Consider the following 57,671-nt stretch of genomic DNA (forward strand, 5'->3'; position numbering starts at 1 on the left):
TGTACCTGAGCCTGTGGTTTCCCGCGAAGCAGCGCGCGGTGGCCGCCGCGTGGTTCATGGCGGCCGCGCCGATCTCGACCGCGATCGGTTCGCCGCTGTCGGGCGCGATCATGCAGATGCCGCCGATGTTCGGGCTTGCCGACTGGCAGATGCTGTACATCGTCGAAGCGCTGCCGGCGGTCGCGCTCGGCTTCGTCGTGCTGAAGTATCTGACCGATGCGCCGTCGCAGGCCGCGTGGCTGCGGTCCGACGAGCGCGACTGGTTGATCGCGAAGCTGAAGGCGGAGGCGGACGCGCGCCACACGCACGCCGGGCATACGGCCGGCGCGTGGCAGGCGCTGCGCGATCCGCGCGTGCTGGCGCTCGCGCTGATCTACTTCGGCACGTCGGCAGGACTGTACACGCTCGGGTTGTGGGCGCCGCTGATGGTCAGGCAGTTCGGCTTCACCGCGGTGCAAACGGGCCTGCTCACCGGCATTCCGAGCGTTGCCGCCGTGGTCGCGATGATCGTGTGGGCGCGGCATTCGGATCGCACCGGCGAGCGCACATGGCACGTCGTGATTCCGTGCGTGCTCGCGTGCATCGGCTTCGTGTTCGCGGGGCAGGCGAGCACCGCGCTGCTGACCGTGCTCGCGCTGGTCGTCGTCAACGTCGGGATCAGCGCCGCGAAGGCGCCGCTGTGGGCGATGCCGAGCGCGTTCCTGTCGGGGGCCGGCGCGGCGGCGGGGATCGCGATGATCAACTCAATCGGCAATCTCGGCGGCTTCGTCGGGCCATTCGCGATCGGCTGGCTCAAGCATGCGACGGGCGGGTATGCGGCGGGGCTGTATGTGGTTGCGGGGACGCTCGCGGTATCGGCGGTCGTCACGCTGATGCTGAGCCGCAAGGGGGCGCGCGAGCAGATCGTGTCGACCATCCAGCGGCATCACTGAGCGCGGCGCGCGATCTCCGTCGCGCACACGTCGGGCGACGCGTTCGACGTATCGATCACGCAATCGCTGAACCTGCGCGACGCATACCCTTCCCGATACATCTCGGCGATCCGTTGCCGCTCCCACTCCGTCAGCGCGCGCGTGCCGCGATTCGATGCCGCGACCGCTTCGGGCGGCGCGAGCGTGACGACGAACAATCGCGCATCGCGCACGGCGCACGCCGTGCGCAGCCGCTCGAATTCCGCTTCGCCGATCGGATAGGCGATCACGAGGTGGCGTTCGCGCGCTTGCGCTATCTGCGCGACGAGCCGCTCCAGCGCGATGGCCCATTGCACGTCGAACGGCGCGGATTCGGGCGCGTCGTGATCGTCGCCGTCGATGAAGCGCGCATCGGGCAGCACGCGTGCGAGTGCGCGACCGATCGTCGTCTTGCCGCTGTTGATCGGGCCGTTCAGATGGATGACGGTGAGCGGCGTGTTCGTCGATGTAGAGAGCATGAGGCGCGAAATTGACTGAATGCTTTCATTGTGCCTCGATGCGAAATGAATTTGTAATATCCAGTCCGAACGAATTAGAAAAATTATTCGATAAAGCGCCCTAAAGAAAGTCGTGGCCCCGCCGTTACTCTTCCTCGGTATCTCAAAAAAGTATGACGAAAGCAGTACGACCACACGACCAAAAAACCGAGGGCGCACGGCCGGCGAAGCCGTGCGCGGGATCAGAATGGGATGCACCGATTCAATGGGGCGCGCAGGCACCGGGGGCTGGCGCGCGCTGTGCCTTTGCCTTGCCGTAACCGGACTGCTGCCGCATTGCGCCGCTGCCGCGGGGATCGTCCCGGACGGCGGCACGCCCACGAGCGTGGCGGTCGGGCCGAATGGCCGGCAGCTCGTCAATCTTGCGCCGGCGGTCGCCGGCGTATCGAGCAACACGTATTCGTCGTTCAACGTGACGACCGCAGGCGCGACGCTGAACAACGCCGGCATCAACGCGCGCACGATCGTCAACCAGGTGACGAGCACCAACCGCAGCCTGATCGAAGGCGAGATCGCCGTGGCGGGGCCGCGCGCGAACGTCGTGCTCGCGAACCCGAACGGCATCACGGTCAACGGCGGATCGTTCGTCAATACAGGGCACGTCGCGCTGTCCACCGGCAACGTGAGCTTCAACGACCTGCAGATCGCCCCCGGCGTGATCCAGCGCAACATCGTGCTCGATACGTCGACCGGCACGATCGTCGTCGGTCCGGGCGGCCTGGCCGGCGCGCTGATCGGGCTCGATCTGATCGCGAAGAACATCGTCGTCGACGGCGCGATCGACAACACGTTTTCGTCGGCGACGGCCGGCGTGCGCCTGCTGGCCGGACGCAGCCGTGCCGAGCTGAACACGGGGCTGTCGCCGAACGACAACGCGAACGACTGGCTCTCGCGTACCGCGACGACTCACCCTGACACCGCGTCGTCCTATGCGATCGACATCACTGCCGCGGGCAGCGTGACGAGCGGGCGCGTGCAGTTGATCGTCACGGACCGCGGCCCCGGCGTGCGCAGCGCTGGCGCGATGAATGCGTCGCTCGGGGATTTCACGCTGACATCGAACGGCAACGTCGAGATGTCCCATGCGAAGGTCGACGTCGCGCGAGATCTCGACGTGACCGTGCAGGGCGGCATCACGCTGACCGGCACCGACATGAAGGCGAAGGGCGGCCACGCGAACGTGTCGGCAGCCGATGCGATCGCGTTGACGGGCAGCAGCCTGATGGCGTCGGGCAGCGTGAAGCTGAATGGCGCGGGCATCGCGCTGAATCCCGACGATGCGATGAAGGGCGCGACCGTGGCATCGTCGCAAAGCGGCGTGGTGCTCAAGAGCGCGGCGGACATCGTGAATGTCGGGTCGCTCGTGCAAGGGCAGACCGCGATCGACGCTGACCCGGATTCGATGGGCGCGGTGACGCTGAACGCGGCGGGCCGCATCCTGAACGAGTCGTTGCCGCAGACGCGGCTTGGCATCCTGTTCGGCGTTCAGGGCGACGTGTCGCTGACCGCGGGCGCCGATGTCGTCAACCGGAATGCGCGGATCCTGTCGAACCAGAGCATTTCGATCGCTGCGGGCGGAGACCTGCAGAACATCGTCGACCACAGCACCGGCGTGCAGAACGGCGCGGTGGTCGGCTTCTCCGAGCAGGGCGGCCGCTTCCTGTTCTTCAAGCATCGTAGCGACGGCTTCACCGTCGACTATGGCGCGCTGGCCGATGCATCGAAACTCGCGTACATCACGGCCGACGCGGGCAACGTGACCGTGCGCGCCGCGAACGTGACGAATATCGGCGGATCGATCCTGTCGAATGGCGGCGCAATCGATATCGCCGCGCGCGAAAACATCCTCACGCAAGCCGTTTTCACCGGGCAGGCAGCGTACCGGCGCTCGTGCTTCGTGTTCTGCCGCGCGAGTGCATCGTCGAACGTGCAGGCGTTCGGCGGCGTGATCGAGGCCAAGGCCGACATCCAGCTGAAAGCCGGTACGCAGATCACGAACACGGGCGGAACCGTGCTCGCGCTCGGCGCATTGACGCTCGACGCACCGAAAACGCTCGCGCAAGGCGTACCGGGCTACACGGTGGTCAACCGCGACCACGACCTGAAAGCGTGGTTCGGCAATCGCTGGGCGGCAATCTATGCAGCCGACACGGGCGGCGTGTTCACCGGAGGAACCGGCAAGGTGCGCCTGACCGGCGAGGCCGACATCGACGGCGGCGCGTACAGCGCGCCCGAAGGTGTGCTCGCGGCGCGCGGCATCGTGACGATCCGGCCGCCCCATCGCGATCTCGTGACGATCGGCAACCGCAATCACATGGGCCTCGTGTCGTGGTTCGGCCTGTGATGTCGCAGACGGACCACCGCATCGCCGCCGCGCTCGCGTTGACGCTCGGCGCGATGTCGCCGTGCGCGCACGCACAGCTCGCCGGCGCACCGCCGGGCCTCGGCGCGCTTCCGGCCGGGTTCGCGGTGCCGCGTGCGGAGCAGGATCCCGCGCAGCGCCTGCTGCAGGAGCAGCGCGACCGGCAGCGCCGCGACGAGCTCGCGCAACCGCCGGCGCAGATCGCGGTGCCCGAGCAGCCGGCGATGCCCGACCTGCCGCCGGGCGCGGACGTCGACACGTTGCCGGACGTCGCGCCGACGTTCCCGATCGAGCGGATCGAATTCACCGGCGACGCGATCCTCGGGCAGCCCGAACTGGACCGTATCGCGGCGCCGTTCATCGGCAAGCAACTCGGGCGCAACCGGATCAATCTGCTGCTGCGCCGGCTGACCGAAGCGTTCATTTCGCGCGGCTACATCACGACGCGTGCGTACCTCGGGCCGCAGAATCTTGCGTCCGGCACGCTGAAGATCAACCTCGTCCCCGGTCGCGTGGCCGCGTTGACGTTGAACGGCAAGCCGCTGAGGCCGCGCGATCCCGACGAGAAGTGGTACGAAGTGCGCGGCGGCGGGCTGCTGACCGAAGCCGGCACCGCCTGGGCGTTCGCGAGCACGCCGGGCGACGTGCTGCGCCTGCCCGACCTGGAGCAGGGCGTCGACCAGATCAACCGGTTGCGGCGCAATCAAGCCGAAATCCGGATTCTCCCCGGCGAAGCGCCGGGTGATTCGATCGTTGCGATCTCGAACCGCTATGGCGATCGTCTTCATTACGATTTCGGCATCGACAACTACGGCAGCTCGCAGACCGGCAGGACGCGCTATCGCGCCGGTGTCGAAGCCGACAACGTGATCGGACTGCAGGAATCGCTGTCGTTCAGCTACGTCGGGACGACCGACACGAACGCGGTCGTGTTGTCGGCGGCGGTGCCGTACGGGTATCAAACTTTCAGCTACACGGCGTCGATGTCCGAGTACCAGCAGGCGATCGGCGACGTCGCGCTGCTCGCGGGGCGCACGTTCAGCCAGATGCTCGGCTGGAACGACGTGCTGGTGCGGTCGCCGCGCGGGCGCATGAGCGTCGACGTCACGCTCAACAAGCTGCGCACCGAGCGCGACCTCAACGGCATTCCGTTGTCGCCGCAGAACCTGACGGTGCTGCGGGTCGCGCTGAACGGGCTGTCCCGCTTCGTCATGCGCGACCAGGGCGCGGCCGCGACCTGGGATGTCGGCGTGTCGCAGGGGTTGCCCTGGCTGGCGGCCAACCACGATGCGTCGGACATCGGCATCGACGACGCGCACAGCCAGTTCACGAAGCTCGATGCCACCGGCACGCTGCAGTTCACGCTCGGTACTGTTGCCGGTTCCCTGTGGGCGTATCGCGGCACGCTGCGCGCGCAGTACAGCCGCGTCGCGCTGTTCGGCAACGAGCAGATCTTTCTAGGCGGCATGGGTTCGGTCCGCGGGTTTACCGAAGGCGGGATCGCGGGCGACAGCGGCGCATTCGTGCGCAACGAGCTGGCCTGGCAGAACGTGCCGGCGTGGCACGACGCGCGCATCGAACCCTACGTGTTTCTGGACGGCGGCAAGACGCACCTGAACGCACAGGGCGGCTGGCCGTCGCTCGTCGGCACGGGTGTCGGCACGCGCGCGCAATGGCGTTTGAAAGGCGGGACCCTGTCGGCCGAAGTGCTGGTCGGGCAGGCGCTCGCGCAACCGGCCGCACTTGGCAAGAAGGCCAGCGTGTTGCTGGCCACACTCAACTGGACGGACTGATGGAGAATTTCATGAATCGCCTGTCGAACGGTCGCGAGATCGCGATGCAATCCAACCTGTCGGCGCGTATTCGCAAGATCGCCGTCACGCTCGTCGCGGCGACGCTGTGCGCCGCTGTCGCTCCGCACGCGTATGCGGTTCCCAAGGCGTCGAAGAAACCCGCCGATGCAGCCGCCGCGATGCCGGCCGATGCGATCGCGAGCGTGAACGGCGTGCCGATTCCGCAAGCGCAGGTCGACGAAGCCGTGCGCGCGTCGAAGGCGCCCGATACGCCGGCGCTGCGCGCGGCGCTGAAGAACCAGCTGATCGCGCGCGAGTTGTTTCGACAGGCGGCGCTCAAGCAGCACTACGACACGAAGCCGCAGGTCGTGGCCGCCGTCGAGCAGGCGAAGGCGCTCGCGATGACGCAGGCGTACCTGCGCGATCAGATCAAGCCGGCACCCGTCACGGACGCGGACGTCAAGGCGCGCTACGACGCGGTTGTCGCGACGCTCGGCGAGAACGAATACAAGCCGAGCGTGATTGCCGTCAACGACGCGGACACCGCCAGGCAGATCCTCGCGCGGCTCAAGAAAGGCGAGGACTTCGGCGGCCTCGCGCGGCAGTTCAGCAAGGGGCCGGCCGCGGCGCAGGGTGGCGCGCTGAACTGGATCTCGTTCAAGACGCCGATCGAGGCAGGCCACACGCAGAACTGGCCGCAGCCGCTTGCCGAAGCGCTCGTGAAACTGCCGCAGGGCGGCATGACGCGCGAGCCCGTGCAGGTCGGCGATGCGTACTGGATCGTGCGTGCCGACGACAAGCGGCCGACGCAGGTGCCGCCGTTCGACCAGGCGAAGGACACGCTGCGCCAGCAACTCGAGCAGGTCGCGATGGAGAAGGCGACCGCGCAGGTCGTTGCGGATCTGATCCGCAACGCGCGGATCCAGCAGTAGGCGGCAAGCAGCAGGTAGCAAGCAGCACGTAGCAGCGTCGGGCAGCGCCCGGCGAACACGCACGCGATGCCGGGCGGGGAAACCCGGCATCGCGCGGCGCCACGGTCGGGGATCGGCTGACGGCGTCGTCGCGGGGCCATCGAACGAAGCGAACAACAGAAGATGAACACGTCCAAGCGTAAGACCTTGCAGCAGCTTGCCGCCGCCGGCGCGGCGCGAATCGGTGCACGTGCGCGATCGGCGGCAGGTGCGCCGCGATGCTTCGCGGTCGAGCCGGCCGCGCGATCGTACCGCTGGTGGCAGCGTGCGACGAGCGCGCTCGTCGCACTGACGATGTTCATCGGGCCGATCACGGTCACCGTCGAGCAGTGCCGCGATGCGGCCGGCGTGCTCGGCGCGGGCAATCGCCGTGTCGACGACGACGCATGGCAGCGGTTGCTCGATCTCGCGTCGCTGCGCGTGCGATTCTCGATGCAGCTCGCGGCTGCCGCGCCGATCACGGACCCCACGGCGCCGATCTCATTTCAGCCGGCCATCACGCAGTCGACCGGCGCGGGCGGCGGCGTGCCCGTCGTCAATATCACCGCGCCGAACGCGGCCGGCATTTCGCTGAACCAGTATCAGCAATTCAACATCGATCCGGTCGGGCTGATCCTGAACAACAGCCTGATGTCGGGCACGTCGCTGACGGGCGGCAACGTGCAGGCCAACCCGAACCTGAACCGCCGCACGGCGAGCGTGATCGTCAACCAGGTCACGTCGACCGGCAATGCCTACGCGAGCTTGCTGAACGGTCCACTCGAAGTGTTCGGCGCGCCCGCGGCCGTCGTGATCGCGAACCCGAACGGGATCACGACGCGCGGCACCGGCTTTACCAACACGATCGGCGTGACGTTGTCGACCGGCGCGCCGCAGTTCCTCAATGGCGTCGGCGGCACCGCGACCGACTTCGCGAACGCGAAGGCGCTCGGCTACAACGTGACCGGTGGTCACCTGCAGATCGAAGGCAATGCCGGCGTGAACGGGCCCGGCGCGGGGATCGAGGGGACCGTGGGCACGATCGACCTGATCGGCGAGACGATCGGTATCAACGCGCCGCTCTATGCGGGCACGCGCATCAACGTGATCGCCGGGCGTCAGTTCGTGACGCCGGCCACCGTCGATACGTATGGCACCACGTACGGCACGGCGTCGAACGGCTCGGACAACTCCGCCGCGGCGATCAATCCCGCGAACGGCGGCGCGAACCGTTCTCTCGCGATCGACGCGACCGCGTTCGGCGCGATGACGGCGGGGCAGATCCAGGTCGTCAGCACCGCGGCGGGGATGGGCGTAAGGACCGACGCGCAGCTCGCCGCGAATGCGGGCGACTTGCTGCTATCGGCGAACGGCGACGTGTCGGTCGCGGGTTCGGCCGCGCAGCAGCAGGCGACGGTTCATAGCGCCGGCAACGTGTCGATGACCGGTGCGCACATCGGGGTCGGCGGTTACGCGATCGATGCGAACGGCGACGTGACGTCGACCGGATCGATCCAGTCCGGCGGCAAGCTGGCGGTGGCGGCAGGCGGCAACGTGAACATCGCGAATGCACAGGCGCACGGCGACATGACGGTCGCCGGCGGCACGAACGTAACGCTCGGCGACGTACAGGGCGGCGGTGCGTTGGCCGTTACCGCACGCGGCACCGACGGCACGGGCGACGTCAACCTGAACGGCACGTCGGTCGTGACCGGCGCAACGACCGTGCAGGCGGCCCGCGACGTCAACGTGAACGGGCAGACGAACAGCGGCACGCTGCGCGCGACCGCGCAACGCGATGCGACGGTCAACGCGGCGCTGCAGACGTCCGGTGCGCTGGCGTTGACGGCGACGCAGGGCAACGTCGCCACGCATGCCGCGATGAAGAGCGGTGGCGATCTTGCGCTGACGTCCGGACAGGATACCGTCGTCGCGTCGCAGGCGACCGCGCAGAACGCCGTCAGCGTGCAGGCGGGGCGCGACCTGAGCGTAAGCGGTTCACTCGCGAGCGGAACGACGTTCGCCGCCGATATCGCGCGCGATGCGTCGGTCGGTGGCTCGCTGATGGTCGGAACCGACGCGCGCGTGGACGCGGGGCGCAACGTCGACACGTCGGGCGTCGTGATCGTCCAGCGCAACGGGGCACTGAGCGCACGCAACGACATCACGGGAAGCGGCTCGATCGCGTTTGGCCAGAGCGGCGCGTTGAACGCCGCGCATGACGTCGCGCTGACCGGCAAGCTGCTCGCCAATGGCCTACAGGTCGACGCGGGCAACAGCGCGAGCCTCGCGACGGTCCAGGCGGGCGGCGCATTCGGCGTGACGGCAAGCGGTGGCGCTAGCGGCGGCGACGTCGTATTCAACGGCAACGCGGCCGCGCTCGGCGCCGCCGACGTGCACGCGTCGCGCGACGTCGTCGTGAACGGCACGCTCGCCGGCGGCGCGCAGGTCGCGCTTGCCGCGCAGCGCAACGTGATCGTCGGCGGCAGCGGCACCGTGCAGGCCGTCGGCGATCTGGCGATGATGGCGGCCAGCGGCAGCGTCGCGTCGGCCGGCACGTTGAACGGCGCGGGCGCGCTGACGGTGCAGGGCGCGCAGGATGTGTCGCTGACCGGCGCGACCACCGTCACCGGCGACGTGACCGCGACGGCCGGCCGGGATCTCACGATCGGCGGCGCGTTGGCGGGGCAGGGCGTCGCGACGCTCACGGCAGCGCGCGACGTCGTCGCCGGCGGCACCAGCGGCTTCGCGCAGGACGCGACGTTGAGCGCCGGGCGCGATATCGGCGTGACCGGTGCGTTCCAGGGGCGCGCCGTCTCGATGACGGCAGCCGGTTCGATCGCGCTGAACGACGTGCAGGCCAACGCGGGGCTTCAGCTCGCGACCCGCACGGGCGACGTTTCGATCGGCGGCAACGTGAATTCGCTGACGAACGGGGCGATCGACGCGGCGCGCGACGTGATCGTCAACGGCACGCTGCGCACGGCAAGCGGCCTGGTCATCGGCGGCGGCCGCAATACGTCGATCGGCGGCACGGTCCAGTCGAACGGCGACGTCGCGCTGACGAATGCGGCCGGCTCGCTGACCAGCACCGGCAATATCCAGTCGGGCGGCAACCTGTCGGTGACGGCCGCGCAGTCCGTGGATCTGGGTGCGCAATCGACGTCGTCGCTCGGCAACCTGACCGTGGACGCGGGCCGCGACCTGACGATGAACGGCTCCGTCGTCGCACAGGGCAACGGCACGCTGAACGCCGGCGGCGCGATAGGCGGCGCGGCCGCCATTGCGTTCGGGCTCGCGGCGAACGTCGGTTCCGGCGGCGATACGACTCTCACCGGTTCGCTGCGCGGCGGCAACGTGCGGACGACGGCGGGCGGTTCGGCCACGCTGCACGACGTGCAGGCGGCGTCGACGCTCGCGCTCGATGCGGCGACCGACCTGAGCGTGACCGGTGCGGTGACGGGCGGCGCGGACGTGGCGCTGGCCGCGGCGCGCAATATCGACATCGGCGGTTCGTTGCAGTCGGCCGGCAACACGTCGCTGCTCGCGACCGGCGGCAGCATCGGATCGACGGGGGCGATCGCGAGCAATGGCGCGTTCGACGCACAGGCAGGCAGTGACATCAACCTCGGCGGCAAGACGACCGTGTCGCGCGACACGACGCTCGCGGCCGGACGCGACGTCAACGTCAGCGGGTCGCTGGCCGGGCAGGGACAAGGCGTCGTCAATGCGGCGCGCGACATCGTCGGCGCAGGCACGTTGACGTTCGGTCAGCAGGCGACGCTCGACGCCGGGCGCGACGTCGCGCAGCGCGGGCTGATCCAGGGACAGTCGGTCAGCGTGACGGCGGCCGGCAACGCGGCCGTGAACAACGTCGAGTCGACCGGCACGATCGCGCTGCGCGCGAACGGTACGAACACCGCAACGGGCGCAGGCGATCTGCGCATCGACGGTTCGGTCGCCGCCGCGGGCGCGATCACGGCGTTCGCGCAGAACGATGTCGCGATCGGCGGCAAGGCCGCGAGCGGTTCGACGGTTGGCGTGACCGCGCAGCGGGACATCGCCGTGAGCGGCGCGATCGAGTCGGTCGGCGATACGGCGCTGGCCGCGCGGCAAGGCAGCCTCAACGCAACCGGCGGCATCAACAGCGGCGGCAAGCTTGCCATCGCGACCGGCCTCGACCTGTCGCTCGGCGCGAGCACCAGCGCGATCGGCGACGCGACGCTGACGGCCGGCCGCGATGCCACGCTGAACGGCACGATGGTCGGACAGGCGAACGGCACGGTGACGGCCGGGCGAGACATCAACGGCGGCGGCAAGCAGGCGTTTGCCGCGACCGCGAACTATGCGGCGCAGCATGACGTCGCGCTGACCGGCGGCATGCAGGCGGCGGCGATCACGGTGACGGGCGGAAACAACGCGACGTTGCACGATGCGTCGTCGTCCACCACGTTGACGCTGACCGCGAACGGCAACGCCGGCGAAGGCGATGCGGGCGTCACGGGGGCGGCGTCCGCGCAGGGAGCGGCGAACGTGACGGGCGCGCGGGATGTGTCGATCAGCGGCACGCTCGGCAGCGGCGGAGCGCTTGCATTGAGCGCGCAACGCAACGTGGCGGTTGGCGGCGGCGTGGAGTCGAACGGCGATCTGACGGCAACCGCCGCGAACGGCAGCGTCGTGCTCACGGGGGCGACCACGACCGCGGGCGCGTTCAACGCCACCTCCGGGCTCGATACGCAGCTCGGCGGCCAGATCGCGGTGGCGAAGTCGACGAACGTGCAGGCCGGTCGCGATATCGCGTTGACGGGGGCACTCGCGGGTCAACGCGACGGCACGCTGAGCGCGGGGCACGACATCAACGGTGCAGGCTCCGCGGCATTCGCCCAGGCGACGACGCTCGATGCCGCGCACGACGTCGCGCTGACGGGCGCGCTGCAAGCGGCGGCCATCAACGTGACGGGCGGCAACAATGCAGGACTCGGCACGATCCAGGCCGTCAGCGGCAATCTCGACGTCACGGCCAAGGGCGGTGCCGGCGGCGGCGATGTGACGATCGGCGGAGCGGCCACCGCGTTCGGCGCGATGCAGTTGCAAGCCGCACGGGACGCTTCCGTTGCGGGTGCAATCAACACCGGCGGCACGACGACGATCAATGCGGCGCGCAGTGTCGCGCTTTCGGCCGTCAATTCGGCCGGCGATCTCGGCGTAACCGCTTCGGGCGGCAACGCGAGCGCGACGAGCCTGACGACGCAGGGCAACCTGAACGTCGTTGCGGCACAGGACATCGCGGTGACCGGGCAGAGTGTCGCGGGCGGCAATGCTTCGCTGAACGCGGGCCGCGACATGACGCTCGCAGGCGTTGGCGCGCAGCAAAGCGGCACGTTGACGGCGGGCGGCTCGGTGACTGCCGACGCGATCGCGTTCGCGCACCAGGCGAGCGTCAACGCGGGCGGCAATATTGCGGTAACGGGCAACGTCGCGACCAACGGCGATCTCGCGATGACCGCCGGCAACGACTTGTCGGCCGGCTCGGTTCAGGCGGGCGGCGCAATCGGATTGCAGGCGCAGGGCCGCAACGGCGCCGGCGACGTGATGGTGAACGGCGCGGTGACGTCGGGCACCGCGACGACGATTACGGCCGCGCGCGATGCGGGTATCGGGGCGGCGTCCAGCGGCGGTGCGCTGAACGTGACGGCGGGACGCGACCTCGGTGTCGCGGGCGCGATCCATTCGACCGGCGACGCGACGCTGACCGCGACGGCGGGCAATCTCGGCGTCGGCGGCGCGGTCGTGTCGACCGGCAATCTCCGGGCCAATGCGGGCGGCGGCCTCGCGCTGCTTTCCGGCGGGCTCGTGAACGGCGATACGACGTTGACGTCGGGCGGCGCGATGACGCTCGGCGGCGCGCTGTTCGGTCTCGGGGCCGCGACTATCGACGCGGGCGGTGCGCTCGGCGGCGGCGCGGCACTGACGTACGGCAAGGACATCGCCGTCAATGCCGGAAACAGCATCACGCTCGGCGCGATTCAGGGCGCCGGCAAGTTGACGGCGGTGTCCGGCGGCGACATGTCGCTCGGTGCGACCACCGCGGTCGGCGACGTGTCGGCAAAGTCGACCGCCGGCAGCGTGTCCTTCGGCGGGTTGTTGCAGTCGGGCGGTAACGTCGTGGTACAGGCCGCGAACAACGTGTCGCTCGCGGGCGGCGTGGGTTCGATGGGCACGGTCGACATCAACGGCATCGGCGGCAACGTGTCGGTCGCGGGCGTGTCGGCGAACGGCGACGCGACGCTGCATGCGGGGCAAACCGTCGCGTTGACCGGCAACAGCATCGTGGCCGGGCAACTGGGTGTGTCGGGCGGCAACGTCACGCTGAGCGGTTCGGCCGTCGGATCGAAGAACGTGACCGTTTCCGCGCAGGGAACGGTCGATGCCGGCAATGCATCGCTCGTGGCATCGCAGAACCTGCAAGTGAACGGCTCGAACGTGACGCTCGGCAATGCGACGGTCGGCGGCGCGCTCACCGCGCAGGCGTCGAACCAGCTCACGCTGGCGGGCGGCAAGGCGGTGAACGTCGTCGGCAACGCGACGCTGGCTTCGCAGAACGGGCTGTACAACGCCGCGAACGTGCTGGCCGGATCGCTCAACGTCTCGGCGCCGAACCTGACGAATGCGGCCGGTGCGTCGCTCGCGTCGATCGGAACGACGACGATCAATGCATCGAGCTTCGCGAACGCCGGACTGGTGAACGGGACGACGACGAACGTCACCGTCGGGGGCGCGCTGACGAACGTGGGCGGCTCGCTGATGGCGGTGAACGCGCTGAACGTCAATACCGGTACGCTGAACAACCAGAACGGGATCGTTTTTGCCGGCAACCCGAAGGCCGCGACCGGTGCCACCGGCGACGTATCGCTGACGATCAATGGCGGCAATGGCGGCAATGGCGGCAATGGCGGCAATGGCGGCAATGGCGGCAATGGCGGCAATGGCGCGTTCTACAACGCGGGCGGACAGTTGCTTGCGCAACGGGACATGGGGATCAGCGCGGTCAACATGGCGTTCGATCCGTCGCAGGGGACGATCAGCCAGGGCGGCAACCTGTCCATCACCGCCGGGTACGTGAATGTCGGCGGCACGTGGAATTACGGCGGGCAGAGCGTTTCGCTGACGGGGCTGAACGGGATCACGAACGACGGCACGATCACCGGGACGTCGCCGTTGACGCTGACGGCCGGCGGCAGCTTCGAGAATCACGGACAGGTCACCGGGTCGGATGTGACGTTCAACGGTACGCTGAATAATGCGGCCGGGGCGGTGATGCATGCGGATAACGCGTTGACGCTGAATGGCGATACGACGAACCGCGGAACGGTTGAGGCAGGGAACGTTCTCAACGTCAATGGTGGCAACTACGACAACCAGGGTGCGACGACGCAGTCGAAGGGGGATGCGAATTTCAATCTCGGCGGTTCGCTGCTCAATACGGGGGGCTCGATATTCGCCGGGCGGAACATCGGCATTTCCGCGGCGCAGGTGATCAACGATCAGACTGCTCCGCAAGGGGCCGTCACGACGACCACGCAGATCAACGACCCGGCGCTCCTGATGTCAGGGTCGGTCGGCTGGGTGACGGTCGGCTACGAAGATATCAAAAATGGAGACCATGGATACGTTCGGGCTGCGTACAAAGACCTGCCTGCGACGCTCGGTGGCCTGTTGGCGCCGACTGGCTCGACCACGAACACCAGTGGGTTATCGGCTTCCGATCCGGTCGCGACATCCGGCACGGTGACGTTCAATCAGTATCGCATCCTGACCGGTATCAACGACCACGGCGTTTCGCAGTATTCGAACTACTGGTTTATCGGAACGGCTCCGGATGCCGGTGCGCTCAAGTCGGCGACGTTCACGCTGCCCACTGTCTATCAGACGACGACGAATCAACAGGCAGGAACCTCCGGCGTCATTTCGGCCGGCGGCTCGATCACTTTGGCTGCCGGCACCCTGTCGAATCGGGGCGGGCAGATCGCGGCGCAAGGCAATATCTCGCTGAATGTCCAGTCGTTGAGCAATGGCGCGGTTGCGCCGACCACGACGGTCGCCAATTCAACGTACGTCGACCAGGCCCAATACACTGCCTTTCTGGGGCAGCTTGCTTCGCTCGGTTTGATTGGCGTGCAAGGTACGGGAAATCCGACTGGCGCATTCAATTGCGATTCGGGCAATTACTGCCAAGTTGGCGATCCTTACTTGCCGACCGCATTTCAAATCAACAAGAGCGCCGCCGCCCCCACCGCAACGGGTTCGCTTACGTTTACTACGCCGACGGGCATGATCGCGGCGGGCAACAACCTGACGATCGGCGGCGGAAATCTGACCAACGGGGGGCTGCTGTATGCCGGCAACAACGTTGGCATTACGTCCGGCACGCTGACCAACCAGGGCGGCAACCAACAGAACTACGCGAGCCAGGTCGGCTGCGCCTCCGGCGTGCCGAACTCCGCCTGCGGCAACGCAGGCCAACCGCGCGGCAACAACCCGACCACGACGACGTTCGGCTACAGCCAGAACGACGCGACGATCTATGCCGGCCACGATCTCGTGATCGCAGCCGGCCAGATCAACAATACGTACGGCAACCTGCTCGCGGGCCACGACATCGTCATCGGCGGTGTCGGCACGACAGCGAGTTCGACCACGCCCGCACAGAGCCTGAACAACACGTCCGGCAACATCGTCGCGGGCAACGACATCAAGCTCAACGTTTCGGGTGCGATCACCAACAATCTGCCGCCGCCCGTGCCGGTACACGAGAACTACGGCAAGCACGAGCAATACTCGGGCTGCATGACAGCCGGCGGCTACAAGGAAAGCTACTGCGAGGGCTATGTCGACCAGCAGTCGGGCAGCTCGTCGGTGATCAGCGCGGGCAACAACCTGCAGATCAATGCGGGCAGCCTGACGAACATCGGCAGCCTGATCGCGGCCGGCAACAACGCGACGATCGCCGTCGCAGGCCCCGTCGTGAATGAGGCGCAGGTGCTGAACGCCTACTGGCACTCGCATTGGGTGCAGGAAACCGGCATGTTCAGCAGCGACAAGCGTCACGACATCTGGGCGTGCGGCACGCCGGAGCAGTGCAAGGCGTTGTACGGGAGCGCATACACGAGCACTGGCGGCACGATCGATCCGCCGACGCCGGTCGGCAATATCGCGGCGACCATTCAGGCGCCGAACCTGTCGATCTCGTCGAACGGACAGATCCAGAACGTCGGCAACGTGATCGGCACGTACGTGTCGCTGACGGGCCAGAAGCTGATCAACGGGATCACGACCGCGAACACCTACACGCCGCGTGTCAATGCGCCGTCGCAGGTCATTTCGCTGAGCCCGGTGGACTTGCCGGGGCTGAACCTGTCGGTGCCTCGTGCAGTCGGCACCGGCAAGCTGCCGACACCGGTCGCGGGCGCTGCGTCGTACGTCGACGCGTCGCTCGGCGGTTCCGTGCTGGGCTCGCTCGGGCCGCAGGACTTGCTGAACAATCTGCCGTCGGCGCTGCAGCCTTCGTCGACGCTGTTCTATTACAACCCGCAGGAAGAGGACCTGCTGTTGCAGCAGGCGGCGCTGAAGCAGACCGGCAAGTCTAGCTTCGTCGACGGGCTGACGTACGACAACGAGAAAAACCTGTCGGTGACGGCGCAGGAAAAGATGTACCTGTACCAGAACGCGGTCGATTACTCGAAGGCGCATGACCTGCAACTGGGCGCCGCGCTGACGCAGGAGCAGATCAACACGCTCGACAAGCCGATGCTGTGGTACGTCGAGCAGACGGTGCCGGACCCGACGTGTCACGCGACGGGAGCGGCGACGTGCCCGACGATTACCGCGCTGATGCCGCAGGTGTATCTGCCTCAGGACACGCAGGCGCTGTCGGCGGGCGGCAACATCTCCGGACAGGACGTCACGCTGAAGTTCAATCAGGACGGTAACGGCAGCATTCTCAATACGGGGCGCATCACCGCGTCGGGGACGCTGAGCGTCGACACGCACACGCTGACGAACCAGGCGAATCAGGTCAACGTCGGGGAGATCTGGCAGAAGGTCGATGGCGGGTATCTGAAGACGACCGGGACGGTGGTGCAGCCGGGCGGGTTCATGAGCGCGGCGAACATGGAGTTGAATGTTCAGGCGCTCAATCAGATCGGTGGAGCGCTGCAGAAGCTGGCGGCCGACGGAACGATCGATCAGAGTGGGACCCAGCAAGCGCTTGCGGCGCTTCAACAGCAACTGGGCGGCAACTTCACGCAGACGGCACTGAGCGACAACCTTCATCAGGATTTCGTGAAGGAAGGTGGCTCGTTCGGGATGACGCAGATCTTCTCGATGGTCGTCGCTGTTGCTGCCGCGATCATGATGCAGCCGGAAATCTCGGCTGCGATTGCGTCGATGTCGGGCGCTGCCGAAGCGGCAACCACCGCGGCATTCATGGCGGCGCAGCAGGGGCTGACAGGCGCTGCCATTACCGCGGCCGCAAGTGCGGCAGGCGGTTCGCTGGCCGTTGGTGGGTTGGCCAACACGATGATTGCAGTCGGGTTGAGTTCGTTTGCCTCGAGCGCGCTCGGCCAGGTGGTCGCTACCGGGAAGATCGATTTCGGCGCGAGCCTGAAGAATGGCCTGATCGGGGCGGTGACTGCCGGGCTGACGAACGGCATCACGTTTGACAGCGGTTCGGGCTCATTCGGGTTCAGCGCGAATGCGGCGTTCGAAGGAAGTGCGCCGTCTCTTTCAGCGCTAGCCGGTGTGCAGTCGACGGGCAATGCGTTGGTGCCGCAGGCTGGTGCGGCGGCTGGATCGCTGCCGACCGCAGCGTTGGCGATGTCTGCCAATGCGGCGATTCAGGCCGGCACGCAGACGCTGATTGGCGGGGGAAGTTTCCTCGATAGCTTGCGAGACAGCTTCGTCAGGGATGCGGCAGCAGCAGCGGCGTATGCGATAGGGAATGCAAATGGAGCCAAGGTCTTTGGCGACGGGCTTCAAGGAGAATTGAGTTATGTAGCGTCGCATGCGGCACTTGGTTGTCTCGCGGGTGCCGCTAACGGGCAAGGGTGTGGGGGCGGAGCCATTGGTGGCGGGGCGAGTGCGGCGTTTTCGCCGGACTTCGTGAAGGCGATTGACCCGACGGGCGCAGCGCTTGATCCAGGTCAACAGGCAGCACTGGCTGCGTTTGCGACGCTGGCCGGTGGTGGGCTCGCCGGTCTGGCTGGCGTGAACGTGAACGGTGCGATGACGGCGGCGCAGAACGAGGCACTGAATAACACCGGTGATCACGCGGCCGATGCCGCGAAAAACGGTGGCATGCTGAACGCGTTCGGGACGTGGTTGCAGAATACCTATGGCGATCCGATTGGCTCCTTCAAGAACTGGGGAAACCAGTTCTTGGGGATGGTGCAGGCCAACAATGGACAGACACCACCGTCCGATCCGAATCCGTTGGTGCAGGCGAACAACGGCAATCCGCCGGCGGCAGGTGGAGCAGTGGTGACGCCGCTGGTGGTGGCCTGTGTGCCAGGTGCGGGATGCGTGGTTACGCCTCCAATTGCTTCTCCGGGTGCGACTGGTTCGCCGAGCAATGCCACCCTGTCGAGCGGAAACAGCGACAGCGGTTCAGGCAGCGGCACGAGCGGTCAAGGTGCCACAAACACGTCGGGCGATGCCGCGCGGTTCGTGGGGCAAAGTCGCGAGACGTCAGTGGCCAACATCGTCAATGGCTCAATATCCGGCGAGAAGGTCGCTGTACCTGGGCTCGGTTCCACAGATATCGACGTTGTTGCGGCGAATGGCAACTTAATCGCTGTGGGGGGGCCGGCGAAAGCTAATAATCTTGGGAAGTTGGGGCAAGAGCTTCGTATCTACCAAACGATCGCTGATCAACGCGGGGTGTCTGCACAGGCTTACTTCGCCGAAGGTACGCCTCAGTCGGCGATCAACCTTGCGACTAGAATACTTGGCGCAGGTAATGTCAAGATTTTTCCCGGGAGCAAATGATGGCGAGGCCAGTGTGTCGTGTATTAATTCCGGAAACGTTGGAGCAAGCATTCCTTTTTGTCGTTGCCTTGCTGGAGGCGCTTGGTCTGACGCTAACGAATCCAGGAAGCGCAAAGATAACTACGTGGACCGATGGTGGTGACCAAGTAGAGATCGCTGCAGCGAAAGTGCTTTCGGAAGTGCTCTCAGGGTCTCTTCGTAACGTCCAATTCTGGAGAACCGCGAGCGAAGACGTGTTTGTTGCGTGGGAGAATGTTCAAGGCAGATGCACTTTTTCAATTTACCTCGATGGGTTGGATTCGGCTTTCGCGGTCATGCTGACGTCGAGGCTCGTGGAATCGGTGTTGACGAGGTTTCGGTCGAGATACGACGGCTGCCAAGCGTTCGCTATCGAGTTTGAATAGCGATCGATTGCTGGGAGTTGCGAACGGGGGACGCATCAGGTGCCTGCCCCCTGCAAACAGGGCCAGCCGGAGTCTAGTAAAGTTCGTTTTCGGAGAAGAAGACGAACATGAAGAAGCGCTTTACGGAACAGCAAATCATCGGGTTTCGGAAGGAAGCCGAAGCCGGTATGCCGGTCAAGGAACTGTGCAGGAAGCACGGGTTCAGTGACGCGTCGTTCTACACCTGGCGCGCAAAGTTCGGCGGCATGGAAGTCTCGGAAGCCCGCCGGCTTAAGGACCTTGAGGTGGAGAATGCCCGGCTGAAGAAACTGTTGGCCGAAGCAATGCTCGATATGGAAGCGTTGAAGGTCGTGGTCAAGGGAAAGCCCTGAGCCCGCAAGCCAAACGCGAAGCAGCGTCGGCGATTCGGGAGAAGGTCAACATCTCCGAGCGCCGCGCCTGCCGGCTTGTTGGGCTTTCTCGCAGCGTGCTGCATTACGACGCGAAGCCGGACCACGAGAATGAGATGCTAGCGGCGCGTCTAGTGGAGTTGGCGCACGAACGTCGTCGATTCGGATACCGCCGGCTGCACGCCTTGGTGGAATGCGAAGGCACGCACGCCAATCACGAGCGCATCTATCGCCTGTACCGTGAGGCAGGGCTGGCTGTGCGGCGCCGTCGCAAGCGCCACGGCGTAATGATCGAGCGCGAGCAACTGGCATTGCCGAGCGCGCCCAACGAGGTGTGGTCAATCGATTTCGTGATGGATGCGCTTTCCAACGGCCGGCGCGTGAAGTGCCTGACCGTCGTCGACGACTTCACGAAAGAGGCTGTCGACATCGTCGTCGACCATGGCATCTCAGGTTTGTATGTCGCTCGGGCATTGGACCGTGCAGCTCGCTTCCGTGGCTATCCCAAGGCGGTGCGAACAGACCAGGGCCCCGAATTTACGAGCCGGGCGCTTGACCAGTGGGCGTATGCGAACGGCGTCACTCTGAAGTTGATTCAGGCGGGCAAGCCGACGCAGAATGCGTACATCGAATCGTTCAACGGCAAATTCCGCGACGAATGCCTTAACGAGCACTGGTTCACGACGCTCGCGCACGCTCGGGCTGTCATCGCGGCATGGCGTCAGGACTACAACGAGCAAAGGCCGCACAGCGCACTGAACTACCTTGCGCCGTCAGAGTTTGCGGCGAAACATCGGGCAACCGCGGATGCTCCTGCCGCTTTCCAGGAGTTGGTTTAAAGGGACTTTGCTAGAAGCCCATTGGCCCTATTGAAGGGGGCAGGTCAAAACCCCCTAAAGAAATCCCCCCCACCGCCGTTACCCTTCCTCGGTATCTCAAAAAAGTACTACCAGAGCCGTAAAACCAAACCACACGACCAGACAACCGAGGGGGCGCCCGGCCGTCGAAGCCGTGCGCAGTATCAGAAGATGGAATGCACCGATTCGATGGGGCGCGCAGGCACCGGGGGCTGGCGCGCGCTGTGCCTTTGCCTTGCCGCGGCATGCCTGCTGCTGCATGCGGTTCTCACCGCTGCGTGCGCGTTCCCGCACGACCACACCTCCACGTTCGTATCCGTCGTGCCGAATATCCGGCAACCGACGAATCCCGCATCGCGCTTCCCCAACACATCACACCACGCACCCAACGTCACTCGAGGAGGCCCACACACCACACCCGAAAAGTAACGCGATTCGAATCTGAACCACTAAAAAAACGCATCAAAAAAATCGAGGATTGAATTGAACAAGCATTCCCTTTGTCTGCTGGCCGCAGCCGCGATCTCGGTATTCGTCGTCGCTGGTTGCGGCGGCGGCGACGGCTCGTCGAACGCAAGCAGCGGCACGCCCGCCAACACCGGCGGCGCCAACAACGCAGCCAGCGCACCGTCCGTCGCGTCCACGCCGCTCGCGGCTCCCCCGGCAAGCGCCCCCGTCGCATCGTCGCAGCCGGTGACGGTTGGCGAGGCACTGCCCAGCCTGACGACCCCGCAAGACGGTTCGACGGCCGCAACGGCAACCGGCCCGGTCGGGATCTGGTCGGCATCCGGCAACCTCGGCTACTCGACCATCGCCCTGGTCGACCCGCACAACAACCTGAGCACGCTCAATCTGCTCGGATCGTTCGTGATGTCCGACGATTTCACGAATCTGACCGTCAACGGTTCGACGTGGTCGCTTGCCCCGGGTATCAACTTCGCAGGAACGAGCGGCATCGTCACGAAGATCGATTCGGGCTCGGGCGCATACAGCCCGAAGCAGACGTTGTCCGGCACGATCACCCGCAACGGTACGGCCTCGAATTTCACGTGGACCTACAACGCCGCGAACGCACTTGCCGTCACGCAGGACAGCGTGGTGGGCAACTGGGCGACGACCAACGCATCGTTCGCGATTGCATCGGGCGGTACGCTGACCGGCACGCTGAGCGGTTGCAACCTGAGCGGCACGCTGCTGCTTTCCACGCCCGGCTCGAACCAGAACATGTACGACATGACGGTGACGGCCTCCGCATCGACGGGCTGCAAGCTGCCGGCCGGCGTTCCGCTGTCGGGCAATGCCGCGATCATGTTCGTGCCGATCACGGGAACCAACGGTTTCAAGCGCTCGATCCTCTATGTGCTGCGCGCGGCCGATTACAGCTTCATCGCGTACGGTCAGGTGATCAAACAGTAAACGCACGGTCGCACCGCACACGGCGCGTCGACGCGCCGCGTGCGGCGGCCCGATGAACACGTTCCGTCAACAACGAAAGCCACCCATCCAATGAAGAACTCTTCCAAAGCTACCCTGGTCGGTTGCGGCCTGCTCGTGACGCTGCTGTCCGGCTGCACCACGGTGCCGAACACGGACATGAAGCCCGAGGCGCGTCAGAAGCTGCATTCGATCGCGATGCTCGACGTCACCGAGCCGAAGCGTGTCGCGGTCGTCAATTTCGGCGGCGCGGCGGCCGGGTTCGGGTTGATCGGCGCGCTCGCGCAAGGCGCCGTCAACGCAAGCCATACGAGCACCTACACGGACCACGTGGCCGCCGGCAAAATCCTCTTCGCACCGGACATCGCGGACGGCGTGGCGGGCCGCCTCACCGGCAACGGCTATCAGGTCGTGAAGCTGGACGGGCAGAAGGTGAAGCTTTCCGATGACGGCAAGTCGGACGACTACTCGGCGATCCAGACCGACGCGGATGCGATCATGAACGTGTGGTTCACGTCGTTCGGCTATATCTCGCCGCCTCAGCAGCTCGACTACATCCCGTGGGTCGTCATCCGCGCGCGCATTCTCGACGCGAAGACGAAGCAGGACCTCTATTACAAGACGTTCGCGTGCGGCTACGACATCAAGGCGAACAGCGTCCACATCGACAGCGATTTCGCGTACACGTACGGCAGCTTCAGCGACCTCGAGAAGAATTTCGACAAGTCGGTGGAAGGGATCAAGTCGTGCGAGAAGTCGGTCGCGGACATGATCGGTCGGGATCTGGCGCGCACGCCGGCGTCGGCGTCGGCCAATGCCACCGCTTCCACGACGATGACGAGGCCTGCAGCCACTGCGACGGCCACGGTGTCGAAAAAACTCTGACGCGCCTGCAGGATCGTCGCGATACGCGTTCCGAATCCGGCAGTGCTTGAAGAAAAAGCGGGAAGGGAAGTACTGCACGCAGCCGGGCGGTTGTCACGCCGCCCGGCCGCTCGCGAAAGCGACTGACTTACTTGTCGCCGTCGCCCTTGATCTGCGGCAGCGCCGACGCTTCACCCGGCGTCAGCAGCCCGACTTGCGAATACACGCGCAGTTTGTCGCGCGTATCGGTGATGTCGAGGTTGCGCATCGTCAGTTGGCCGATCCGGTCGCGCGGCGAGAACGTCGACGCCACCTTCTCCATCGACAGGCGTTCCGGCTGATACGTGAGGTTCGGCGACTTCGTGCTCAGGATCGAGTAGTCGTTGCCGCGGCGCAGTTCGATCTTCACTTCGCCGGTGATCGCGCGCGCGACCCAGCGCTGGGCGGTTTCGCGCAGCATGATCGCCTGCGGGTCGAACCAGCGGCCCTGGTACAGCAGGCGGCCGAGGCGGCGGCCGTTCTCGCGGTACTGCTCGATCGTGTCTTCGTTGTGGATGCCGGTGACGAGACGCTCGTACGCGATGTACAGCAGCGCGAGGCCCGGGGCTTCGTAGATGCCGCGGCTCTTCGCCTCGATGATGCGGTTCTCGATCTGGTCGCTCATGCCGAGGCCGTGGCGGCCGCCGATGCGGTTCGCTTCCAGCAGCAGCTCGACCTGATCCTTGAACTCGACGCCGTTCAGCGCGACCGGCTGGCCGGCTTCGAAGCGCACCGTCACTTCCTCGGCGGCGATCTTCACGTCGTCGCGCCAGAACGCGACGCCCATGATCGGGTTCACGATCTTGATGCCGCTTTCGAGGCTTTCCAGATCCTTCGCTTCGTGCGTCGCGCCGAGCAGGTTCGAGTCGGTCGAATACGCCTTCTCGGCCGACATCTTGTACGCGAAGCCGGCCTGGTTCATGAATTCGGACATTTCGGCGCGGCCGCCGAGCTCGTCGATGAACGTCTGGTCGAGCCACGGCTTGTAGATCTTCAGATCCGGGTTCACGAGCAGGCCGTAGCGGTAGAAGCGCTCGATGTCGTTGCCCTTGTACGTGCTGCCGTCGCCCCAGATGTTGACGCCGTCTTCCTTCATCGCGGCGACGAGCATCGTGCCCGTCACGGCGCGGCCGATCGGCGTCGTGTTGAAGTACGTGACGCCGGCGGTCGTGATGTGGAACGCGCCGCTTTGCAGCGCCGCGATGCCTTCGGCGACGAGCTGCGCGCGGCAGTCGATCAGGCGGGCGCCGGCTGCGCCGTATTCGATCGCGCGTTTCGGGATCGCGTCGTAATCGTCTTCGTCGGGCTGGCCGAGGTTTGCCGTGTATGCGTACGGGACGGCGCCCTTCAGTTTCATCCAGTGCAGCGCGGCGCTGGTGTCCAGGCCGCCGGAGAAGGCGATACCGACCTTCTGGCCGGTCGGGAGGCTTTCGAGAATCGTGCTCATAGGAATTACCGTGGATTGAAGCCGGTGGGATCGTATTTCGCGGAATATGCGAGTATCGGCTGTCCGGGAAGTTGGAGCAAGGGTTGATTTTGGTGTGGAACCGGCGTCGAGCCTGTCGCGGCGGGCCTGACGGGCGGTTAACCGGGTGGAGAACGCCGTGCTGGATGGCGTTGCATCGCCGCCGAAACACGCACGCCCGAGCCGGGGCGGCAGCGGGATTTCCGGGGCCGGATCGGACGAAGGCCCCGATCGTCGCCGCCGGCGTGTCGTCGCGTCACACAGAAAGGTGAATGAAAGAAAGACGCGTGAACCCCGGATTCCCGGAACGTCAGATATTCCACGACCGCGCGGTATCGAGCAGCCGCTCGCGCAGCTGGTCCACTTCGCCGGCGAGCTTGGCGGTGATCGACACGTAGCCGGACAACTGCGGCGGCGGCGCGTCGTGCAGCGGCTCGACCGGCCGGCGGCGCGGGGCGAGCCGGCTCGGCGTGCCGAACTTGAGCGCGCGGCTCGCGCCGACCAGCGTGTCGCGAATGCGCCGGTTCAACGGCTTCATCTCGACGCGCATGTATTCGCGGGCCGCCGCGTCGTCGCGGGCCGGCAGCGCGCTCGACAGGATCTCCAGATAACCGATGCACAGGCGCAGGCTGCGCTGGATCGCCTCGAGCTGCGTCATCGACGTCTCGCATTCCTTCGACACCGACGGCATCAGCGAGCGCAACTGCACGAGCAGCGCGCTCAGCGCGGCCATTTCCTTCAGGTGCGCGTCGTCGCCGACCGGGCGGTCGCCCGCGAGCCGCGCATGCACGGCCGCGCACGCGCGCAGCGCGTCGGCGAGCTTGTAGCGCCACGAGTAGGTCGCGTAGAGCGGCAACGCGAACGAGAACGCCAGCGCGATCGCGATGCCGACCAGCACGTTCACCGCGCGCCACAGGCCGTCGACGATCTCGTTGTCGCCGTGCCCGGCGACGATCACCATCGTGATCGCCGACAGCAGCGCGATGTAGCCGGCCTTGCCGATCGCGTGATACGCGCAGACGCCGCACCCGACCGCCATCAGCAGGTAGATGACGAACGGCGCATGCAAAGCGGAATAGAGAAGGATCAGCGCGAGGCCCGCGAGTGCGCCGATCGACGTGCCGAGCGCACGCTCGGCCGCCTTCTTGCGGATGTTGCCGTGGTGCTGCAGGCCGCCGACGACGATCAGCACGGTGATCGTCGACCATTCGCCGTGCGGCACGTTCAGCCCCGTGGACAGCGCGATCGACACCAGAATCGCGAGCGCGACGCGCGCCGCATGGATCAGCTTCGCGTGGCGGTAGCGGCGGTACGGATCGAGCAGCGGGCGAAGCGCGTGGCGCACGAGCGGCGGCAATCGGGTCGGGAGCGGGGCGTTCATGACGGAGCAGGAGTGGCCGGAACGCGCACGGCGGCCCGCGCGGGCCGGCGCCGCGCCGCATGCGCAGCAGACGTAACGCTAGCCGAACGCGCGCGGGCTGTCCACGGCGCGGCCGCGGGGCCGGGCGGCAGGCGGCCGCATCAGATCACGCGCCACGTTGCATCATCGCGCGTCAAGCATCGGCCGCGCTCGACTGCGCGTCCAGCACGCGGTTGCGGCCGCCGGACTTCGCGCGGTACAGCGCTTCGTCGGCGCGCCGCAGCAGCGTCGCGGCGTTCATCCGGCCGTCGGCGGCGGTGGCCGTGCCGATGCTGGCCGTGACGCGCCCGTACGGGCTCTTCACGTGTTCGATCTCGAGCCCCGCGATCGTACGCCGGATGCTTTCGGCGACGGTCGCCGCGCCTTGCGCGTCGGTGTCGGGGAGCGTGACGACGAATTCCTCGCCGCCGTAGCGCGCGACGTGATCGCTGTCGCGGCGCAGGCAGCGCGACAGCGATTGCGCGACCTGGCGCAGCACGTCGTCGCCGGCCGGGTGGCCGTAGTAGTCGTTGAACGCCTTGAAGTGATCGACGTCGACGAACAGCACGGACAACGGGCGCCCGCTGCGCGACGCGCGCTGGGCCTCCTTCGCGAGCACCGCATCGAACGTGCCGCGGTTGTCGAGGCCCGTCAGCGAATCGGTGTGCGCGAGCCGGTACAGCTTGGATTCGGCGACCTGCCGGCGCTTCAGCTCGCGCGACAGCGCGAGCGAGCCCCACGCGATGAACGCCGTGAACAGGCTCATCAGCACGACGGTCCAGACCGCGCGGTGGCGCCATGACGCGTAGATGTCGATTTCGGCGGGCGCGACGTCGACGATCAGCGGCAGCCCGGCGAGATGCTTGTAAACATAGACGCGCCGCACGCCGTCGATGGCGCCGACGCCCGTCAGCTCGCCGGCGCGCCCGCGCTGCGCGTCGACGAACAGCGGCGAGTCGTGCAGGTCGAGGCCGACCACCCGCGTGTCGTACGGCAGGCGCGACACGAGCGTGCCGTTGTCCTCGACGATCGCCGCGCTGCCGTGCCGGCCGACCGCGATGCCGTCGAGCAGCGCGCGGAAGTAGTCGATGCTGAGCGTGCCGACGACGATCCCGCCGAACGTGCCGTCGGGCCGGTTGATCCGGCGGCTCAGCGCGATCGTCAGCGCGCCGCCGCGCAGCCGCGACGCGTACGGCCGGCTGATGTAGAGGCCGGGGGCAAGCCGGTCGCGGTGCACGGCGAAATAGTCGCGGTCGGCGAAATTGCCTTGCCGCGCGGGCGACGCGCTGGAGTCGATCGCGATATTGCCGTGCGCATCCATCACGAAAATCGAGCCGAGATAGGCGCCGGTCGCCGCGCGGTCGAACAGCAGCCGGTGGCGCTGGCGCGGCGGCAATGTCATCAGTTCCGGATCGGCCACGCCGTCGACGACGTTTTGCAGCGACAAATCGTAGAGTTCGATATTGCGCGCGATGTCGCGTTCGATCAGCAGCATCAGGTTGCGCGCATTTTCGACCGCATGGTCATACGCGTCGCGTCGCGCTTCGATTAATAGCGACGTGGAAAGTCCCCAACTGAACATCAGCAGGACGATGCCCGCCACGAGTACGCCGCGGGGCGACAGAATGCGTGCCACGATCGACGCGGTTTGGCGGCGCAGCGTGGCGGGCAGCGGGAATGACTTCATCCTCGGGGGCTGGGGGCGGCGGCTGTTCGCATCGTTGGCGGTTCCGCGCGCGGATTATTTCGAATTAAACGTCATTATCCCGCGAATTCCCGAATTTCGCGCGTACATGCAAAACATGCATGTAGACAGTGTGACGCGCGACGGTTACGCATCATTACCGCATCGCGTACGGGCAACTTGATTTGAATCAATTAACAGTGTCGGTCTTTTTGTCTGATTAATCGCATAATCATCAGTCGATTTTGCCTATTGCCGCGGTATTTGGCGGATCGGGACAGGATTACCTGCCGACCGCGACAAATGAAAATCGAATGACCCGGTCGCAATCGTGGTTTTTACAACGTAAGAGGAAATCGCGGCGGCCGACGCGGCCAACCCGTTGATTCCGCGAAATCTCCGGCGCGGCAGCGGGCGCGCCGACCTCGGCTGTCCCCCTGTCGAATCAGGTAGAATCCGCGCTTCGCCGCAGGCGCCCGCCGCGCAACGCGTATCGGGGCCGCATCGAATGCATCGCAGCACGCGCGCCGCGCTCCGATTCCGCATGCGCCGGCTACGGATGCCGGCTCGCTCAACGTTCGTCTCGTTTATGTCCGCAATTCCGAATTCCGACCCACCCGGTTCGCCCGCGAACCCACCCAAGCTTCATCGCGCGCTGAAGGCGCGCCACCTGACGATGATCGCCATCGGCGGCTCGATCGGCACGGGCCTGTTCGTCGCGTCCGGCGCGTCGATCTCGCAGGCCGGCCCCGGCGGCGCGATGGTCGCGTACATGCTGATCGGCCTGATGGTCTACTTCCTGATGACGAGCCTCGGCGAGATGGCCGCGTTCATGCCGGTGTCGGGCTCGTTCGCGACCTACGGCGCGAAATACGTCGACGAAGGCTTCGGCTTCGCGCTCGGCTGGAACTACTGGTACAACTGGGCGGTGACGATCGCGGTGGAGCTCGTCGCCGCGCAGCTCGTGATGCACTACTGGTTTCCGGACGTGCCGGGCGTGTGGTGGAGCGCGGCGTTCCTCGCCGTGATGTTCCTGCTCAACGCGCTCACCGTGCGCGGTTTCGGCGAGGCCGAATACTGGTTCGCGCTGATCAAGGTCGTCACCGTGGTCGCGTTCATCGGCGTCGGCCTGTTGATGATCTTCGGCATTCTGAAGGGCGCACCGGCCAACGGCTGGGGCAACCTGACGATCGGCGACGCACCGTTCGCGGGCGGCCTGCCGGCGCTGATGGGCGTCGCGATGATCGCGGGCTTCTCGTTCCAGGGCACCGAGCTGATCGGCGTCGCGGCCGGCGAATCGGAGCACCCGCGCACGACGATTCCGCGTGCGGTGCGCCAGGTGTTCTGGCGCATCCTGCTGTTCTACGTGTTCGCGATCTTCGTGATCGGCGTGCTGATTCCGTATACCGACCCGAACCTGCTGAAGACGGACGTGACCGACATCGGCGTGAGCCCGTTCACGCTCGTGTTCCGCCACGCGGGCCTGGCCTTCGCGGCCGGCGTGATGAACGCGGTGATCCTGACGGCCGTGCTGTCGGCCGGCAATTCGGGCATGTATGCATCCACGCGGATGCTGTACAACCTCGCCACCGAAGGCCGCGCGCCGAAGGTATTCGCGAAGCTGTCGCCGGGCGGCGTGCCGCGCAACGCGCTGTACGCGACCACCGCCGTCGGCGCGCTGTGCTTCTTCACGTCGCTGTACGGCGACAAGACCGTGTACCTGTGGCTGCTGAACACGTCGGGGATGACGGGCTTCATCGCGTGGCTCGGCATCGCCATCAGCCACTACCGGTTCCGCAAGGGTTACGTGAAGCAGGGTTACGCGCTCGATCAACTGCCGTACCAGTCGAAGTGGTTCCCGTTCGGCCCGCTGTTCGCGTTCGTGCTGTGCCTCGTGATCGCGCTCGGCCAGGACTATCAGGCGTTCCTCGCGAACCGGATCGACTGGGCCGGCGTGGCCGCCACCTATGTCGGCATTCCGCTGTTCATCGTCGTGTGGCTCGGCTTCCGGTTCCTGAAGAAGAGCCGGTTCGTGCGCTACGAGGACATGGAGATCGCGCCGTGGGTCGCCGCCAATCGCGGCGCGCAGCGGGCGCCGGTGGCGAACCGCGAAACCGCGGGCTGACGCCGGCACGACAGGCGGCCGCGCGACGGGACGAAACGGGAAGCCGCGCGCTTCCCGTTTTTTTTGCCCGGCTTTTGCCTGCACGGGGTCAAAGCCGGTTATATTGCCCGACCCTACCGGGCCACGGCCCGGCCGGCGCGACAGGCGCGGCGCGGATCGGCATCCGGCGCGCGCCGCGTGCGGCGGCCGGCGAGTGGCCCGGCGTTTTCATCGTTCCATCCGGGCCGGCACGGCCCGCGGAGCGCGCAACTTAGAGGAATCCATGAGCGCATCACCCGCCGAGCGGAAGGCCGGACCCGTTTCCATCGTGCGAATCGAAGCCGCGATCAACGCGTGGCGCGAAGTCTACCCGCCGGCGCCGAACGGCGAAGACGGCTACGCGCTCGACGCGGGCAGCAACTGCCTCGCCGAGCTGTACGGCAAGATGATCTGCTACCAGTTGCCGGACGTGCCGCTCGACTCGTTGAGCCACGAGCAGCGCGACGCGCTGTACGCGACCGAGGTGTGATGCGCGGTCGCGCCGCCGCGGCCGCCGCGGCGATGAAACGACGGGAAGCTTGCGGGCTTCCCGTTTTGCTTGGGGCAGCCCCCGGACGTCGCCGCGGGCACGACGCTGCTTGCGCCAGGATCGGCGCCGGCTGAGGTATCGTGACGGGATCGGGAAGCAGGCGATCGAGGACGCCGGTACGGATGGCCGGCGACGGTGACCGGTGCGGGCGCTGTCCGTGCGGTGCCGAAGGAGCGTCCGGCGCCTGTCCCGGGAGGATTCGAACATGGAGTTGAGACACCTCCGCTACTTCGTCGCGGTGGCCGAAGAGCGGAATTTCACACGGGCGGCGGAACGGCTGCATATCGCGCAGCCGCCGCTGAGCCGGCAGATCCAGCAGCTCGAGGAAGCGCTCGGCGTGCCGCTGTTCGAGCGCACCGCGCGGCCGCTGAAGCTGACCGATGCCGGGCGCTTCTTCTATTCGCACGCGGTACAGTTGCTCGCGCAGACGACCGAGCTCGAATCGATGACGAAGCGGGTCGGCAAGATCGAGCGCAGCATGTCGGTCGGTTTCGTCGGCTCGACGCTGTACGGGATGCTGCCGAAGATCATCCGGCGCTTTCGCAGCGAATATCCGGCCGTCGAGCTGAGCCTGCACGAGATGTCGACGATGGATCAGATCAAGGCGCTGAAGGAAGGGCGTATCGACGTCGGGTTCGGTCGCATCCGCCACGAGGATCCGAGCGTGCGGCGCGTCGTGCTGCGCGAGGAGCGGATGATCGTCGCGCTGCCGGTCGGTCACGTGCTCGACAGCGCGAAGCCCGTGCTGTCGCTGCACGATCTCGTGAACGACACGCTGATCATCTTTCCGAAGGCGCCGCGTCCGAGCTACGCGGACCAGGTGCTCGCGGCCTTCCACGATCGCGCGCTGCAACCGCGCCGGATCTACGAGACGCGCGAATTGCAGATCGCGCTCGGCCTCGTCGCGATGGGCGAGGGCGTGTCGGTCGTGCCGCATAGCGTGTACGGGCTGAAGCGCGACGACATCAGCTACAAGCCGCTCGACGATCCGAACCTCGTATCGCCGATCATCATGAGCATGCGCATGCTCGACGAATCGGAGGACATCCGCGCGATGCAGGCGCTGATCTACCGGCTGTACGACGAAGCGCAGATGGAGTATCTGCCGCCGCAGCCCGAATGAGTGCGTAGGCAAAAGAGGCTTGGGCTTGCTTGACGCCGCGCGCGCCGGCAGGCCACCATGTTCCGATTCGATGCGGCCGCCGACGCGCGGCCGCTTTCATGCAGACGACCGACACATGACCGATATCGTGACCGAGGAGATGACCGTCGAGACGCCGCAAGGGCGTCTCTTTGCGAAACGCTGGCGTGCGGAGCCGGCGCACCACGCGGCCGCGCCTGGGCCGGCCGCGCCTGAGCCGGCCGCGCCTAAGCCGGCCGCGCCGATCGTGCTGCTGCACGATTCACTCGGCTGCGTCGACCTGTGGCGCGACTTTCCCGCGCAGCTTGCACGCGCCACGCAACGCGACGTGATCGCATACGATCGCCTCGGTTTCGGCCGTTCGGATCGTCATCCGGGCCAGCTCGGCACGACATTCGTGCGCGACGAGGCCGATCATGCGTTCGTCGCGGTACTGGAACAGCTCGGCGTCGATGCGTTCGTCGCGTTCGGGCACAGCGTCGGCGGCGGGATGGCGGTCGGCTGTGCGGCCGCGCATCCGGCGCGTTGCCGCGCCCTCGTGACGGTCGCCGCGCAGGCGTTCGTCGAGGATCGCACGCTGGCCGGCATTCGCGACGCGGGGCGGCAGTTCGACGAGCCGGGGCAGCTCGACCGGCTCACGCGCTATCACGGCGACAAGGCCGAATGGGTGCTGCGCGCGTGGGTCGACACGTGGCTGTCGCCGGCGTTCCGCGACTGGAATCTCGACGGCGACCTGCCGCACGTGCAGTGCGCGACGCTCGCGATTCACGGCGAGGACGACGAATACGGGTCCGACGTGCATCCGAAGCGGATCGCCGCGCGCGTCGCGGGGCCGTCGTCGTTTCTGTTGCTCGCCCGCTGCGGGCACATGCCGCACCGCGAGCGAACGGACGACGTGCTGGCCGCCGTCGCGACGTTGCTGCGCGACGCGAGCGCCTGAGCGCGCTCGCCATCGTCGGCGGGCGTCCGCCCGCCGGCCGTCAGAACGAAAGCTGGATCGCGAGATCGATCGCCAGCAACGCGATCGATAGACCGATGCCGAGAATCACGTTCGGCAACCGGTGCTCGAAATCGCGATGATCCTTGCGCATCGCGGCGCCGAGCAGGAAGATCGCCTCGACGACGATCTGCAGTCCGACGAACAGCAGCATCAGCAGATACTCGTAGCCCATCTGCTTGAACGCGACGAATTGCATCCCGTGATCGCGGATCCACTGGCCGACGCGCAGCAGTTCGTAGACGAACAACAACGCAGGGAACAGGTAACTGATGAAGTAGGTCGGCGCGGTGGCGTGCCGTAGTTCGAGGTGGAAGTGCTGATGCGTGGTAGCCATCACAACCCTCCTTGCAACGCATGATTGCGGTCGCGACGGCGGCGCGATTGCGTGCGAACCAGGGGATTGCCCGAGGCACAGTGCGCAGCCGTACGTCATCAGCATACTGCTGCGCGCGGAATTTGGCATGCAATGCGTGTGTTCGTTGTAACAGTGTGTATGCGCCGCGCGACGCGTTGGCCGCGTCCCGCTGCCGGTCGTGCTGCGTCACCGTTTCGCTTCCGCGCCTTCGATGAACAACTTCGCGACCGCCTGAAACTCCCGTTTCAGCGACAGTCCCGGCACGGTCAGCCAGCGCAGCATCGCCGCGAGATACAGGTGATGGAACCACGTTGCGAGCTGGTCGGCCCGCAGCGTGCGGTTCAGTTCGCCGGCCTGCTGACCGGCTGCGATCAGTTGCCGCCACACCGGCGCGATATCGCCGCCGTTCTCTCCCGCACGCTCCGGTTCGGCCGCGCCGATGCCGAGGAAGCGATGCCGCAGGTATGCGAGCAGGTACGCCGGATGTTGCTCGCACCAGGCGGCCGACGCGTCGAGCACGCAGCCGATGCGCGACGCAAAGGTCTTGCGCCGCGCGACGTCGTGCTGCAGATGCGCGAGATCGCGCGCGAGTTCGCCTTCGAGCCAGTGCGCGAGCACGGCTTCCTTCGTCGGAAAGTGGTTGTACAGCGTGCGCTTCGCGACATCGGCCTCGGCGGCGATCTGCTCCATCGTGACGGCTTCGTAGCCGTGCGCGTCGAACAGGCGCGCGGCGGTGGCGGCAAGATGCGCGAGCATCTGAATGCGTTTGCGCGCGCGGCGGCCCGGATCGTCGGTCGGAATCGTCATGGCAGGGGTTGACTGAAAGTGTACGGATTGCATTAGTATACGACGTGCACTTTTTTTGAATCCAACCTTTTCGGCTTTTCCGCCGTGTACGAGGCGCCCCGCATGAAACTCGTCATCGCCACCTACGGCACCGAAGGCGACACGCGTCCGCTCGCGGCGCTCGGCCGCGCGCTGATGGATGCCGGTCACGACGTCCGCCTGCTGGCCGATGCCGCGACGCTCGGGTCGGCCGCCGCGCTCGGCGTGCCGTCGGCGCCGCTGTCCGGCGACATCCGTCGCGCGATTGCGCCGGAAGGCGTGTTGGCCGATGCGGTGCGCGGGCGCGGCGGCTTCCACGATACGTCGAAGGCGCTTGCCGTGATCGCGAATGCGAACACGGCCGCGTGGATGCGCGAAGTCGCGGACGCGTCGGCCGGGCGCGACGCGCTTCTCGTGTCGGGGCTTGCATCGTTCGTCGGGTTGTCGGTCGCCGAATATCGCGGCATACCTGCGATCGGCACGGGCATGATCCCGATCACGCCGACCGCCGAATTCGCGTCTCCGTTCCTGCCGCCGGGGAAGTTGCCGCGCGGGCTGAATCGCGCGAGCCATCGGCTCGTGAACGCGTTGCTGTGGCAGGCGTTCAGGAAGTCGACGAATGCCGCGCGCGCCGGCGTATGCGGATTGCCGCCGCGCAAGCACGTGTGGGCCGACCATCCGATGCTGTATGGCGTGTCGCCGGCGCTGTTGTCCGGCCCGGCCGACTGGCCGGCCAACGTGCACGCATGCGGCCAGTGGCGAATCGATGCGCATGCATGGGCGCCGCCGCCCGACCTGTCGGCGTTTCTCGACGCGGGCGAGCCGCCCGTGTACGTCGGTTTCGGCAGCATGGCCGGCTTCGATCGTGCGGCGCTGGCCACCGCGCTGACGCATGCACTGGCCGGCCGGCGCGCGCTGTTTTATCCGGGCTGGAGCGGCATCGATGCGTCGCTGCTGCCCGCGCACATCCGCGTGATCGACGACACGCCGCACGACTGGCTGTTCCCGCGCGTCGCGATGGCGGTGCATCACGGCGGGTCGGGCACCACGCATTCGGCGGCGCGGGCCGGCATTCCGTCGGTGGTCGTGCCGTTCGCGGGCGATCAGTTCTTCTGGGCGAACCGGCTGCAGCGGCTCGGTGTCGCCGATGCGCCGATCGCCGGCAGGCGCATGGACGCTGCCGCGCTGGCGCGGGCGATCGCGTTTGCCGAGCGCGGCGACACGAAGGCGCGTGCGACGGAACTCGGTGCGCGCCTCGCGCGGGAGGATGGCTTGAAGCTGGCCGTCAGCGCGATCGAACGATGCGCGCAACCGCGCGCGAGGTGAGCGCGCGCATCGGCATCAGAAATGCCCGGTGAACCGGTAACGGCTGCCCGGGTGCCACAGATTGGCGACCGACGCGACCATCCCTTGCGACCACGTGCGCCGGTGCAGCAGCAGGCACGGCTCGCGATCGTCCATCGTCAGGTGATAGCGCGTTTCGGCGTCGGGCATCGCGGCCTCGATCCGGTATTCGACACGCTGCAGCGGCGCGACGCGCGTCAGGTACTGGTTCGGCGTCGTCGTCGTGAAGTCCTGCAGCGCGTATTCGGGTGCGCAGGCCGGATTGACCCAGCGTTCCTCGAGTTGTACGGGCGTGTCGTTCTCGAAATGCAGCACGCGCGAATGAAAGATCGGGCTGCCGGTGTCGAGCTGCAGTTCGTCGGCGAGCTTCGCATCGGCGACCGCCGCGCCGACCAGCAGCACCTGCGCGCGATAGCCGTGGCCGCGCGCGGCGACTTCGTCGGAGATGCTGCGGATCGCGACGAGCGTGGATTCGTATTTCGGCGACGCCACGTAAGTGCCCGAGCCGCGCGTGCGCGTGAGCACCTGTTCGGCGGTCAGTTCGCGCAGCGCGCGGTTGACGGTCATCCGCGCGACGTTGAATTCGCGCGCGAGCTCGTTCTCCGACGGCACCTGGTCGCCTTCCGCCCATTCGCCGGCATGAATGCGCGCGAGGATGAAGTCCTTGATTTCCTGATAGATCGGTGTGGTCATGGGATCACGATTCAGAGTCGGCGGCGGGCCGCCGCCGAATGCCGATCCGGCGCGCGCCCGGCGCCGAGTGTACCGGTTTCGCGGGCGCGCCGGCCCGGATTCCCCGAATGATCCCTGTTCGGCCGGCGCGCGTCCATGCGGGATTGCATAGAGCGGCCGGCCTTCGACGGCCCGCGCGCGGTCAGAACCGATGCCGGATGCCGACCGTCGCGACCACCTGCGTGCGCGTCGACGAAGCCGCGAGCCCCGTGACGTTCGCGAACCCGAGCGTCGCGCCCGACGGCACGCCGAACGCGTGCTGGTACACGGTTTCCGCGTACACGTCGGTGCGCTTGCTCAGCGCGTAGTCGGCCATCAGCGTCGCCTGGTGCCACTTCGGCCGGTGGCTGCCGGTTGCGTCGTCGTAGCGGCCGTCGGTGAACGTATAGGCGAGCGCGAACGAGACCGCCGGCGTCAGCGCGTAGCGCGCGTTGACCTCGTAGTTGTCGAAGCGCAGCGCGTTCAGCGCGCCGGGCAGCGACGACGCGGCCGTCTCGTCGAACATCGAGTGCGTCCACAACGCGCCGATCGTCAGCCGGTCGAACGCGTAGCTGCCGCCGGCGCCCATCACGCGCTGCCGGACGGCCGGGAAGTTCGGCGCGTCGTTCGTCGACAGTGCGCCGCCGGCCGTCAGGCCGCCGCGATTGAGCTGCAGGTACGCGGCGCCGAGGCTGACCGGCCCGTTCGCGTACGACACGCCCGCGCTGTATGCGCGGTTGCTCGCGAAGCCGCCGGCCGCGTTGCTGAACCCGTACAGGCCGCCGAACTGCCAGCCGGCAAGCGTCGGGCTCGTGTATTTCACCGCGTTGTCGATGTAGAACGAATCGTCGATGTTGTCGTTGTCGAACGGATGCGACGCGAGGTTGTTGCCGTCGCCGTTGTTCGCCATCGCGAGCGGGCCGAGATAGTCGACCACGGCGTCGTATTGACGGCCGAGCGTCAGCGCGCCGTACCGGTCGCTCTGCAGCCCGACGTACGCGCGGCGGCCGAACGTCGTATTTCGATAGGACTGCGTGCCGTTGTTCAGATTGAAGCCGCTTTCGAGGCGGAAGAGCGCGTGCAGGCCGCCGCCGAGATCCTCGTTGCCGCTCAGCCCGAAGACCGTATTCGACAGCAGCCCGCTGCCTTGCTGCCACGTGCTTTTGCCCGACTGGTTGTTCGTATAGGCGATACCGGCATCCAGCATCCCGTAGAGCGTGACGCTGCCTTGCGCGTGCGCGGCGGCGCTGAAGAGTGCAAGCGAGAGGGTTCCGACAACTGCTTTTTTCATTGCATGTATTTCCTGGAAAGGCCCGTTTCGACGGGAACGGCGATCCGTCACGCGTGCCCGTGCGAACACGCGTGTGCGAATCGATGAAAGGGGAGCGCGTGACGCGTGTCACGCGCGGCGGCGAACGCCGGCTAGTGCTGCAACAGGCGGATCGCGCCGAACTCGGCGGCCGGCAGCACGCGCAGGATCGACAGGATCGCGGGCGACGCCTGCGAGCGCGCGACTTCGAGCTCGATGCACGCGCGCCCGGTGCGGCTGTCGAGCGAGGCCGCGTAGCAGTTGAGCGCGGCGCCGACGGCCTGATGCAACTGGCGCCGCACGAGCGCAAGGTCGTCCGATTCGACGCGGATCGACAGCAGCACGAGCGGGTCCGCGGCACAACGACGCCGCGAACGGGCGAGCGGCAGACCGCGTGAAGCAGCGCATTCGGTTCTGGTCGATTTCATGTGTTCATCCCCGGCTCGCATCGTGCTCCGCACTGCAGAGATCGCATATCGGACATGGCGCCCATTCTAGGAAGCGCGGTGACGATGCGGTGTATAGACTCGCGCCCACCCCGAAAAGAACCCGTAAAAACGCCGTACGCCTGGCTTTGCCCCGACGTGTTCGGTCTTCTCGTAAAGGCATTCGCGTGCGCGGCGTGCGCGGGTACATGGCGAACTTGCGCCGCACATGCCAATCGCGGCCGATTCGGCCCGGGCATCCACCGGCGGAATCCCCATTCGCCCGCCCGCTGGTCGGGCCGGGAACGGTCGGCTCGGCGAACGGGAAACCTGGCGATGGCTGGATAAGTATAGACAAGTGAGAGCGCGTCTCCGGTCTGGGTCGATCGTTGGGAGAAGTCCCGTGTTTAACTTGATGTGATGCGCAATTGGTTGAAAAACAAAGGAAAAATTTCATCGGTGCAAGAATCCGCCGACGACTAGAGATAAACCCGGATTGCCGGGCATTCCTCGAAAAAGGCAAAGTTGTATGTACAACTTTGAGCGTCGCCGGAAGGGGCGATCGCCGGGTTGGCAGGGTTCGCGGCGGGGGCGCGGTGCCGGCGGCGCCGGCGCGGGCTGCCCGACAGGGCCCGCCCAGTTCGCCTCTGACAGGAACGCCATGAAGAAACTCGCGCTCAGTATTGCCCCCGCTTGCATCGCGGTCGGTGCCCATGCCAACGATGGGTCGACGATCCGCTTCGGTACTTCGCATTCGACGTCTACGGCGGTTGATCGGCCCGCGCGCCGCGCGCTGCGCCCGGGCTGATGAGCAGGTGCATCAGTCAGCGCGCAAAACTCGTTTGATGCGCGGTTAATGGCTATTGACGATCCAGCCACATCGTTCCGGATTCTTCATATGATCTTTCAAGGATTTGGCCCGCTGCTGTGGGCCGGCACGGTCGAGACCGTGAAGCTCGCGGTGCTGTCGCTCGCCGCGTCGCTCGTGCTGGGCCTCATCGGTGCGAGCGCGAAACTGTCGACCCACCGCATGCTCAAGTCGATCGGCACCTTCTATACGACGCTGATCCGCGCGGTGCCCGATCTCGTCCTGATGCTGCTGCTGTTCTACGGGATGCAGATCCTGCTGAACAACGTCACCGACGCGCTCGGCTGGCGCCAGATCGACATCGATCCGTTCGTCGCCGGCGTCATCACGCTCGGCTTCATCTACGGCGCGTACTTCACCGAAACGTTCCGCGGCGCGTTCCTCGCGGTGCCGCGCGGCCAGCTCGAAGCCGGCTTCGCGTACGGCATGAGCGGCTGGCGCGTGTTTCGCCGCATCCTGTTTCCGCAGATGATGCGCTTCGCGTTGCCGGGCATCGGCAACAACTGGCAGGTGCTCGTGAAGGCCACCGCGCTCGTGTCGATCATCGGCCTCGCCGATGTCGTGAAGGCGTCGCAGGACGCCGGCAAGAGCACGCTCGATTTCTTTTTCTTCACGCTGGCTGCGGGCGCGATCTACCTCGCGATCACGACGGTGTCCAACGTCGTGTTGCATCACCTCGAGAAGCGTTATTCCGTCGGCGTCCGGAGGCTCGCACTGTGATCGAACTCGTCAGCCAGTACTGGCAAAACTTTCTCTATACCGACGGCTACCGCTTCAGCGGCCTCGCGATCACGCTGTGGCTGCTGGTCGTGTCGATCGCGCTCGGTTTCGCACTTGCCGTGCCGCTCGCGATTGCGCGCGCGTCGTCGAACCGCTGGATCTCGGGCCCCGTGTGGCTCTACACGTACGTGTTCCGCGGCACGCCGCTCTACGTGCAACTGCTCATGTGCTACACGGGCATCTACAGCCTGCAGGTCGTGCACGACCACGTGCTCCTCGACACATTCTTTCGCAACGCGATGAACTGCACGCTGCTCGCGTTCGTGCTGAACGAATGCGCGTATGCGACGGAGATATTCGCGGGCGCGATCAAGGCGACGTCGGCCGGCGAGATCGAGGCAGGGATGGCCTACGGGATGTCGCGCTTCAAGCTCTATACGCGCATCATCCTGCCGTCCGCGCTGCGCCGCTCGCTGCCGAGCTACAGCAACGAAGTGATCCTGATGCTGCACGCGACGACGCTCGCGTTCACCGCGACCGTGCCCGACATCCTGAAGGTCACGCGCGACGTCAATTCGGCGACGTACATGTCGTTCCAGGCCTACGGCATCGCTGCCGTGCTGTACGCCGTCGTCGTGTTCGCGCTCATCTGGGCGTTCCGCAAGCTCGAGACGCGCTGGCTCGCGTACCTCGCGCCGCGCAGCCATTAACGCATTCGCATGATCCGCAACGAAGGACTCCGCATGTACAAGCTTACCGTTGACAACCTGCACAAGAAATTCGGCGACAACGAGGTGTTGAAGGGCGTGTCGATGAAGGCGAAGGCCGGCGACGTGATCAGCATCATCGGCTCGAGCGGCTCCGGCAAGAGCACGTTCCTGCGCTGCATCAACTTCCTCGAACAGCCGTGCTCGGGGCAGATCACGATCGGCAGCGAGCCGATCCAGACCACGCGCGACCGCAACGGCTCGCTGCGCGTGGCCGACCAGAAACAGTTGCAGCGCATGCGCACGAAGCTGTCGATGGTGTTCCAGCACTTCAACCTGTGGGCGCACATGACGGTGCTCGAGAACGTGATCGAGGCGCCGATGGCCGTGCTCGGCGTTGGCAAGGACGAGGCGATCGCGCGGGCGCGCAAGTATCTGGAGAAGGTCGGGCTCGCGCCGCGCGTCGAGGGCATGTACCCGTCGCACCTGTCGGGCGGCCAGCAGCAGCGCGTCGCGATTGCGCGCGCCCTCGCGATGGAGCCGGAAGTGATGCTGTTCGACGAGCCGACATCCGCGCTCGATCCGGAGCTGGTGGGCGAGGTGCTGAAGGTGATGCAGAAGCTCGCCGAGGAAGGCCGCACGATGGTCGTCGTCACGCACGAGATGGGCTTCGCGCGCAACGTGTCGAACCATGTGATCTTCCTGCATCAGGGGAAGATCGAGGAAGAGGGCGATCCGCAGCAGATTCTCGTGAATCCGAAGAGCGAGCGGCTCAGGCAGTTTCTGTCGGGACGGTTGAAGTAAGCCCGCGCGCGTTTCGCGCCGCCGCAAACTGGAACGCTAAATGCTTGTCTCGCGTGATCCTTTCGATGAAGGAGCACCGCGATGAGCACGCCGACCACCACTGCTTTTTCCCACGTGAAGCCGCAGGACACCGCCTTTCAAGGCGAGGGCCTGCGCGACTTTTTCCTGTACCGCGATCTCGGTATCGCCGCCGCGACGAACGGCAAGGTCGTCGCGCAACTCGTCAGGGCCAATCATGCACCGGAGGCGGGCACCGGCTGGCACCGTCACGAAGCCGAATTCCATATCGTGATCATGCTGAAGGGCTGGGCGCGCTTCATGTACGGCGAACAGGAAACGCTGGTGGCCGCCGGCGACTGCGTGCATCAGGCGCCGGGGATCGTCCACTACCTGTTCGACTACTCGCCGGACATGGAGTACCTGGAGATCGTCGGGCCCGCCGACTTCAAATCGATCGACGTCGACGGGCCATGCGCGGTGCCGGAGCCGACGCCGTGGGGCGAGGCCGGCGCGTAGCGTGCCGGTTGGGTGTGCGTTTTCGAAGAACCGTTTTCATTCAGGCGGTTTTTTATTGATCCGCTGACTTCTGCGGCCCGTTCTCCGCTCCCGCACATTGCTTCGAATTCCAAAGGGTTGCGAAGATCCTCACGCGGGGTTTTGCCCGCACGGCGCTCCAGTGTCGCGGCCAACATCACCCCGCATCTCCGGCGGGGCGGGGCAATTCACCGTGGCGCCAGTCGCGTTCAGTGCGCGTGATCCGATTCCGCCTCGGTCGCTTCGTCGATCCCGGATGCACGTGCATCGAGCAGCGCACGCAGCGTGACGTAGTGCGCGCCGCTTGTGTCGCCTTCCGCATCCGCGGTGCGATCGTACGGCTCGTTGTCGTGAATCGTCGCCCGCACGATCGGATAGATCTGCGTTTCCCACCGGCTGCCGTTGAACACGCCGTAGTGCCCCACGCCCGTCTGTACATGGTGCGTTTTCAGGTACGACGGTAACCCCGAACACAGTTCCTGCGCGGCCACCGTCTGGCCCACTGCGCAGATATCGTCTTTCTCGCCTTCGACCGTCAACAGCGCGGTGCGATGAATCGCCGCTGGTTCGACGAGCGTGCCGTCGACGGTCAGCTCGCCGCGTGCGAGCGCGTACTGCTGGAACACCTTCTCGACCGTTTCCAGATAGAACTCCGCGGTGAGGTCGGCCGTCGCGAAATATTCGTCGTAGAAATGCCGCAACGTGTCCGCTTTCGCCGGGTCGCCTTTCGCGCGTTCGTAGTACAGATCGGCGAACGACGACGCATGCCGGTCCGGGTTCATCGACATGAACGCGCCGACCTGCACGAAGCCCGGATACACGCACCGCTGCGCGCCGACGAAACCTGTCGGCACCACGCTGATCAGGTTGCGCGCGAACCAGTCGATCGGCTGGCTCGTCGCGAGTTCGTTGACCTTCGTCGGATTCACGCGGCAGTCGATCGGGCCGGCCATCAGCGTCAGGCTTGCGGGTTGTGCCGGATCGCCGCCGGCCGCCATCAGCGAGACCGCCGCGAGCGACGCGACGGTCGGCTGGCAGATCGCCAGCACGTGTGCGTCTGGGCCGATGTGACGGATGAAGTCGATCACGTGTGTGACGTATTCGTCGAAACCGAAACGCCCGGCCGCCAGCGGGATGTCGCGCGGGTTGTGCCAGTCGGTAATGTACACGTCGTGATCGGCCAGCATCGTGCGCACCGTGCCGCGCAGCAGCGTCGCGAAGTGCCCGGACATCGGCGCGACGATCAGCACGCGCGGCTGGCGCGCGACCGGCCGCGCCTTGCGGAAATGCAGCAGCGTCGCGAACGGCGTGGCCGCGGCCGCTTCCTCGACGATCGGCACCGTTTCGCCGTCGACGACGACCGATGCGATCCCGAACGGCGGACGCCGATGCGAGAACGCGCAGCATTCGAGCAGTTCGCACAGCGCGTCGACCATGCGGCCCGTTGGCGTCGACGTCGCCGGCGGCCACAGCGACATCGTCGCGCGCGTGGCGGCTGCCCATGCACGCGCCGGGCGCAGGCATTCCGCAGACCATTGATAAAACGGATAGGCAAGCAGATTCATCAGACCGCCGCTCGTGACGTCGCATTGCAGGGAACGAGGCAAGCCGTATGCCAGCATGAAGCTGGCACGCGCGTTGCAGCGGTTCGGGAGCGCGGCGACGCGCGCGGTAGGTGATGAGCGGGCGAAGGCGATGCATTGCCTTGCTGGTCGGGCGCGCGACACCTGTCGCGATGCCGTGTGACGGTGCGCCACTTCGGCGAGCGGATTGCACGGGCGTGGTGCGCGCGGTCATGCGGCGCGTCCGTTTACGGTGCAGGGGCACGAACGACATTCAGCAGGGTGAGCGACATGGAATCCAACGCACGGACGACGCTGACCATCAGCAGCCGCAATTACTCGTCGTGGTCGATGCGCGGCTGGTTGCTCGCGAAGCTGAGCGGGCTCGCGTTCGAGACGATCAGCGTGCCGATCGATGCCGCTTCGCGCGCGGAGCTGCTGCTGCTGTCGCCGTCGATCCTCGTGCCGTGCCTCACGCACGACGGCAACGCGGTGTGGGACACGCTCGCGATCGCCGAATACCTGAACGAGATCAGGCCGCAGGCGCGGCTGCTTCCCGACGAACGCCATGCTCGCGCGCATTGCCGGTCGATCTGCGGCGAAATGCATTCCGGCTTCAGCGCCTTGCGATCCGCGCTGCCGATGAACCTGCGCGGGCATTTCCCCGGCTTCCGGATCTGGTCGCGCGCGCAGCACGACATCGAGCGGATCGTGACGATCTGGCGCGAGTGCCTGGCCGAGTACGGCGGCCCATGGTTGTTCGGGGACGAGATCGGCATCGCCGACGCGATGTATGCGCCGGTCGTCACGCGTTTTTTGACCTATGACGTGAAGCTCGAACCGGACGTCGCTGAGTACTGCATGCAGGTGCTCGCGCACCCGTTCGTCGCCGAGTGGATCGACGCGGCGAAGGCCGAGCACGAAGACATCGACGAACTCGATATGGAGTTCTGACCTGACGCGGGCGATCGTGGCGGGTTTTCAATGCTCGTCGCGGGTAACGATGCTGCTTCAAGCGCGCTAAACCGGCGCATGACGATTTCCGTCGCGTATTGATTGGCGTTCAGGTTGCGCCGTTTCTGCCTATATAGGCGGCCGCATATGCCCGCCCATCGACGACATAACGGATCTCGAATGATCGCTATCTGAAATCAGCGATGCGTTTCTGCGCCCGCCTGCCGATAACCCAATCTGGCTCAGACCGAGCGGTTATCGAGGGTTCCCCATGCATTTCTGGCGCAAGCTTTCCATTCAGAACAAGCTGATTCTCAGCATGACGAGTTGCCTGCTCGTGTTCGTCGCGATTTCGAGTGGGCTCAGCGTTCGACTGATCGGCAACGCGGTGCGCGATCGCGTCGTCCGCGAAGAGTTGCCGACCGCCGTGAACGGCATTCGCGCCGACGTGCAGCGCCAGATGGCCGGCCCGATCGCCGCGTCGCGCATTCTCGCGCGCGATGCGTTCCTGCTGCAATGGGAAGCCGACGGCGAACCCGATGCCGGCACGCGCAACTGGATTCAGCTCGCGAAGAACGTGAAGGACGAGCAGAAGGCCGCGTCCGTGCAGTGGGTGTCGGTGAAGAGCGGCAACTACTACAACGAAGCCGGCCTGCAGCGGAAGGTGACCGACAAGGATCAGTGGCTGACCAGCTTCCTGTCGTCCGGCAAGGCGTACGACGTGAACATGGATCGCGAAGTGACCGTCGGCGGATACATGATGTTCATCAACAGCCGCGTGGAACTCGACGGCGTGCCGGTTGGCGCGGCAAGCATGAGCCTGTCCGTTGATGCGCTCGCGAAGGGTATCTCGGCTTACCGGATCGGCGAGAGCGGGTTCGCGTATCTCGTGCGTCCCGACGGCGCGATCATGATGCATCGCGATACATCGCTGATCGACGGCAAGCATTTCCTGAAGGATGAGCCGGGCCTGCCGGGTGATGCGTCGGCGACGTTGCTTGTGGGCAAGCCGTATGCGTACCTGAGCTACGAGGGTGATGGCGGCGCGCGCTTCATCGCGACGTCGTTCATTCCGGAGCTGAATGCGTATGTGGTCGTTCAGGTGCCGCAGGCCGAACTGCTCGGGCCGGTGACGCGTGCGATTCGCAGCGCGGCGCTGGTCGCGGCGGTGGTGGGGCTTGGGGTTGCGTTGCTCGTGATCTGGCTGGTGGGGCGTGCGATTGCTGCGCCGATTCGCCGCGCGGCGACGCTGCTGTCGGAAATTGCCAGCGGCCAGGGTGATTTGACGCGCCGCATGACGGTTGAGAGCCAGGACGAAATCGGGCAGTTGTCGGATGCGTTCAACCGGTTCGTGTCGTCGCTGTCGACGCTGGTTCATCGGATTCGTGCGGCTTCGGCGTCGATTGCGACCGGGTCGGCGCAGATTGCTTCGGGGAATGCTGATCTGAGCGAGCGTACCGAAGGGCAGTCGAGCAACCTGGAGCGGACGGCTTCGTCGATGGAAGAGATCACGGCCGTGGTGCGCAACAACACCGAGACGGCGACGACGGCTGCGAAGATGATCAACGGCGCGGCGGATACGGCGGCGCGCGGGGGGCAGGTGGTGGGCGAGGTCGTGACGACGATGGAGCAGATCAGTGACGCTTCGCAGCGGATCTCCGAGATCATCGTGATGATCGACAGTATCTCGTTTCAGACGAATATTCTGGCGTTGAATGCCGCGGTGGAGGCGGCTCGGGCGGGGGAGCAGGGGCGTGGGTTTGCTGTCGTTGCCTCGGAGGTGCGGAATCTGGCGCAGCGTAGCGCGCAGGCGGCGAAGGAGATCAAATCGCTGATCGAGCATAGCGCGGGGACGGTGGGTGCCGGGTCGCGGCTAGTGAGTGAGGCGGGGAAGGTGATGAGCGATGTTGTCTCGCAGGTTCAGGGCGTTAGCGCGATGATGAGCGAGATTGCAGAGGCTAGCCTGGAGCAGAGTGCCGGGATCGATCAGATCGGGGATGCGGTGCAGTCGCTCGATCAGATGACGCAGCAGAATGCGGCTTTGGTCGAGGAAAGCGCGGCTGCGGCGGAGAGTTTGAAGCAGCAGGCGGCGGAATTGACCCAGTTGGTTTCGGCTTTTAAGGTGGATGAGTAGGGGGTAGTCCCAAGAATCAAGTGCAACGTTTAGCCAATCCTGCGGCAGCCAATTCCATCGCCATAGCTTCTTCAGGGGTTTTCCTGTGAGGATTTTGGCGAGGGAGGCTGTTCATCAGTTTGGTAATGTCGTTCAGCTGCATCTGGGGGACGCCTGACAGGTCGGCACCCTTGGGCAGAAACTGGCGCCGTAGGCCGTTGGTATTTTCGTTGCCTCCCCGTTGCGCAATTGTCGAATCGCTCCAGCAATTCGGCGGGAATAGCTGGATAGATCCGCTGGTTTGGCTTTAGGTTTGCGAGGCATACATTTCCCTTGAGAGCATCATATGCATCGAACACGAAATTCCTGACAGGCCATAATGTTGCTTCGCAGCGCATGTTCAGGTTGTTCCGCTCGCTTTAAGGTGAGACGCCAACGGAATATCGATCGGGAAATTCATGAGCCTTACCCGCGAATGCATTTGGATTTTCAGCGCGAACTGAATTTATATTTGATGTTAGAATTGACACAAAAGATCGCATATTCATTTCAGGGGCGTTAGACATTGCATTTAGGGCACGCGCATCGCCCATAATGCTTGCCAGCGCATAGCCAGCATAAACACTTTCAGGTGCTTTGCCGTTAGAAAATTCCCTGGCAGCCAGCATATAACCGGTGAATGGCGAGCCACTTTTCATTATGGCATTCTCCGCCGCCACATACCTTTTTGACCAAGGACTTCCAATTCCGCCTTTATTGGTTCTATCAAGTCGAACGGCGCTGTCGACGTTATAAACCTCTCGCATCAGATAAAAATAACTTGCCTTCACATTTCCCTCATCGACAAGCTTTCCCAAATCATCGATGCTCATTTTATATCCGGCCACAACTTCCTCAGGCATTGGATAGCCATTCTTTACGAGCCAATCGTATTGATCTTGACTTTTAAATGAAATAATATTTTGATCGAATTTTTTGTAAAATTCATCCATCGTCAAGCGATCGGTGCCGCCATACGAATTTCGCAACTCCTCGTCGTTCTTGGCTTTGATAGGCATGACGGCATCTGCGAATTGGAATTTTTGCGGAATCGCAATCCCCGGAGAATCGAAGGTTTTTGACTTGTTAATTTGATAAGGGCTTGACGCCTCATTGTCGGCCCGCTGATTAACATCCTCACCTTTATCGCGTGCAGTGTCGACTTGGCTCTTATAGCTGGAATACCCAATGACCACCAAGACTATCAAGACCGCAATTTTCCAAAAATTTGCCATGGCTGGACCTCAGTATCAATAAATCAATTGGCTGGATTTTACTTGACTATGCACAAGCTTGCACCGTAATATCTCCCAACATTGCCGCGCATCCAACCGAACAGAGCACAAAAATATTGGTCGACAGCCTCCTGGTAAGGTCCGGCGCCGAAAGCCTCTACTGCATTGGCGTACTGATTCGCTACTTCCTTGCAAGCCCCCGACCCTCCGCATTGCCTATACATTTCATCACGGAAAAGTCTGTCGCATTCGCCTTTGTTAATCCGGCTTCCATAGCAAACATCGTGATTATTGCAGGCTTGTGTAAAATCAAAGCCCATCGGCGCATTGGGAATGATATGCTTCAACCATCCACTCGCCGGTCCGCAACCATTTTGCATTACGTTGCGATCAGGCTCCAGCCAAACGTTTTTCGTGAATGGGTCTTTCTTTGCAATTTTATTATCTTTATAGCGAAAAATGCCGATGTGGGGAGGATTTGCGAAGTTGCAATTCGTCAATTGATCTCGAAGAGACCTTGTGAATTCGCATTCCATTCGCGGACTCACCGGCAAATAGGCAACCCCGAATACTGAAGGTCCTTTTGCCGGAGGTCCGATATCCCCCGCGAAATCGGACGAACTCGAATTAAAATAAGTGCGGGATGAGTTGATATTGATCGTAGGCAAAGTTTGCGCCAGCAGCATATTACTTTGGAGTGTTAAGTTTATGATGGGAAGCGCAACTGCTAGCAATTTTTTCATTTTTCCCCGTACGGTTTTGTTTGGAAATTTAACTGCGTAAAATTTAATATGGAGGCCGCGAATCCAATCTGATGCGATATTTATCGGAATCTATAGGCAAAATGAGAGCGAGTCCGGCAGCACAACTCTGTCGCCAGAATTGATCGCCGCACTAAGGCAAAGATGTGCAATACGGGTCTTTGATGCTTCACCGCTTCAAATTGTTTCGGCTGCGAGAAAATCCTTAGTTCTTGTCCGCACACAACTTGCCGTGACGGCGTGGTGCCGACCCCACCCAGGCTCGGAATTGCCGAGCCAGCCCTAAAGCGATCCGAAAGGTCGTCGAGCTGCGGTAGTTCACGTCAGTCACCTTGACGAACAGCGTGGAATGTTGCGTAGCTACTCCACACTTGTAGACCGTTTCAACAGCTCGCGCGTGCCAGCTTCATGCGATATGGTATGTAGGAATGCAAAGAATTTTATGGACTGAAAAACTGAGATTGTTGCTTCGTTCATCTAAAACTCCCCCAGTGTCATGCAGCCTTAAATAGGGCGTCCTTTAACATTGGCATCAAGGAAATTTCGAGATTGTCAGATTGAATGTCCACTGCTAAAGGCGAATTGCAAACGTCGAAGTACATACCATCGAAGAGAGTGCATCGACGTTCATCACATGGCGATTCCCAATGCTTTTCGTATTGTTAACGTATTTCTTATAACGTTGCAAGCGTAATATGATTTATCCATCATCGAAGAATTTCTAGATCGTCCATTCAAAAAAACATCGAATCGCTGCTAATAGAGTCCAACTGCTTAGGCGGTATCGTTCCAGTTAAAAGTTATCAAATCGTTCCGGTTGACAGTATCCCCGCCAACTGTGTGTCTGCTTACACGCTGGACAAGTTCCTTTGCCTCCAATGCAGGCATGCCGGTCCCTTCGTAGTTCGTGGTTGGGATACCGTTGACAGCCGTTCCGCCGCTGGTCAATTGGCCCGGAAAAAATTCCATACACCGCAGGCCGTCGCGGCATCCTAACCTGCCTGAATTCTTCGGGCCATTTCAATCTTTGGGGAATGGCGTCTGCTACTTCAGTTGAACAATACCGCTGCTTGAACTCGCCGGGCGTCAGGTGGGCCTGCGAGAGCAGTCATGTACACGATCCTGACCGCGGACCGTCGCCGCTATGACGCCTGCAGGGGCCGCTTGATGCGGCTCTAGCGACTGGGACGCAAGCGTTTCCGAATGCGCTTGACCGCCGGGGCGACACCGCCCCGGCCATTGTCGCGAACGCCGCGACTTACACCGATAGCGATCGTCAACAACTGTCACGACTGCAAGGCCCGTGAGGACGCACCGCGCCTGCCGAAACTACCGAATGGCGTCACATCACCGCCCGCTGGCTCGCCGCTTCACAACCGTTCCCCGCTGCAACACATACTCGACCCGCGCGCCTTCATCGGCAACGACTCCGATATCTTCGAGCGGATTCCCATCCAGTACGACGAGATCGGCAATCGCCCCCACCGCAACCACCCCAAGCTGCCCGGTCATATTGACGATCTCCGCCGCCACCGTCGTCGCCGACCTGAGCGCTTCCAAATTCCCAAGCACTTCCGCCCGAATCCGGAACTCCCCAGACTGAAACGCGTGCATTTCGCCGAGCAGATCCGACCCGAACCCCATCTTCACACCGGCCTTTGCATAAATCTCGAGCGACTCGCGTCCTTTCTGCTGCACGGAAGCCACCTTCGCGATGGAGTCCGCCGGCATCCCGAACTCCGCTCCATGTTTCGCCAGCGCGTCATAAGTCACGAGCGTCGGCACCACGAACGCCCCCCGCTCATGCATGAGCGCCGCGGCCGCTTCATCCACGAGATTCCCGTGCTCGATCGTCCGCACGCCGCATCTCACAGCCCGCGCAATCGCCCGCCCCGTATACGCATGCGCCATCACATAAGTATTCGCGGCCTCAGCCTCATCGACGATCGCCCGAATCTCGTCCTCCGAATACTGCGTGTTCGCAATCGGATCGGTCGGCGAAGCCACGCCGCCTGACGCCATGATCTTGATCTGCGTCGCGCCTTTCTGAATCTCCTCGCGCACGGCGAGCCGCACGCCTTCAACACCATCGACGACCCGCGCAATCGCCCCCGTCCTGAAACAGCAGGAGCAGGGCTCCAGCACATCGCCGCGAGGCCGGAAATCCCCATGCCCGCCGGTCTGCGACAGCGCCTTCCCCGACGGAAAAATCCGCGGCCCCGGAATCAGCCCCGTCTCGACCGCCTGCATCAGGCTCCAATCCGCGCCCCCCGCATCCCGCACACTGGTAAACCCACGCGACAACATCGCATCGAGAATCGGCAGCGACCGAATCGCCGCGAGAATATTCGGCTGCGTCGCATTCGCGCCCAGGTTCGCATTCGACGCCAGCACATGCACATGGCAATCGATGAACCCGGGCATCACGGTCTTGCCGCGCACGTCGATCACCTGCGCATTCGGCAAATCCACCGGCCGATCAGTGACTTCGACGATCCGCTCTCCTTCGATCACGACATGATGATGTTCGAGCAACACGCCTCGTTCGAGGTCGAGCACGTTGCCGCCTTGAAGTACGGTAATGGTCATGGAGAAAAAGTCCTTATCGAGTCGCGGAAGTCGCGCGCTTCGCATCCTTCACGAAGCGCGTACCGACGAAACTGACGGCCGCCGCGAGCATCACGTAGAACGCGGGCGCCATGTTGCTGCCGGTGCGGGCGATGAGCCACGTGATCAGGAACGGCGCGAACCCGCCGAAGATCGTCACCGCGAAGTTGTACGCCACGGACAACCCGGTCGACAGCACCTTGGTCGGAAACAGCTCCGCGAACGCCGCGAGGATCGGCCCCGTATAGGTCGCGATCAGCACGCCGAACACGGCCTGGAACACGATCAGCGACGCGAACCCGGGCGCATGGTTGATCCACGAGAACATCGGCCACGCGAGCACGAGGATCGCGAGCGCCGAGCCGGACAGGAACACGCGCCGTCCCCACGCGTCGGCGAGTCGCCCGACGATCGGCGAGCAGCACATGATCATCAGCCCGCCGACCATGCCGGCCGTGAAGCCGGTCGATTGCGGCAGATGCAGCGTGCGCACGGAATAGGTCGGCATGTAGAACAGCAGCACGTATGTGCAGACGGTCCACAGGATGACCATCGAGAAACTCGCGAACGTTTCGCGCGGGTAGGTGTGCAGCACTTCCTTCAGCGGCGAGCTTTCCTTCGCCTGCGATTCGACGGCGCTGAACGCGGGCGTCTCGTCGATATGGCTGCGAATGAAGTAACCGACCGGCCCGACGATGATCCCGAGCAGGAACGGCAGCCGCCAGCCCCAGCTATGCAGCGCCTGCGTGTCGAGCGACGTCGTGACGAACGTGCCGGTCGCCGCACCGAGCAGCACCGCGAAGCCGATGCTCGACTGGATCCAGCTCGAGTAATACGCGCGCTTCTCCGGCGGCGCGTATTCGGTGAGGAACGCGGTGGCGCCGCCCATCTCGCCGCCGGCCGAGAAGCCTTGCAGCAGCCGCGCGACGACGATCATCAGCGGCGCGGCGATGCCGGCCTGTTCGTAGGTCGGCGCGATCCCGATCAGCGCGGTGCCGGCCGCCATCAGCAGGATCGTGAGCGACAGCGCGGCCTTGCGTCCGACCTTGTCGGCATAGACGCCGAGCACGATGCCGCCCACCGGCCGCATGAAGAAGCCCACGCCGAACGTCGCGACGGTGAGCAGTACGGACGTCAGTTCGTTGCCGGTCGGGAAGAACAGCTTCGCGATGATCACCGCGAAGAAGCTGTAGACGGTGAAGTCGAACCATTCGAGGCCGTTGCCGATGACGGTCGCGACGATGGCGCGGCGGCGCTGTTGCACCGCCGCATCGACGGAAGGCGCGGCGCGCGGGGAAAGCGTTCCTTGCATGGTCTCTTCCTTGGTCAGAAGACGGGACGGCTGCCCCGCTTGAATCCCATACTAAGGAGAGCCGGATTTTTTTCTGAAACGAAAGATTCGCATGCAGGCATGCGCTGCACGCATGCGTCGTGCTCGGGCGTTCGGGGCATTCAGGCCCCGGTCTGCTGCTCCGCCTGTTCGAACAGCCAGCGTGTGAACAGGCGGGCGGCCTGGTTCTGCGCGCGGTCGTTCGGCGAGATCACGTAATAGCCGCCGCCGTGGCTCGCGGACGCTGCCGTCACGCGCACGAGCAGCCCGGCCTCGATGCATGCGTCGATCATGTAGCGCCAGCCGAGCGACACGCCCTGGCCGAGAATCGTCATCTGCACGATCTGCGGATACGAGTTGATCGTGATGTCCTGCGGCTGCGCTTTCTGCCTGTCGACGTCGTTCAGGTCGAACCATTCGGACCACGACATCCATTGGCGCTGGCCGTCTTCGAGGCGCAGCAGCGTTTCGTTCGCGAGATCGGCCGCGTCGAGCGTGCGGCCGGCCAGATAGCCGGGCGCGCAGACGGGGAACACTTCTTCGTCGAACAGCCGGCGCGCGGTGTATTCGGCCGGCGCCTGCTGGCGCACGTAGTAGACGCCGACGTCGAATTCCGCGGGCGACATCGATGCAAGACTATCGCGCACGATCAGGCGCAGCTTGATGTTCGGATACGTGGCGCGAAAGTTCGGTAGCCGCGGCGTGAGCCACAGCAGTGCGACACCGGATGAGCACGCGATCGTCAGCTCGAGATCGCCGTACGGCTTCATCACGTTGTGCGTGGCTTCCGCGCATTGCGTGAGCAGATGGTGGACCTGCGCCGCGTATTGTTCGCCGGCGATCGTCAGCCGCAGCGAACGGTGTTCGCGAACGAACAGCGAGCGGCCGAGGAATTCCTCGAGCTGCTGGATCTGGCGGCTGATCGCGCTTTGGGTCAGGTGCAGTTCCGCGGCGGCTTTCGTGAAACTCGCGTGCCGCACGGCGGCTTCGAACGCGACGAGGCACTGCAGGGGCGGGAGAGGCGTGATGCGCATGGCGGGCAGGGAGTCGAGGGCTCTGCCTCCATGATACGGGGGGAGTCGACGGAAATCGTAATCTATGAAGGGCGTCGTGGATTCGCGATATTCGTGCGAAGATTGAGCGAAACAACCCCGACACGTTCCCGAGAACGACGTGACCCTATCAAACCCTGAGAGCAAAGTGAAAGCCGCCCACCCACCCTGGATGCTCGTCGCGTTGGCCGAACGCGGCATCCGCCGACATCCGCCGGGCAGCATCAACGCACGCATCGTCGAATACAACAACCAGACGAACCTGGTCGGCTACGACGACAAGATTTCCTGGTGCTCGTCGTTCGTGAACTGGTGCATGGCGCACGCCGGATTCCGCGGCACCGGCTCCGCGCTCGCACGCTCGTGGCTGGAATGGGGCAAACCGCTGGAGCGTCCGGTGTACGGCTGCATCGCGATCCTGACGCGTGACGACCCGACGAGTTGGAAAGGGCACGTCGGTTTCTACCTGCGTCACGACGCCGAACACGTCCACCTGTTCGGCGGCAATCAACTGGAAGAAGTCCGCGAACTCGCGTACCCGCTGAACGAAGTGATCGGCTACCGCTGGCCGATGCCGGATAACCACCGCGCCGTGCTTGAGTAACGGTGCGGGCCGTCGACGCGGCCTGCATCCGTATCAGGCATCGGCTTCAATTCTTCGCGACGGCTTCCACCTCCGGCCCACCCGCCGCACCATTCCTGCTCCACCCACCCCCAAGCGACCGATAAAGCGCCACCGCCGCCAGCGCATGTTCGCGCCTGACCTGATTAAGCGAATCCGAATCGCGCAGATATACCTCCTGCGCCGACAGCACATCCAGAAAATCCGTCGCACCGCCCTTATAAAGCTGATTCGCCAACCCAAGCGCTTTATCGGAAGCCGCCAATGCACTATCGAGTCGCCGCGTCGCCTCATCGGAACTGACGAGATTGGCGCGCGCATCCTCGACTTCCCGCAACGCTTGCAGCATCGTCTGTCGTAACCCGAGTTCCGATTCGCGCATCCGGCTTTCGCTCTGCGAGATATCGGCGGTAATCCGTCCCGCGTTGAAGATCGGACTCGTCGCACTCAGCGCCGCGCTGAACAGGTTATCGGTCAACGTCGGCAACCCGAGATACGAAGCCGCGAGAATCCCGTCCGTCAGGTTCAACGAAAACTTCGGATACCGTTCGGCCTTCGCCACGCCGACTTGTGCCGCACGCCGTTCAACTTGAGCATAGGCAGTCAGCACATCCGGCCGCCGCAACAACGCTTGCGAAGGCAACGTCCCCGGCGCGCCCGCCGGCGGCGCGGGAATCTCGCCAGCCTGCGCCAGCACGAGCCGATCGACCGATTCCGGCGTGCGCCCGGAATACACGGCAATCAGATTGAGCTGATGCGAAATCTGCGCCTGCGTCGGCGGAATCCGGGCTTCGAGTGCATCGAGCTGGTTCTGCGCCCGCGTCACGTCGAGTTCCGTCGACAGCCCGAACGCCTGCCGCTTGCGCGTGAGTTCAAGCGCATGCTGGCGGATTTTCGCGTTGTCCTGCAGGATCTTCAATTCCTGCTGCGCCCAGCGCAGATCGACATACGCGGATGCCGCATCGGCTGCAAGCGCGAGCCGCATCGCATCTTCCGCATGCTTTTGCCCGACCAACTCCGCTTGAGCAGCAAGCAGATCGAGCCGCTCTCCGCCGAATACATCGGGCGACCAGCTCAGCGCGAGCCCGGCGCCCGCCTGCCGCACGTAGCCGAGCGGCGGCGGCGTGTTCTGCCGCGCATCGGCCGCGTGCGCGGTCGCGTCGAGTTCGGGCAGCAGCACCGCGCGCTTCTGCACGGTCAGCGCCTGCGCCTGCTTCACGCGTTCGGCCGCGGCTTGCAGATCGAGATTGCCGTCGAGCACCGCGGCGATCAGCTTGTCCAGCACGGGATCGTGGAATTGCGCCCACCAGGCGGCGGCGTCGATATCCGCGCGCGGCACATGGGTATCCCAACCATCAGGCGCGAGCGTTCGAACCGAATCCTGAAGCGCCGGATGCTGCGCGGGCTGCACCGCACACCCGGCGGCGAATGCGCTGACGGCCAGCGCGACGAGTAACTTCTTCATGATGACGATCCCTTGACCTCAGTGCGCGTCCGGCGGCGGCGCGTTCAACGTAATGGGTTTGGAAAACACGACGGCAAGCAGCGCGACGACGAAGCACAGCGACAGCGCATAGTACGCATCCGCATAAGTCAGCGTCAGCGCTTCTCGGTAGATCAGCCGATGCAGGTTCGCGAGCCCGGCCTGCGCGGTATTCAGCGTATTGCCGGCCACCGATCCCCAGTACGCGGCCTGGCGGTCGAGCAGCGACGCGATCTGCGGTTCGCCGGCGCTCACGTGCTCGTTCAGCCGCAGATAGTGAAAATTCAGCCGGTCGTTCAGCATCGTCGCGCTCACCGCGATACCGATCGCGCCGCCGAGGTTGCGCATCAGGTTGAACAACCCGCTCGCCGATTTCAGCCGCGACTGCGGCAGCGAGCCGAGCGCCATCGTCACGATCGGCGGCACGCTGAATTGCTGGCCGATGCCGCGCAGCGCCTGCGGCAGCAGCAGCTCCCGCCAGCCCCAGTCGTGCGTGATCGGCGTGTACAGGTAGCAGCCGAGGCCGAAACAGATCAACCCGAACACGAGCAGCGCACGCATGCTGAAGTAGCGCGCGGCGAACGCATACGCGCACAACGCGATCAACTGGAACGCGCCGACCGACAGCAGCGCGATGCCGATCTGCAACGAGCTGAACGCACGCACCTGCGCGAGAAACAGCGGCGTCAGGAACACGGTCACGAAAATCCCGATGCCGGTCACGAACGACAGCAGGCTGCCGATCCCGAAGTTGCGCACGGCGAGCGCGCGCAGGTCGACGATCGGGTCTTTCGCGGTCAGCGCATGCACGATGAACAGGAAGCCGCAGATGCCGGCGATCCACGCGCAGATCACGATCGCGTCGTCGCCGAACCAGTTCTTGCGCGGGCCTTCCTCGAGCACGTATTCGAGGCAGCCGAGGAAGCCGGACATCAACGCGATGCCGAGATAGTCGCCGCGCTTGATCAGGCTGAGATCGGGCGCGTCGATATGCACGTAGCGCGGCACGAGCACGGCTACCGCGATGCCCGGCACGAGGTTCAGGTAGAACAGCCAGTGCCACGACCATTGGTCGGTGATCCAGCCGCCGATCACGGGGCCGATCGCCGGCGCGAGCGACGCGAGCGCGCCGATGGTCGTCGACGCGATCAGCCGCTGCTTGCCGGGGAACAGCACGAACGCGGTGGTAAACACGGTCGGGATCATCGCGGCGCCGAGCGCGCCCTGCATGCCGCGAAACAGGATCATCGAGTTGATGTCCCACGCGAGCCCGCACAGCATGCTGGTGATCGTGAAGCCGACGGCCGACGCGGCGAACAGCCAGCGCGTCGACATCACCTTCGACAGCCAGCCCGACATCGGGATCACGATGATCTCGGCGATCAGGTAGGCCGTCTGCACCCACGACAATTCGTCCTGGCTCGCGGACAGCCCGCCGCCGATGTCGCGCAGCGACGACGCGACGATCTGGATGTCGAGCGTCGCCATGAAGAAGCCGACGCACATCAGCGCGAATGCGAACACGCGCTGCCTGGTCGGTTGCGACGCGGGGTCGCCGGAAAACGCGGTGGTCATCGTCGGCTCCCGCTCAGTTCTTGTGGTCGGTATGCACGGTCACGACCGCGGACAGCCCGGGGCGCAGCACGTGCTCGAGGCCAGGCTGCGGATCGAGATGCACGCGCACGGGCACGCGCTGGACGATTTTCGTGAAGTTTCCGGTCGCGTTCTCGGGCGGCAGCACGCTGAAGGTCGCGCCGGTCGCGGGTGCGAGGCTGTCGACGCGGCCGTGCAGGCGCGTGCTCGACGCATCGAGCGCGACGTCGACGCGATCGCCCGCGCGCATCTTGCGTAGCTGGTCTTCCTTGAAGTTCGCATCGATCCACAGGCCGGAGGCCGGCACGACCGTCAGCAGCGGCACGCCGACGTTCGCGAGCATCCCGACGCGGCCGGTGCGGTTGCCGACGTAGCCGTCGACCGGCGAGCGGATCGTCGTGTATTCGACGTTGAGCGCCGCGACGCGCTGCGCGGCGAGCGCGGTGTTCACGCGGGCCCGCGCATCGGCGAGTTGCGCGCCGAGCACGTCGAGCTGCCGCTTCGATGCGAGCAGCGCGGCGTCGCTGCGTTCGACGGCCGCGCCGGCCTTCGAGTAATCGGCGTCCGCGCGCTCGACGATCTGGTTCGATACGGCGTCCGACTTCACGAGTTCGCGATAGCGCACGCGATCGGATGCCGCGCGCGTCAACTCGGCCGACGACGCATTCTTGTCTGCCGCGTGCTGACCGATCACCGCGAATTGCAGCTGCTGCTTCGCTTCGAGTTCGGTCACGGCGGAGCGCGCGCTGTCGACTTCTGCGCTGGCCTGAGCGAGCTTCGCGTCGTAGTCGCGCGCATCGAGCTGCACGAGCACGTCGCCGGCCTTCACGCGCTGATTGTCGGTCACGAGGATCTTGTCGACGAAACCGCTGACCTTCGGTGCGAGCACCGTCACGTCACCGCCGACGTACGCATCGTCGGTGCTTTCCTGGAAGCGCAGCACGAACAGCCAGTCGAGCGCGGCAGCCGCGACCACGACGACGACGGCGCCCGCCGCGATGCGCATCCACGGCACGCGGCGTTGTTGCTTCGCGGGCCGCTCGGTTGTGGCTGCTTCGCGTGACGAGGCAGCGTCTTGAGTCGTATCCATCGATTCACCTATGTATATGCACTGATCAAAACGATCGACGTCGTCGTGTCGATCGGGGAAGGGGTTAGCGTTCCGGCAGGTTGTGCGTAATCCGGAACAATTCGTCTCTCAGTCGGGCCGCCTGCGCCGACCCGAAGTACCGCTCGAACGCTTCCTGCGCGGCGAGCCAGTGCACGTGCGCATCGGCCACCTTGGTTTCGCCGTGCGCGGTCAGCGCGAACGTCTGGCCGCGGCATGGCGGCTCGATCCGCCCCGTCACCAGCGCCGCGCCGACGAGCGGCCTGAGCGCGCGCAGCAACGCGGTGCGTTCGATCACCAGCACGTTCGACAGTGTCGCCATCGTCAGGCCGGGCCGCTCGCGCAGCAGCGCGAGGATGCTGTACTGCGACGGCGTGACGCCCGCCCGCGACAGATAGCGCTCGTAGAACTGCGAGATTCGCCGGGCGGCTTGCCGGACCGCGAAGCAATCGTCATCGGTGAGCGTGGTCTTGTGCATGTGCACATGTTAGGGGGCGGGGCGGCGCGAAGCGAGGGGCGGGACAGGATCAGATTGGTGTCGTGGCTGTACCAATCGGCGTCGCAAAGGCGCGTTCCCGCGCCCGGTCACGCCGCGGCCGGGACGCTCCAGCCTTCGCGGTCGC

General features: G+C 65.0%; 42 protein-coding genes (2 of these 42 only partly in view). 21 read left to right on the forward strand and 21 right to left on the reverse strand.

Going from position 1 to position 57,671, the window contains the following annotated elements; translation table 11 throughout:
* A protein-coding gene (locus CFB52_RS18640; protein WP_099317155.1) for an MFS transporter crosses the window boundary here: on the forward strand, positions 1–932 show its 3' portion. 379 nt of this gene lie to the left of the window's left edge; only the last 932 of its 1,311 coding nucleotides appear in the window; its start codon lies beyond the left edge, outside the window; the stop codon is at positions 930–932.
* Here the strand turns inward: CFB52_RS18640 and CFB52_RS18645 are convergent.
* Positions 926–1,429 (reverse strand): shikimate kinase, encoded by a 504-nt coding sequence (locus CFB52_RS18645; RefSeq protein WP_099317156.1) that lies wholly within the window; start codon positions 1,427–1,429, stop codon positions 926–928. The two genes, CFB52_RS18640 and CFB52_RS18645, sit on opposite strands and share 7 nt — an antisense overlap.
* A gap of 244 nt (positions 1,430–1,673) precedes the next feature.
* Between CFB52_RS18645 and CFB52_RS18650 the strand changes: the two genes are divergently transcribed.
* The 7 genes from CFB52_RS18650 (at position 1,674) to CFB52_RS18685 (ending at position 22,587) form a co-directional block, all read left to right on the forward strand.
* On the forward strand, positions 1,674–3,812 hold the full coding sequence (locus tag CFB52_RS18650; protein WP_257220508.1) for a filamentous hemagglutinin N-terminal domain-containing protein: 2,139 nt from the start codon (positions 1,674–1,676) through the stop codon (positions 3,810–3,812).
* Positions 3,812–5,623, forward strand: a complete 1,812-nt coding sequence (locus CFB52_RS18655) for a ShlB/FhaC/HecB family hemolysin secretion/activation protein (protein WP_099317157.1) — start codon at positions 3,812–3,814, stop codon at positions 5,621–5,623. The genes CFB52_RS18650 and CFB52_RS18655 overlap by 1 nt, the downstream gene beginning before the upstream one ends.
* 11 nt (positions 5,624–5,634) lie before the next feature.
* Positions 5,635–6,555, forward strand: a complete 921-nt coding sequence (locus tag CFB52_RS18660) for a peptidyl-prolyl cis-trans isomerase (protein ID WP_099317869.1) — start codon at positions 5,635–5,637, stop codon at positions 6,553–6,555.
* 162 nt (positions 6,556–6,717) lie between these two features.
* Positions 6,718–18,618 (forward strand): filamentous hemagglutinin N-terminal domain-containing protein, encoded by an 11,901-nt coding sequence (locus CFB52_RS18665; RefSeq protein ID WP_257220510.1) that lies wholly within the window; start codon positions 6,718–6,720, stop codon positions 18,616–18,618.
* A 511-nt stretch (positions 18,619–19,129) separates the two neighbouring features.
* Positions 19,130–20,250 (forward strand): IS3 family transposase gene (locus tag CFB52_RS18675; RefSeq protein WP_099317158.1). Its coding sequence is split into 2 segments (ribosomal slippage): positions 19,130–19,388 and positions 19,388–20,250, totalling 1,122 coding nucleotides; the frame shifts between segments, so codons are not numbered across the junction.
* Between the two features lie 501 nt (positions 20,251–20,751).
* Positions 20,752–21,684, forward strand: coding sequence for a hypothetical protein (locus CFB52_RS18680; RefSeq protein ID WP_099317159.1), 933 nt, complete (start codon positions 20,752–20,754; stop codon positions 21,682–21,684).
* 90 nt (positions 21,685–21,774) lie between these two features.
* Positions 21,775–22,587, forward strand: coding sequence for a hypothetical protein (locus CFB52_RS18685; RefSeq protein ID WP_099317160.1), 813 nt, complete (start codon positions 21,775–21,777; stop codon positions 22,585–22,587).
* A 127-nt stretch (positions 22,588–22,714) separates the two neighbouring features.
* On the opposite strand, the gene argG is transcribed toward CFB52_RS18685, so the two are convergent.
* The 3 genes from argG to CFB52_RS18705 all read right to left on the reverse strand — a co-directional run bounded on the left by argG (position 22,715) and on the right by CFB52_RS18705 (position 27,156).
* The gene (argG, locus tag CFB52_RS18690; RefSeq protein ID WP_006496064.1) at positions 22,715–24,052 is read right to left on the reverse strand and encodes an argininosuccinate synthase; all 1,338 of its coding nucleotides are present in this window, start codon (positions 24,050–24,052) and stop codon (positions 22,715–22,717) included.
* 328 nt (positions 24,053–24,380) lie between these two features.
* Positions 24,381–25,451, reverse strand: coding sequence for an FUSC family protein (locus CFB52_RS18700; RefSeq protein WP_099317162.1), 1,071 nt, complete (start codon positions 25,449–25,451; stop codon positions 24,381–24,383).
* Positions 25,452–25,623: 172 nt separating this feature from the next.
* Complete coding sequence (locus CFB52_RS18705; RefSeq protein WP_099317163.1) at positions 25,624–27,156, reverse strand: diguanylate cyclase; 1,533 nt, start codon at positions 27,154–27,156, stop codon at positions 25,624–25,626.
* 586 nt (positions 27,157–27,742) lie between these two features.
* Here CFB52_RS18705 and CFB52_RS18710 point away from each other — a divergent pair.
* The 4 genes from CFB52_RS18710 (at position 27,743) to CFB52_RS18725 (ending at position 31,927) form a co-directional block, all read left to right on the forward strand.
* Positions 27,743–29,278 carry an amino acid permease gene (locus tag CFB52_RS18710; RefSeq protein ID WP_059644706.1) on the forward strand — a complete coding sequence of 512 codons (1,536 nt, stop codon included), beginning with the start codon at positions 27,743–27,745 and terminating at the stop codon, positions 29,276–29,278.
* 262 nt (positions 29,279–29,540) lie between these two features.
* Positions 29,541–29,786 (forward strand): DUF3717 domain-containing protein, encoded by a 246-nt coding sequence (locus CFB52_RS18715; RefSeq protein ID WP_059575255.1) that lies wholly within the window; start codon positions 29,541–29,543, stop codon positions 29,784–29,786.
* A gap of 265 nt (positions 29,787–30,051) precedes the next feature.
* The gene (locus CFB52_RS18720; RefSeq protein WP_050018064.1) at positions 30,052–30,969 is read left to right on the forward strand and encodes a LysR family transcriptional regulator; all 918 of its coding nucleotides are present in this window, start codon (positions 30,052–30,054) and stop codon (positions 30,967–30,969) included.
* Between the two features lie 115 nt (positions 30,970–31,084).
* Positions 31,085–31,927 carry an alpha/beta fold hydrolase gene (locus CFB52_RS18725; RefSeq protein WP_099317164.1) on the forward strand — a complete coding sequence of 281 codons (843 nt, stop codon included), beginning with the start codon at positions 31,085–31,087 and terminating at the stop codon, positions 31,925–31,927.
* Positions 31,928–31,967: 40 nt separating this feature from the next.
* Here the strand turns inward: CFB52_RS18725 and CFB52_RS18730 are convergent, their stop codons facing one another.
* Together CFB52_RS18730 and CFB52_RS18740 are read right to left on the reverse strand one after the other, a co-directional pair.
* Positions 31,968–32,321 (reverse strand): hypothetical protein, encoded by a 354-nt coding sequence (locus CFB52_RS18730; RefSeq protein WP_050018066.1) that lies wholly within the window; start codon positions 32,319–32,321, stop codon positions 31,968–31,970.
* A gap of 207 nt (positions 32,322–32,528) precedes the next feature.
* Positions 32,529–33,149 (reverse strand): TetR/AcrR family transcriptional regulator, encoded by a 621-nt coding sequence (locus CFB52_RS18740; protein WP_060967847.1) that lies wholly within the window; start codon positions 33,147–33,149, stop codon positions 32,529–32,531.
* Between the two features lie 102 nt (positions 33,150–33,251).
* On the opposite strand from CFB52_RS18740, the gene CFB52_RS18745 reads away from it, so the two are divergent.
* The gene (locus CFB52_RS18745; RefSeq protein WP_099317165.1) at positions 33,252–34,493 is read left to right on the forward strand and encodes a glycosyltransferase; all 1,242 of its coding nucleotides are present in this window, start codon (positions 33,252–33,254) and stop codon (positions 34,491–34,493) included.
* 15 nt (positions 34,494–34,508) lie between these two features.
* Here the strand turns inward: CFB52_RS18745 and hutC are convergent, their stop codons facing one another.
* From hutC to CFB52_RS18760, 3 genes are all read right to left on the reverse strand, one after another.
* The gene (hutC, locus tag CFB52_RS18750; protein WP_099317166.1) at positions 34,509–35,204 is read right to left on the reverse strand and encodes a histidine utilization repressor; all 696 of its coding nucleotides are present in this window, start codon (positions 35,202–35,204) and stop codon (positions 34,509–34,511) included.
* 181 nt (positions 35,205–35,385) lie between these two features.
* Entirely contained in the window at positions 35,386–36,513 is a 1,128-nt protein-coding gene (locus tag CFB52_RS18755) for a porin (protein WP_099317167.1), read from the reverse strand.
* A gap of 131 nt (positions 36,514–36,644) precedes the next feature.
* The gene (locus CFB52_RS18760) at positions 36,645–36,875 is read right to left on the reverse strand and encodes a hypothetical protein (RefSeq protein ID WP_180278229.1); all 231 of its coding nucleotides are present in this window, start codon (positions 36,873–36,875) and stop codon (positions 36,645–36,647) included.
* A 742-nt stretch (positions 36,876–37,617) separates the two neighbouring features.
* On the opposite strand from CFB52_RS18760, the gene CFB52_RS35145 reads away from it, so the two are divergent.
* The 5 genes from CFB52_RS35145 to CFB52_RS18785 all read left to right on the forward strand — a co-directional run bounded on the left by CFB52_RS35145 (position 37,618) and on the right by CFB52_RS18785 (position 40,571).
* Positions 37,618–37,764, forward strand: a complete 147-nt coding sequence (locus CFB52_RS35145) for a hypothetical protein (protein ID WP_226094222.1) — start codon at positions 37,618–37,620, stop codon at positions 37,762–37,764.
* Positions 37,765–37,854: 90 nt separating this feature from the next.
* On the forward strand, positions 37,855–38,544 hold the full coding sequence (locus CFB52_RS18770) for an ABC transporter permease (protein ID WP_059575273.1): 690 nt from the start codon (positions 37,855–37,857) through the stop codon (positions 38,542–38,544).
* Positions 38,541–39,254 (forward strand): ABC transporter permease, encoded by a 714-nt coding sequence (locus tag CFB52_RS18775; protein WP_059575275.1) that lies wholly within the window; start codon positions 38,541–38,543, stop codon positions 39,252–39,254. Before CFB52_RS18770 ends, CFB52_RS18775 begins: the two co-directional genes overlap by 4 nt.
* A gap of 33 nt (positions 39,255–39,287) precedes the next feature.
* The gene (locus CFB52_RS18780; RefSeq protein WP_099317870.1) at positions 39,288–40,055 is read left to right on the forward strand and encodes an ABC transporter ATP-binding protein; all 768 of its coding nucleotides are present in this window, start codon (positions 39,288–39,290) and stop codon (positions 40,053–40,055) included.
* An 81-nt stretch (positions 40,056–40,136) separates the two neighbouring features.
* Complete coding sequence (locus CFB52_RS18785; RefSeq protein ID WP_027813051.1) at positions 40,137–40,571, forward strand: cupin domain-containing protein; 435 nt, start codon at positions 40,137–40,139, stop codon at positions 40,569–40,571.
* A gap of 227 nt (positions 40,572–40,798) precedes the next feature.
* Here CFB52_RS18785 and CFB52_RS18790 read toward each other — a convergent pair whose 3' ends face one another.
* Positions 40,799–42,154, reverse strand: a complete 1,356-nt coding sequence (locus tag CFB52_RS18790) for a polyhydroxyalkanoate depolymerase (RefSeq protein ID WP_099317169.1) — start codon at positions 42,152–42,154, stop codon at positions 40,799–40,801.
* A 288-nt stretch (positions 42,155–42,442) separates the two neighbouring features.
* On the opposite strand from CFB52_RS18790, the gene CFB52_RS18795 reads away from it, so the two are divergent.
* Both CFB52_RS18795 and CFB52_RS18800 read left to right on the forward strand, forming a co-directional pair.
* The gene (locus CFB52_RS18795) at positions 42,443–43,105 is read left to right on the forward strand and encodes a glutathione S-transferase family protein (RefSeq protein ID WP_099317170.1); all 663 of its coding nucleotides are present in this window, start codon (positions 42,443–42,445) and stop codon (positions 43,103–43,105) included.
* Between the two features lie 271 nt (positions 43,106–43,376).
* Positions 43,377–45,239, forward strand: a complete 1,863-nt coding sequence (locus tag CFB52_RS18800; protein ID WP_099317171.1) for a methyl-accepting chemotaxis protein — start codon at positions 43,377–43,379, stop codon at positions 45,237–45,239.
* Between the two features lie 16 nt (positions 45,240–45,255).
* On the opposite strand, the gene CFB52_RS35400 is transcribed toward CFB52_RS18800, so the two are convergent.
* The 6 genes from CFB52_RS35400 to CFB52_RS18815 form a co-directional block, all read right to left on the reverse strand.
* Positions 45,256–45,381, reverse strand: coding sequence for a hypothetical protein (locus tag CFB52_RS35400; protein ID WP_373680968.1), 126 nt, complete (start codon positions 45,379–45,381; stop codon positions 45,256–45,258).
* Positions 45,382–45,637: 256 nt separating this feature from the next.
* Positions 45,638–46,492 carry a hypothetical protein gene (locus CFB52_RS34275; RefSeq protein WP_144029749.1) on the reverse strand — a complete coding sequence of 285 codons (855 nt, stop codon included), beginning with the start codon at positions 46,490–46,492 and terminating at the stop codon, positions 45,638–45,640.
* Between the two features lie 38 nt (positions 46,493–46,530).
* Complete coding sequence (locus CFB52_RS34280) at positions 46,531–47,235, reverse strand: phospholipase A2 (RefSeq protein WP_144029750.1); 705 nt, start codon at positions 47,233–47,235, stop codon at positions 46,531–46,533.
* Positions 47,236–48,600: 1,365 nt separating this feature from the next.
* The gene (locus CFB52_RS18805) at positions 48,601–49,842 is read right to left on the reverse strand and encodes an amidohydrolase family protein (protein WP_099317871.1); all 1,242 of its coding nucleotides are present in this window, start codon (positions 49,840–49,842) and stop codon (positions 48,601–48,603) included.
* 13 nt (positions 49,843–49,855) lie between these two features.
* Positions 49,856–51,172: an MFS transporter gene (locus CFB52_RS18810; protein WP_099317172.1), complete on the reverse strand. Its 1,317-nt coding sequence runs from the start codon at positions 51,170–51,172 to the stop codon at positions 49,856–49,858.
* A gap of 140 nt (positions 51,173–51,312) precedes the next feature.
* The gene (locus tag CFB52_RS18815; protein WP_099317173.1) at positions 51,313–52,224 is read right to left on the reverse strand and encodes a LysR substrate-binding domain-containing protein; all 912 of its coding nucleotides are present in this window, start codon (positions 52,222–52,224) and stop codon (positions 51,313–51,315) included.
* A 190-nt stretch (positions 52,225–52,414) separates the two neighbouring features.
* On the opposite strand from CFB52_RS18815, the gene CFB52_RS18820 reads away from it, so the two are divergent.
* Positions 52,415–52,846: a TIGR02594 family protein gene (locus tag CFB52_RS18820; protein ID WP_180278265.1), complete on the forward strand. Its 432-nt coding sequence runs from the start codon at positions 52,415–52,417 to the stop codon at positions 52,844–52,846.
* A gap of 46 nt (positions 52,847–52,892) precedes the next feature.
* Here CFB52_RS18820 and CFB52_RS18825 read toward each other — a convergent pair whose 3' ends face one another.
* From CFB52_RS18825 to CFB52_RS18845, 5 genes are all read right to left on the reverse strand, one after another.
* Positions 52,893–54,329, reverse strand: coding sequence for an efflux transporter outer membrane subunit (locus tag CFB52_RS18825; protein WP_099317175.1), 1,437 nt, complete (start codon positions 54,327–54,329; stop codon positions 52,893–52,895).
* An 18-nt stretch (positions 54,330–54,347) separates the two neighbouring features.
* Positions 54,348–55,922: a DHA2 family efflux MFS transporter permease subunit gene (locus CFB52_RS18830; RefSeq protein WP_059575295.1), complete on the reverse strand. Its 1,575-nt coding sequence runs from the start codon at positions 55,920–55,922 to the stop codon at positions 54,348–54,350.
* Between the two features lie 13 nt (positions 55,923–55,935).
* Entirely contained in the window at positions 55,936–57,030 is a 1,095-nt protein-coding gene (locus CFB52_RS18835) for an HlyD family secretion protein (RefSeq protein ID WP_059575297.1), read from the reverse strand.
* Positions 57,031–57,094: 64 nt separating this feature from the next.
* Positions 57,095–57,526 carry a MarR family winged helix-turn-helix transcriptional regulator gene (locus CFB52_RS18840; protein WP_059575300.1) on the reverse strand — a complete coding sequence of 144 codons (432 nt, stop codon included), beginning with the start codon at positions 57,524–57,526 and terminating at the stop codon, positions 57,095–57,097.
* Between the two features lie 107 nt (positions 57,527–57,633).
* Positions 57,634–57,671, reverse strand: partial view of a LysR family transcriptional regulator gene (locus CFB52_RS18845; protein ID WP_059575302.1) — the final stretch only. 883 nt of this gene lie beyond the right edge of the window; the window shows 38 of its 921 coding nt (coding positions 884–921); its start codon lies beyond the right edge, outside the window — the gene reads right to left on this strand; its stop codon occupies positions 57,634–57,636.

The organism is Burkholderia sp. AU18528 (genome assembly GCF_002223215.2).
GTDB lineage: Bacteria > Pseudomonadota > Gammaproteobacteria > Burkholderiales > Burkholderiaceae > Burkholderia > Burkholderia semiarida.

What these genes read in the sequence shown, in the direction of transcription:
- CFB52_RS18645 (WP_099317156.1), bottom strand. Translation starts at nt 1,429, where the DNA reads ATGCTCTCTACATCGACGAACACGCCGCTCACCGTCATCCATCTGAAC.
- CFB52_RS18650 (WP_257220508.1), top strand. Translation starts at nt 1,674, where the DNA reads ATGGGGCGCGCAGGCACCGGGGGCTGGCGCGCGCTGTGCCTTTGCCTT.
- CFB52_RS18655 (WP_099317157.1), top strand. Translation starts at nt 3,812, where the DNA reads ATGTCGCAGACGGACCACCGCATCGCCGCCGCGCTCGCGTTGACGCTC.
- CFB52_RS18660 (WP_099317869.1), top strand. Translation starts at nt 5,635, where the DNA reads ATGAATCGCCTGTCGAACGGTCGCGAGATCGCGATGCAATCCAACCTG.
- CFB52_RS18665 (WP_257220510.1), top strand. Translation starts at nt 6,718, where the DNA reads ATGAACACGTCCAAGCGTAAGACCTTGCAGCAGCTTGCCGCCGCCGGC.
- CFB52_RS18685 (WP_099317160.1), top strand. Translation starts at nt 21,775, where the DNA reads ATGAAGAACTCTTCCAAAGCTACCCTGGTCGGTTGCGGCCTGCTCGTG.
- argG (WP_006496064.1), bottom strand. Translation starts at nt 24,052, where the DNA reads ATGAGCACGATTCTCGAAAGCCTCCCGACCGGCCAGAAGGTCGGTATC.
- CFB52_RS18700 (WP_099317162.1), bottom strand. Translation starts at nt 25,451, where the DNA reads ATGAACGCCCCGCTCCCGACCCGATTGCCGCCGCTCGTGCGCCACGCG.
- CFB52_RS18705 (WP_099317163.1), bottom strand. Translation starts at nt 27,156, where the DNA reads ATGAAGTCATTCCCGCTGCCCGCCACGCTGCGCCGCCAAACCGCGTCG.
- CFB52_RS18710 (WP_059644706.1), top strand. Translation starts at nt 27,743, where the DNA reads ATGTCCGCAATTCCGAATTCCGACCCACCCGGTTCGCCCGCGAACCCA.
- CFB52_RS18715 (WP_059575255.1), top strand. Translation starts at nt 29,541, where the DNA reads ATGAGCGCATCACCCGCCGAGCGGAAGGCCGGACCCGTTTCCATCGTG.
- CFB52_RS18720 (WP_050018064.1), top strand. Translation starts at nt 30,052, where the DNA reads ATGGAGTTGAGACACCTCCGCTACTTCGTCGCGGTGGCCGAAGAGCGG.
- CFB52_RS18725 (WP_099317164.1), top strand. Translation starts at nt 31,085, where the DNA reads ATGACCGATATCGTGACCGAGGAGATGACCGTCGAGACGCCGCAAGGG.
- CFB52_RS18730 (WP_050018066.1), bottom strand. Translation starts at nt 32,321, where the DNA reads ATGGCTACCACGCATCAGCACTTCCACCTCGAACTACGGCACGCCACC.
- CFB52_RS18740 (WP_060967847.1), bottom strand. Translation starts at nt 33,149, where the DNA reads ATGACGATTCCGACCGACGATCCGGGCCGCCGCGCGCGCAAACGCATT.
- CFB52_RS18745 (WP_099317165.1), top strand. Translation starts at nt 33,252, where the DNA reads ATGAAACTCGTCATCGCCACCTACGGCACCGAAGGCGACACGCGTCCG.
- hutC (WP_099317166.1), bottom strand. Translation starts at nt 35,204, where the DNA reads ATGACCACACCGATCTATCAGGAAATCAAGGACTTCATCCTCGCGCGC.
- CFB52_RS18755 (WP_099317167.1), bottom strand. Translation starts at nt 36,513, where the DNA reads ATGAAAAAAGCAGTTGTCGGAACCCTCTCGCTTGCACTCTTCAGCGCC.
- CFB52_RS35145 (WP_226094222.1), top strand. Translation starts at nt 37,618, where the DNA reads ATGAAGAAACTCGCGCTCAGTATTGCCCCCGCTTGCATCGCGGTCGGT.
- CFB52_RS18770 (WP_059575273.1), top strand. Translation starts at nt 37,855, where the DNA reads ATGATCTTTCAAGGATTTGGCCCGCTGCTGTGGGCCGGCACGGTCGAG.
- CFB52_RS18780 (WP_099317870.1), top strand. Translation starts at nt 39,288, where the DNA reads ATGTACAAGCTTACCGTTGACAACCTGCACAAGAAATTCGGCGACAAC.
- CFB52_RS18785 (WP_027813051.1), top strand. Translation starts at nt 40,137, where the DNA reads ATGAGCACGCCGACCACCACTGCTTTTTCCCACGTGAAGCCGCAGGAC.
- CFB52_RS18790 (WP_099317169.1), bottom strand. Translation starts at nt 42,154, where the DNA reads ATGAATCTGCTTGCCTATCCGTTTTATCAATGGTCTGCGGAATGCCTG.
- CFB52_RS18795 (WP_099317170.1), top strand. Translation starts at nt 42,443, where the DNA reads ATGGAATCCAACGCACGGACGACGCTGACCATCAGCAGCCGCAATTAC.
- CFB52_RS18800 (WP_099317171.1), top strand. Translation starts at nt 43,377, where the DNA reads ATGCATTTCTGGCGCAAGCTTTCCATTCAGAACAAGCTGATTCTCAGC.
- CFB52_RS35400 (WP_373680968.1), bottom strand. Translation starts at nt 45,381, where the DNA reads ATGCAGCTGAACGACATTACCAAACTGATGAACAGCCTCCCTCGCCAA.
- CFB52_RS34275 (WP_144029749.1), bottom strand. Translation starts at nt 46,492, where the DNA reads ATGGCAAATTTTTGGAAAATTGCGGTCTTGATAGTCTTGGTGGTCATT.
- CFB52_RS34280 (WP_144029750.1), bottom strand. Translation starts at nt 47,235, where the DNA reads ATGAAAAAATTGCTAGCAGTTGCGCTTCCCATCATAAACTTAACACTC.
- CFB52_RS18805 (WP_099317871.1), bottom strand. Translation starts at nt 49,842, where the DNA reads ATGACCATTACCGTACTTCAAGGCGGCAACGTGCTCGACCTCGAACGA.
- CFB52_RS18810 (WP_099317172.1), bottom strand. Translation starts at nt 51,172, where the DNA reads ATGCAAGGAACGCTTTCCCCGCGCGCCGCGCCTTCCGTCGATGCGGCG.
- CFB52_RS18815 (WP_099317173.1), bottom strand. Translation starts at nt 52,224, where the DNA reads ATGCGCATCACGCCTCTCCCGCCCCTGCAGTGCCTCGTCGCGTTCGAA.
- CFB52_RS18820 (WP_180278265.1), top strand. Translation starts at nt 52,415, where the DNA reads ATGCTCGTCGCGTTGGCCGAACGCGGCATCCGCCGACATCCGCCGGGC.
- CFB52_RS18825 (WP_099317175.1), bottom strand. Translation starts at nt 54,329, where the DNA reads ATGAAGAAGTTACTCGTCGCGCTGGCCGTCAGCGCATTCGCCGCCGGG.
- CFB52_RS18830 (WP_059575295.1), bottom strand. Translation starts at nt 55,922, where the DNA reads ATGACCACCGCGTTTTCCGGCGACCCCGCGTCGCAACCGACCAGGCAG.
- CFB52_RS18835 (WP_059575297.1), bottom strand. Translation starts at nt 57,030, where the DNA reads ATGGATACGACTCAAGACGCTGCCTCGTCACGCGAAGCAGCCACAACC.
- CFB52_RS18840 (WP_059575300.1), bottom strand. Translation starts at nt 57,526, where the DNA reads ATGCACAAGACCACGCTCACCGATGACGATTGCTTCGCGGTCCGGCAA.